55 protein-coding genes, 2 tRNA genes, 1 pseudogene and 1 riboswitch (2 of these 59 only partly in view) are annotated in these 57671 nt (G+C 59.3%); of the genes and pseudogenes, 36 read left to right on the forward strand and 22 right to left on the reverse strand.

The window, feature by feature from the left end; all coding sequences use genetic code 11:
* The 6 genes from sufC to GLP52_RS05095 all read right to left on the reverse strand — a co-directional run.
* Nucleotides 1–43: the 5' portion of a Fe-S cluster assembly ATPase SufC gene (gene sufC, locus GLP52_RS05070; protein WP_093733879.1), read on the reverse strand. The gene continues 713 nt to the left of window position 1, outside the view; the window shows 43 of its 756 coding nt (coding positions 1–43); it begins with the start codon at nt 41–43; its stop codon lies off the left edge, out of view.
* 91 nt (nt 44–134) lie between these two features.
* Nucleotides 135–941, reverse strand: a complete 807-nt coding sequence (locus GLP52_RS05075) for a polysaccharide pyruvyl transferase family protein (protein ID WP_237271712.1) — start codon at nt 939–941, stop codon at nt 135–137.
* A gap of 31 nt (nt 942–972) precedes the next feature.
* Nucleotides 973–1164: a hypothetical protein gene (locus GLP52_RS05080; RefSeq protein ID WP_093733881.1), complete on the reverse strand. Its 192-nt coding sequence runs from the start codon at nt 1162–1164 to the stop codon at nt 973–975.
* A gap of 5 nt (nt 1165–1169) precedes the next feature.
* A complete protein-coding gene (gene sufB, locus GLP52_RS05085) occupies nt 1170–2708 on the reverse strand; it encodes a Fe-S cluster assembly protein SufB (protein WP_093733882.1) in 1539 nt (512 codons plus the stop codon).
* A gap of 29 nt (nt 2709–2737) precedes the next feature.
* On the reverse strand, nt 2738–3862 hold the full coding sequence (locus tag GLP52_RS05090; protein ID WP_237271713.1) for a cysteine desulfurase family protein: 1125 nt from the start codon (nt 3860–3862) through the stop codon (nt 2738–2740).
* Between the two features lie 51 nt (nt 3863–3913).
* Nucleotides 3914–4384, reverse strand: coding sequence for an Rrf2 family transcriptional regulator (locus tag GLP52_RS05095; protein ID WP_093733884.1), 471 nt, complete (start codon nt 4382–4384; stop codon nt 3914–3916).
* A gap of 175 nt (nt 4385–4559) precedes the next feature.
* On the opposite strand from GLP52_RS05095, the gene GLP52_RS05100 reads away from it, so the two are divergent.
* The 8 genes from GLP52_RS05100 (at nt 4560) to typA (ending at nt 11500) form a co-directional block, all read left to right on the forward strand.
* On the forward strand, nt 4560–5213 hold the full coding sequence (locus GLP52_RS05100) for an alpha/beta hydrolase (RefSeq protein WP_093733885.1): 654 nt from the start codon (nt 4560–4562) through the stop codon (nt 5211–5213).
* A complete protein-coding gene (locus tag GLP52_RS05105) occupies nt 5213–5446 on the forward strand; it encodes a hypothetical protein (protein WP_237271714.1) in 234 nt (77 codons plus the stop codon). Before GLP52_RS05100 ends, GLP52_RS05105 begins: the two co-directional genes overlap by 1 nt.
* Nucleotides 5447–5449: 3 nt before the next feature.
* Entirely contained in the window at nt 5450–6031 is a 582-nt protein-coding gene (locus GLP52_RS05110; RefSeq protein WP_237271715.1) for an HD domain-containing protein, read from the forward strand.
* A 174-nt stretch (nt 6032–6205) separates the two neighbouring features.
* Nucleotides 6206–7423 carry an NADP-dependent isocitrate dehydrogenase gene (locus GLP52_RS05115; protein ID WP_237271716.1) on the forward strand — a complete coding sequence of 406 codons (1218 nt, stop codon included), beginning with the start codon at nt 6206–6208 and terminating at the stop codon, nt 7421–7423.
* A 147-nt stretch (nt 7424–7570) separates the two neighbouring features.
* The gene (locus GLP52_RS05120) at nt 7571–8179 is read left to right on the forward strand and encodes a YitT family protein (protein ID WP_237271717.1); all 609 of its coding nucleotides are present in this window, start codon (nt 7571–7573) and stop codon (nt 8177–8179) included.
* 73 nt (nt 8180–8252) lie between these two features.
* Entirely contained in the window at nt 8253–8582 is a 330-nt protein-coding gene (locus tag GLP52_RS05125) for a DMT family transporter (RefSeq protein WP_093733890.1), read from the forward strand.
* Nucleotides 8583–8696: 114 nt separating this feature from the next.
* Complete coding sequence (locus tag GLP52_RS05130) at nt 8697–9578, forward strand: mechanosensitive ion channel family protein (RefSeq protein ID WP_093733903.1); 882 nt, start codon at nt 8697–8699, stop codon at nt 9576–9578.
* Between the two features lie 104 nt (nt 9579–9682).
* Nucleotides 9683–11500: a translational GTPase TypA gene (typA, locus tag GLP52_RS05135; RefSeq protein WP_237271718.1), complete on the forward strand. Its 1818-nt coding sequence runs from the start codon at nt 9683–9685 to the stop codon at nt 11498–11500.
* A 166-nt stretch (nt 11501–11666) separates the two neighbouring features.
* On the opposite strand, the gene GLP52_RS05140 is transcribed toward typA, so the two are convergent.
* The 3 genes and pseudogenes from GLP52_RS05140 to recA form a co-directional block, all read right to left on the reverse strand.
* The gene (locus tag GLP52_RS05140; protein WP_093733892.1) at nt 11667–11954 is read right to left on the reverse strand and encodes a DUF1330 domain-containing protein; all 288 of its coding nucleotides are present in this window, start codon (nt 11952–11954) and stop codon (nt 11667–11669) included.
* Between the two features lie 5 nt (nt 11955–11959).
* Nucleotides 11960–14621, reverse strand: a pseudogene (gene alaS / locus GLP52_RS05145) (alanine--tRNA ligase).
* Nucleotides 14622–14753: 132 nt separating this feature from the next.
* The gene (gene recA / locus GLP52_RS05150; protein ID WP_093733894.1) at nt 14754–15824 is read right to left on the reverse strand and encodes a recombinase RecA; all 1071 of its coding nucleotides are present in this window, start codon (nt 15822–15824) and stop codon (nt 14754–14756) included.
* A 206-nt stretch (nt 15825–16030) separates the two neighbouring features.
* On the opposite strand from recA, the gene GLP52_RS05155 reads away from it, so the two are divergent.
* Nucleotides 16031–16624 (forward strand): gamma-glutamyl kinase, encoded by a 594-nt coding sequence (locus GLP52_RS05155; RefSeq protein ID WP_237271720.1) that lies wholly within the window; start codon nt 16031–16033, stop codon nt 16622–16624.
* 12 nt (nt 16625–16636) lie between these two features.
* Here the strand turns inward: GLP52_RS05155 and GLP52_RS05160 are convergent, their stop codons facing one another.
* The 3 genes from GLP52_RS05160 to guaB form a co-directional block, all read right to left on the reverse strand.
* Nucleotides 16637–18955, reverse strand: coding sequence for an ATP-binding protein (locus GLP52_RS05160; protein ID WP_237273428.1), 2319 nt, complete (start codon nt 18953–18955; stop codon nt 16637–16639).
* Nucleotides 18956–19036: 81 nt separating this feature from the next.
* Complete coding sequence (locus tag GLP52_RS05165) at nt 19037–20197, reverse strand: RsmB/NOP family class I SAM-dependent RNA methyltransferase (RefSeq protein ID WP_237271722.1); 1161 nt, start codon at nt 20195–20197, stop codon at nt 19037–19039.
* A gap of 40 nt (nt 20198–20237) precedes the next feature.
* A complete protein-coding gene (gene guaB / locus GLP52_RS05170) occupies nt 20238–21686 on the reverse strand; it encodes an IMP dehydrogenase (RefSeq protein WP_237271723.1) in 1449 nt (482 codons plus the stop codon).
* A gap of 227 nt (nt 21687–21913) precedes the next feature.
* Here guaB and GLP52_RS05175 point away from each other — a divergent pair, with 227 nt between their 5' ends.
* Entirely contained in the window at nt 21914–23950 is a 2037-nt protein-coding gene (locus GLP52_RS05175) for an ASKHA domain-containing protein (protein ID WP_237271724.1), read from the forward strand.
* A gap of 88 nt (nt 23951–24038) precedes the next feature.
* A tRNA-Gly gene (locus GLP52_RS05180) sits at nt 24039–24112 on the forward strand.
* Nucleotides 24113–24172: 60 nt separating this feature from the next.
* Here GLP52_RS05180 and GLP52_RS05185 read toward each other — a convergent pair.
* From GLP52_RS05185 to GLP52_RS05195, 3 genes are all read right to left on the reverse strand, one after another.
* Nucleotides 24173–24898 carry an extensin-like domain-containing protein gene (locus tag GLP52_RS05185; RefSeq protein ID WP_237273429.1) on the reverse strand — a complete coding sequence of 242 codons (726 nt, stop codon included), beginning with the start codon at nt 24896–24898 and terminating at the stop codon, nt 24173–24175.
* Between the two features lie 95 nt (nt 24899–24993).
* On the reverse strand, nt 24994–25944 hold the full coding sequence (locus GLP52_RS05190) for a L,D-transpeptidase family protein (protein WP_237271726.1): 951 nt from the start codon (nt 25942–25944) through the stop codon (nt 24994–24996).
* A gap of 98 nt (nt 25945–26042) precedes the next feature.
* Nucleotides 26043–27371: an ATP-binding protein gene (locus GLP52_RS05195; protein ID WP_237271727.1), complete on the reverse strand. Its 1329-nt coding sequence runs from the start codon at nt 27369–27371 to the stop codon at nt 26043–26045.
* Nucleotides 27372–27416: 45 nt separating this feature from the next.
* Between GLP52_RS05195 and GLP52_RS05200 the strand changes: the two genes are divergently transcribed.
* From GLP52_RS05200 to GLP52_RS05210, 3 genes are all read left to right on the forward strand, one after another.
* On the forward strand, nt 27417–28328 hold the full coding sequence (locus GLP52_RS05200; protein WP_237271728.1) for an MBL fold metallo-hydrolase: 912 nt from the start codon (nt 27417–27419) through the stop codon (nt 28326–28328).
* 81 nt (nt 28329–28409) lie between these two features.
* Nucleotides 28410–28484 (forward strand) — tRNA-Asn (locus tag GLP52_RS05205).
* A 554-nt stretch (nt 28485–29038) separates the two neighbouring features.
* The gene (locus tag GLP52_RS05210; RefSeq protein WP_237273430.1) at nt 29039–29482 is read left to right on the forward strand and encodes an acyltransferase; all 444 of its coding nucleotides are present in this window, start codon (nt 29039–29041) and stop codon (nt 29480–29482) included.
* Nucleotides 29483–29558: 76 nt separating this feature from the next.
* Here the strand turns inward: GLP52_RS05210 and GLP52_RS05215 are convergent, their stop codons facing one another.
* Entirely contained in the window at nt 29559–30002 is a 444-nt protein-coding gene (locus tag GLP52_RS05215; RefSeq protein ID WP_093732980.1) for a winged helix-turn-helix transcriptional regulator, read from the reverse strand.
* Nucleotides 30003–30192: 190 nt separating this feature from the next.
* Here GLP52_RS05215 and GLP52_RS05220 point away from each other — a divergent pair, with 190 nt between their 5' ends.
* Nucleotides 30193–31599: an MATE family efflux transporter gene (locus GLP52_RS05220; protein WP_237271762.1), complete on the forward strand. Its 1407-nt coding sequence runs from the start codon at nt 30193–30195 to the stop codon at nt 31597–31599.
* A gap of 77 nt (nt 31600–31676) precedes the next feature.
* Here GLP52_RS05220 and rsgA read toward each other — a convergent pair whose 3' ends face one another.
* Nucleotides 31677–32723, reverse strand: coding sequence for a ribosome small subunit-dependent GTPase A (rsgA, locus tag GLP52_RS05225; protein WP_237271763.1), 1047 nt, complete (start codon nt 32721–32723; stop codon nt 31677–31679).
* 180 nt (nt 32724–32903) lie between these two features.
* Between rsgA and GLP52_RS05230 the strand changes: the two genes are divergently transcribed.
* Entirely contained in the window at nt 32904–33233 is a 330-nt protein-coding gene (locus GLP52_RS05230; protein WP_237271764.1) for an arsenate reductase family protein, read from the forward strand.
* A 217-nt stretch (nt 33234–33450) separates the two neighbouring features.
* The gene (locus GLP52_RS05235; protein ID WP_237271765.1) at nt 33451–34089 is read left to right on the forward strand and encodes a DUF998 domain-containing protein; all 639 of its coding nucleotides are present in this window, start codon (nt 33451–33453) and stop codon (nt 34087–34089) included.
* 75 nt (nt 34090–34164) lie between these two features.
* On the opposite strand, the gene GLP52_RS05240 is transcribed toward GLP52_RS05235, so the two are convergent.
* Together GLP52_RS05240 and GLP52_RS05245 are read right to left on the reverse strand one after the other, a co-directional pair.
* Complete coding sequence (locus tag GLP52_RS05240; protein WP_237271766.1) at nt 34165–36477, reverse strand: xanthine dehydrogenase family protein molybdopterin-binding subunit; 2313 nt, start codon at nt 36475–36477, stop codon at nt 34165–34167.
* Entirely contained in the window at nt 36470–36940 is a 471-nt protein-coding gene (locus GLP52_RS05245; protein WP_093732985.1) for a (2Fe-2S)-binding protein, read from the reverse strand. Before GLP52_RS05245 ends, GLP52_RS05240 begins: the two co-directional genes overlap by 8 nt.
* A 323-nt stretch (nt 36941–37263) precedes the next feature.
* Here GLP52_RS05245 and GLP52_RS05250 point away from each other — a divergent pair, with 323 nt between their 5' ends.
* From GLP52_RS05250 to bioB, 10 genes are all read left to right on the forward strand, one after another.
* Nucleotides 37264–37809, forward strand: coding sequence for a YaeQ family protein (locus GLP52_RS05250; protein WP_237272655.1), 546 nt, complete (start codon nt 37264–37266; stop codon nt 37807–37809).
* A gap of 201 nt (nt 37810–38010) precedes the next feature.
* On the forward strand, nt 38011–38925 hold the full coding sequence (gene osmF / locus GLP52_RS05255; protein WP_237271767.1) for a glycine betaine ABC transporter substrate-binding protein OsmF: 915 nt from the start codon (nt 38011–38013) through the stop codon (nt 38923–38925).
* Nucleotides 38926–38957: 32 nt separating this feature from the next.
* Nucleotides 38958–40109 (forward strand): ABC transporter permease, encoded by a 1152-nt coding sequence (locus GLP52_RS05260; protein ID WP_237271768.1) that lies wholly within the window; start codon nt 38958–38960, stop codon nt 40107–40109.
* Nucleotides 40106–41041, forward strand: a complete 936-nt coding sequence (locus tag GLP52_RS05265) for an ABC transporter ATP-binding protein (protein WP_237271769.1) — start codon at nt 40106–40108, stop codon at nt 41039–41041. Before GLP52_RS05260 ends, GLP52_RS05265 begins: the two co-directional genes overlap by 4 nt.
* Entirely contained in the window at nt 41038–41772 is a 735-nt protein-coding gene (locus GLP52_RS05270; protein WP_237271770.1) for an ABC transporter permease, read from the forward strand. The genes GLP52_RS05265 and GLP52_RS05270 overlap by 4 nt, the downstream gene beginning before the upstream one ends.
* 88 nt (nt 41773–41860) lie before the next feature.
* Nucleotides 41861–42511, forward strand: coding sequence for a DUF1007 family protein (locus GLP52_RS05275; protein ID WP_237271771.1), 651 nt, complete (start codon nt 41861–41863; stop codon nt 42509–42511).
* Complete coding sequence (locus GLP52_RS05280; protein ID WP_093732991.1) at nt 42496–43404, forward strand: nickel/cobalt transporter; 909 nt, start codon at nt 42496–42498, stop codon at nt 43402–43404. Before GLP52_RS05275 ends, GLP52_RS05280 begins: the two co-directional genes overlap by 16 nt.
* Nucleotides 43405–43449: 45 nt before the next feature.
* Nucleotides 43450–44118 (forward strand): GntR family transcriptional regulator, encoded by a 669-nt coding sequence (locus GLP52_RS05285; protein WP_093732992.1) that lies wholly within the window; start codon nt 43450–43452, stop codon nt 44116–44118.
* Between the two features lie 84 nt (nt 44119–44202).
* Nucleotides 44203–44760, forward strand: a complete 558-nt coding sequence (locus GLP52_RS05290; RefSeq protein WP_093732993.1) for a biotin transporter BioY — start codon at nt 44203–44205, stop codon at nt 44758–44760.
* Complete coding sequence (gene bioB, locus GLP52_RS05295) at nt 44757–45740, forward strand: biotin synthase BioB (protein WP_237271772.1); 984 nt, start codon at nt 44757–44759, stop codon at nt 45738–45740. The genes GLP52_RS05290 and bioB overlap by 4 nt, the downstream gene beginning before the upstream one ends.
* Before the next feature lie 77 nt (nt 45741–45817).
* Here the strand turns inward: bioB and GLP52_RS05300 are convergent, their stop codons facing one another.
* Nucleotides 45818–46621, reverse strand: a complete 804-nt coding sequence (locus GLP52_RS05300; RefSeq protein WP_237271773.1) for a thioesterase family protein — start codon at nt 46619–46621, stop codon at nt 45818–45820.
* Nucleotides 46622–46816: 195 nt separating this feature from the next.
* On the opposite strand from GLP52_RS05300, the gene GLP52_RS05305 reads away from it, so the two are divergent.
* The 3 genes from GLP52_RS05305 to arsJ are packed head-to-tail and all read left to right on the forward strand — an operon-like array spanning nt 46817 to nt 49914.
* Nucleotides 46817–47659 carry an arsenate reductase/protein-tyrosine-phosphatase family protein gene (locus tag GLP52_RS05305; RefSeq protein WP_237271774.1) on the forward strand — a complete coding sequence of 281 codons (843 nt, stop codon included), beginning with the start codon at nt 46817–46819 and terminating at the stop codon, nt 47657–47659.
* A 6-nt stretch (nt 47660–47665) separates the two neighbouring features.
* Nucleotides 47666–48664: an ArsJ-associated glyceraldehyde-3-phosphate dehydrogenase gene (locus GLP52_RS05310; RefSeq protein WP_093732997.1), complete on the forward strand. Its 999-nt coding sequence runs from the start codon at nt 47666–47668 to the stop codon at nt 48662–48664.
* The gene (gene arsJ / locus GLP52_RS05315; RefSeq protein WP_093732998.1) at nt 48661–49914 is read left to right on the forward strand and encodes an organoarsenical effux MFS transporter ArsJ; all 1254 of its coding nucleotides are present in this window, start codon (nt 48661–48663) and stop codon (nt 49912–49914) included. The genes GLP52_RS05310 and arsJ overlap by 4 nt, the downstream gene beginning before the upstream one ends.
* A 36-nt stretch (nt 49915–49950) precedes the next feature.
* Here the strand turns inward: arsJ and GLP52_RS05320 are convergent, their stop codons facing one another.
* Both GLP52_RS05320 and GLP52_RS05325 read right to left on the reverse strand, forming a co-directional pair.
* Nucleotides 49951–51888 (reverse strand): TRAP transporter permease, encoded by a 1938-nt coding sequence (locus GLP52_RS05320; protein ID WP_093732999.1) that lies wholly within the window; start codon nt 51886–51888, stop codon nt 49951–49953.
* A gap of 89 nt (nt 51889–51977) precedes the next feature.
* Nucleotides 51978–53168, reverse strand: coding sequence for a TAXI family TRAP transporter solute-binding subunit (locus GLP52_RS05325; protein ID WP_237271775.1), 1191 nt, complete (start codon nt 53166–53168; stop codon nt 51978–51980).
* A gap of 526 nt (nt 53169–53694) precedes the next feature.
* A riboswitch (TPP riboswitch) is annotated at nt 53695–53795 on the forward strand.
* A gap of 67 nt (nt 53796–53862) precedes the next feature.
* On the opposite strand from GLP52_RS05325, the gene thiD reads away from it, so the two are divergent.
* The 6 genes in view from thiD to GLP52_RS05355 are tightly spaced (at most 1 nt apart) and all read left to right on the forward strand, a layout consistent with a single transcriptional unit that may run on beyond the window.
* Nucleotides 53863–54669, forward strand: coding sequence for a bifunctional hydroxymethylpyrimidine kinase/phosphomethylpyrimidine kinase (gene thiD / locus GLP52_RS05330; protein WP_237271776.1), 807 nt, complete (start codon nt 53863–53865; stop codon nt 54667–54669).
* Complete coding sequence (locus tag GLP52_RS05335) at nt 54666–55661, forward strand: FAD-dependent oxidoreductase (protein ID WP_237271777.1); 996 nt, start codon at nt 54666–54668, stop codon at nt 55659–55661. Before thiD ends, GLP52_RS05335 begins: the two co-directional genes overlap by 4 nt.
* Nucleotides 55645–55842, forward strand: coding sequence for a sulfur carrier protein ThiS (thiS, locus tag GLP52_RS05340; protein WP_093733003.1), 198 nt, complete (start codon nt 55645–55647; stop codon nt 55840–55842). Before GLP52_RS05335 ends, thiS begins: the two co-directional genes overlap by 17 nt.
* Nucleotide 55843: 1 nt before the next feature.
* Nucleotides 55844–56617 (forward strand): thiazole synthase, encoded by a 774-nt coding sequence (locus GLP52_RS05345; RefSeq protein WP_237271778.1) that lies wholly within the window; start codon nt 55844–55846, stop codon nt 56615–56617.
* Nucleotides 56614–57210, forward strand: a complete 597-nt coding sequence (locus GLP52_RS05350; RefSeq protein WP_237271779.1) for a thiamine phosphate synthase — start codon at nt 56614–56616, stop codon at nt 57208–57210. The genes GLP52_RS05345 and GLP52_RS05350 overlap by 4 nt, the downstream gene beginning before the upstream one ends.
* Nucleotides 57207–57671: the start of a ThiF family adenylyltransferase gene (locus GLP52_RS05355; RefSeq protein ID WP_208596036.1), read on the forward strand. Its footprint extends 540 nt past the window's final position; the window shows 465 of its 1005 coding nt (coding positions 1–465); its start codon is at nt 57207–57209; the stop codon falls past the right edge of the window. The genes GLP52_RS05350 and GLP52_RS05355 overlap by 4 nt, the downstream gene beginning before the upstream one ends.

The following is a 57671-nucleotide window of genomic DNA, read 5'->3' on the forward strand; positions in this document are numbered from 1 at the left end:
CTTCTTCTTCCAGTTTGACCTTCAGGCCTTTGATGCTCAGCATGGGAGGTTCCTTTTCTTGCGCTTTGGCGCTGCAATGACAGTGAATTGAGTGAATGAAAACCCCGCCAAGGGGCCGTCATCGGTGTAAGATTTCATGCCGCTCTCCCTGCCTGTAAGGCTTTGGGAAAACGCGCATAAAGGGCGGTTCGGCAGGCATCTATGCCCGCCTGATAGGAAAGCGGTGACAGCGGATCGGGTAGAACCGCTGTGGGGATATCTTCGATCTGCATCGGGGCCTGCATCGGCCGACCGACGGAAGCTGCATAGTCGAGGTACTTCAACCGTGACTGCCCCGCCGGGGCCAACCAACTGTTGGGCACGCCATAGGCATCGGCCACAATCAACCCGTGCAGGGATGATGCAAATACATGATCGCATGTTGCAATCGCGTCGCAGACCGCCTGCGCATCGCCGCGTGGATCGATCAGTTGATATCGTGTATCGCTGGCGACAAGCGTTTGAAGCATGGGATCATCAATCAGCGAGTAGTGCGGCACGATACCGATCCTGCCGTTCGGTGCCTGTTTGTGCGGCCAAACGGCATTGATCAACAATCCCGGATCGCCAAACTCGGACAACTCCAAGCCCAGCAACGCGGCGGTAATCGGACCGCGTACCAGCGCAATATCCACATGGTCGGTAAACCCTGTGCCCTGCACCGGATGCAACAATCCTGCACCCCAGATCACCGGCCGATGATCCTGCGCCTCGCTAAAGTTGCGTTTGACCACCTGCAACAGCGAACCGATCGCCCAGACATCGGCCTTGCGCACACCAGCATGCTCCACAGGCCGGCCCGAGACATGGGCCAGCACCACAGGGCTGATGGCGTCCCCGAAATTCGGGACCGCCTTCCACCAGTGCAGGCGCAAGGGCATGGTGTCAGCCGATAGTTGCATCAGCTTGCTGCGTCCTCGTACACGGCAATGATCATGTGTCATCCCCCTTGCGCAGCACCAAAAGCGCTACACGGATCGCGGCATAGATCATCGCAAAGATCAGCATCTGAAAGAACGTGTCCTCAAACGCGGCGAGCGTCAGCCCGCCGCCCCGAACCAGAGCCATCAGCACCCAGAAAACCAAGGCGGCGATGGTCACATCCCATGTCAGTTTGCGCATCATCGCGATTACCCCACGGACCCTTCAAGAGAGATCGCAACCAGCGCCTGCGCTTCCATTGCGAACTCCATCGGCAGTGCCTGAAGCACGTCTTTGCAGAAACCGTTGACGACCAAGGCCACCGCCTCTTCCTCGTCCATCCCGCGCGAACGGCAATAGAACAGCTGATCGTCATCCACCTTGGATGTGGTTGCCTCGTGCTCTACGCGGCTGCTGTTATTCTTGACCTCGATATACGGCACCGTGTGGGCACCGCACTGGTCGCCGATCAGCAAGCTGTCACATTGCGTATAGTTGCGCGATTCCTTGGCTTTGGGGTGCATGGTGACCAACCCGCGATACGTGTTCTGCGCCTTGCCCGCCGAAATCCCCTTGGACACGATGCGCGACTTGGTGCGCTTGCCCAGGTGGATCATCTTGGTGCCGGTATCGGCCTGCTGCATATTGTTGGCGATCGCGATGGAATAGAACTCGCCTTGGCTGTCATCGCCGCGCAGGATGCACGACGGGTATTTCCACGTCACAGCCGAACCGGTTTCAACCTGCGTCCACATCACCTTGGCACGGTCACCACGGCAATCGGCACGCTTGGTCACAAAGTTATAGATCCCGCCCTTGCCGTTCTCGTCACCGGGATACCAGTTCTGAACGGTCGAATATTTCACCTCGGCGTCTTCTTCGATGATGATCTCAACCACCGCGGCGTGCAGCTGGCTTTCGTCCCGCTGCGGCGCGGTACAGCCTTCAAGGTAGGAGACATAGGACCCCTTGTCGGCAATGATCAACGTGCGCTCGAACTGGCCAGTGTTTTCCGCATTGATACGGAAATAGGTCGACAGTTCCATCGGGCAGCGCACGCCCGGTGGCACGTAAACAAACGACCCGTCAGAGAAAACGGCCGAGTTCAACGTCGCATAAAAGTTATCATTCACCGGCACGACCGAGCCAAGGTATTTCTTGACCAGTTCCGGGTGCTCGCGGATCGCCTCAGAGATGGAGCAGAAAATTACGCCCGCTTTCTTCAGCTCGTCCTGAAAGGTGGTCCCGACGGAAACGGAATCGAACACGGCGTCCACAGCAACCTTGCGAGGTTCGTCGCCCATGTTTTCTGCACCCTCGACGCCCGCCAGAATGGCTTGCTCTTTCAAGGGGATACCCAGCTTCTTGTAGGTCTCGAGCAGCTTAGGATCTACGTCGTCCAGGGACTTGGGCTTGACCGCCATGGATTTGGGACGCGCATAGTAATACTGGTTCTGAAAGTCGATTTCAGGATAGTCCACCATCGCCCAGTTCGGCTCTTTCTTGGTCAACCAGCGCTCATAGGCCGCCAGACGCCATTCCAGCATCCACTCGGGCTCTTCATTCTTTTCCGAAATCAGTTTGACGATATCGGGGTTCAGACCCAGCGGGGCATAGTCCATCTCGATATCTGTGGACCACCCATATTTATAGGCACCGCCGACTTCGCGCACGGCATCCACGGTGTCCTGATCAACGCCCTCTTTAACGCCGGTGTTCGGGTCATCCTTGACCAAAGTGCTATCCATGCTTTTCATCCTTCAACTGGCGGTGCGCATCAAGCGGCCCGCGCCTCGTGTTTCTTCAATTTCGCGGTCCAGGCGTCTGCAAAACGCAAGACCTGTTCTTCTGTGGTGTCCGGCCCAAGCGATACGCGCACGGCACAGGATGCCTCAGCGTCGTCAAAGCCCATGGCCGCCAACACGCGACTTGTCGCCACCTTGCCGCTAGAGCACGCAGACCCCGCGCTGATCGCAAAGCCTGCAAGGTCCATCTGCATCACCTGCGTCTCACCGCGCCACCCGGGCGTGATAAAGCAAGAGGTGTTTGGCAAACGCGCCACGTCTTTCCCAACAAAAATAGTCTTCTTTGACGCAGCCTCAAGAGCCTTCTCTAGAACATTTCTAAGGTCTGCAACCCGTTCCCATACGCCATCCGCCAAATCCTGCGCTGCGGCAGCGCACGCAGCCCCGAAACCGGCGATGCCGATGACGTTCTCTGTCCCCGCGCGACGGCCCAATTCTTGCCCGCCTCCGCGCAACATCGGCTGCATCAATCCGGGCGTATATTCGGGCCCCGCGATCAGCGCGCCGATGCCCTTGGGACCGCCCAGCTTATGGGCCGAGACAGCCAATGACGTATGGCGCCCGACATCCGAGCGCCAGCGCCCCAGATCCGACAACTTACCGGCCGCTTGCACCGCGTCACGGAACACGCTTGCAGGCGACGCGCCCAAACGCGACAGCTCGGTCAACAGGCTTTCCGGCTGCAACACCCCTGTCTCGCTATTGGCACGTTGCAAAAACAGCGTTTTGCCCGCCAAGGCTCCATCCGGTAGCGCGTTCAAATCCACGTGACCATTGTGACCCACAGGCAATTGCTCGGCCTCAGGGCACCAGATGCGCACCGCTTCATGCTCCACGGCTGCGCCGGCGACATTGCCCGCGTCCTGCACCACCCCCGCGATCGCTTCGGTGGCACCGCTGGTAAAGATCACTTCCGACACATCGCAGCCGACCAAAGCCGCCACCTGCCCGCGTGCCTTTTCAACCATCATCTTGGCCGCACGCCCTTCGGCATGGACGCTCGACGGGTTGCCCGCCACATCCATCGCCGCCAACATCGCCGCGCGCGCCTCTGCCCTCAGCGGGGTGGTCGCGTTATGATCCAGATAGGTTCTCATATCAGCTTCCAAATGGTCCCAAATCCCAGGGAGCGTGAGGAACAGCGTCCCTCATTCCGTGTCGGCCTCGTCCACGATGGCAAAGAGGTTCGGCACCGCCGGACAGGGGGCAAGCTCATTGGCCACGACATCGGACAGCCGCGTCTGGTGCAAGAAAACATAGACCTGCGCACTGAGCCCTTCCCACAAACGATTGGTCAAGGATTGCGCACGACTGCCCGATGACCCGCCAGAGGCACCTGCCCCCACATGCATCGCGTCGACCTTTTCGTCGACCGCCGCCAGAATGTCGACGACGCGGATATTCGCCGCTGGTCGCGCCAAACGATAGCCGCCGCCGGGGCCACGCACCGATGCCACCAGCTCGGCCCGGCGCAGTTTTACGAAAAGCTGTTCTAGATACGGCAGGGAAATGGACTGACGCGCCGCGATATCGCCCAGATTGACCAGGCGGTCTGCAGGCTGCAACGCTATATCAGCCAGTGCGACCATGGCATACCGCCCCTTGGTAGACAGCTTCATCGCAGAGTTCCCTTTCCCATAGGCGCCTGTTTGATTGACGAGGACGCATGAAATGCCTAAACGCAATGTCTGACCCACCTTAAAGCTGGGATCACACAAGTTAGAACCGTTCTAAACTGCCTTAGCGAATTCGTCAACTATTCCGCTGCACTTAGAACCCCAAGCAGGGACGCTCATGCCCGAGGTTATTTTTCCCGGACCCGAAGGCCGCCTCGAAGGCCGCTACCATCCACAAAAAGAACGCGACGCGCCAATCGCTATTCTGCTTCACCCACACCCACAATTCGGCGGGACGATGAACCATAAGGTCGTGTATAATATGCACTATGCCTTCTACAATATGGGTTTCACCGTTTTGCGCTTCAACTTCCGCGGCGTGGGCCGAAGCCAAGGCGAATACGATCAAGGCGTCGGTGAACTCTCTGATGCAGCGTCAGCGCTGGATTACCTGCAGTCGATGAACAACAACTCCAAGCACTGCTGGGTTGCGGGTTTCTCGTTCGGCGCATGGATCGGCATGCAATTGCTGATGCGCCGTCCCGAAATCACGGGTTTCATCTCTGTCGCACCGCCTGCGAACATGTATGACTTCAGCTTCCTCGCACCCTGCCCGGCTTCCGGTCTGGTGATCAATGGGACGGCTGACCGCGTAGCACCGCCAGCTGATACCGTGAACCTCGTGAACAAACTGCACGAGCAAAAGGGCATCACCATCACCCACCAAGAAGTCGAGGGTGCCGGCCACTTCTTTGAAGAGCCGCATATGGATACGCTCATTACGTCGACCACCGACTATGTGAAGCGTCGCCTCACGGAAACGACCCGTTAATGGCGGATCAGACAGTCGTCGATCTGGCCAATCAACTGGCCGAAGAATGTCTGGCAGTACAACGCGAAACCGGACAGGAGCGGCTTTTTATGGAAGTCGCTGCTGTTCTGGGCGCGTCGTCGCAGACCATGGAAGAAGCCTTTGTCACAGCGATCCGTACGCGGCTTTCTGCCGCACAGGGGCGTGACTTTATCGCCAAGGCGCTCGCCGCGCACCGCGCAAAAGAAAGCTGACGTATGACCACCAGACTAGAGCAACAGATTGCCTTCCTTAACGAAGCAGACAAGCTCAAGTCGGTCACACGCGGCACGCTTTTATGCGATGCCTCGCGGGCGGAAAATTCGGCTGAACACAGTTGGCACCTGACGCTTTATGCACTGGTGCTAGCGGATCAGGCGGGCGAAGGCGTCGACATCACCCGCGTCATCAAAATGTTGATCCTGCATGACCTCGTCGAGATTGACGCAGGCGACAACCCGATCTTCGGCAGCTACGATGCGGCCGATATGGAGGCCCAGGAACAGCTTGCCGCTGACCGAATATTTGACCTTCTTCCCAACGATTTACGCGACGATCTTCGTGCCACATGGGAAGAGTTTGAAGCGAATAAGACCCCCACGGCCCGCTTTGCAAAGTCGCTGGACCGGTTCCAGCCGCCCATGCAGAACCTTGCCGCGGGCGGGGGCAGTTGGGTCGAATACAACGTCACCGAAGCGCAGTTCGTGGAAAAGGTGGGCAGCAAGATCAAGACCGGCGCGCCGGGCTTGTGGGAATTCGCACGCGCCCGCGTCTCTGCCTGGTTTGCGGCCCGCGGCTAGCACCCTCTGCCATTAGGTACCCGACCTCTTTCCTTCGCATCACAACCCTGCTGCAGCGCTTTGATATTTGGCAGACACCACATCCCTTTTTCAGTATACCATTGCATACCGACTAGGCATTGGTGCTTGAATAGTCTATGAGGAGAACAGTTTCACCTCAAAGGACCGCAGACGATGACCAAGATCAAAGTGGAAAACCCGATCGTTGAGCTCGACGGTGATGAAATGACCCGCATCATGTGGGATTTCATCAAGAAAAAGCTGATCCTGCCCTATCTCGACGTGGATCTGAAATACTACGATCTAGGGATGGAGGTCCGCGACGAGACCAACGACCAGATCACCATAGACGCGGCCCACGCGATCAAGGATCACGGCGTTGGCGTCAAATGCGCGACCATCACCCCTGACGAGGCACGGGTCGAGGAGTTCGGCCTGAAAGAGATGTGGCGCTCTCCTAACGGGACGATCCGTAACATTCTGGGCGGCGTGATCTTCCGCCAGCCGATCATCTGCAAGAACGTCCCCCGCCTTGTGCCCGGCTGGACCAAGCCGATTGTCGTGGGCCGTCATGCCTATGGCGACCAGTATAAAGCGACCGATTTTAAATTTCCCGGCAAGGGCAAGCTAACGTTGAAATTCGTCGGCGAGGACGGGACAGAGATCGAGCGCGAGCTTTTCGACGCCCCCGACGCCGGTGTCGTGATGGGAATGTACAACCTTGATAAATCCATCATCGACTTTGCCCGCGCGTCGCTGAACTATGGTCTGAACCTTGGCTGGCCGGTCTACCTGAGCACCAAGAACACGATCCTCAAACAATACGACGGTCGCTTTCTTGAATTATTCCAGCACATCTACGAAACCGAGTTCGAAGATAAGTTCAAAGCCGCGGGCATCACCTATGAACACCGTCTTATCGACGACATGGTCGCCTGTGCGATGAAGTGGAACGGCGGGTACGTCTGGGCCTGCAAGAACTATGACGGCGACGTGCAGTCAGACACCGTCGCGCAGGGGTTCGGCTCGCTCGGGTTGATGACATCCGTGCTGATGACCCCCGATGGCCAGACCGTAGAGGCAGAAGCCGCCCACGGCACTGTCACCCGCCATTACCGCCAACATCAGAAGGGTGAGGAAACCTCGACCAATTCCATCGCATCTATCTATGCGTGGACGGGCGGGATCAAGCATCGCGGTAAACTGGATGATAACGCCGAACTGATCCGCTTTGCCGAAACCCTGGAAAAGACGGTCGTGGATACGGTGGAATCAGGTTCTATGACCAAAGACCTGGCCCTGCTGGTCGGCCCCGACCAAGGCTGGCTGACCACAATGGGATTCTTGGAAAAAGTCGACGAGAACCTGAACAAGGCGCTCAGCGCGCAATAAGCCAACCGCTTAAGACAAGGGCCATCCTGAACGGGTGGCTCTTTTTCTGTGCAGCGGACCCTGCGTGACGCGATGTAACGGGGGAAATTATTATTCTGCACTGCAGCACCCCTAGACAGGTCAACATAGCTGCCCTATCTGCACGATATGACATATGCTGATCCCCTCCACCATAGCTCGCTTGATGATGTCCAAGGCCTAAGCCTCGGGGTATTTTTGTGCGGTATCGGAATCTTCGTTTTGACCTCTGCCGGACTAATTACCGGTCAGACGGCGGGCTTGGCGGTGATCATCGCCTATCTCACGGGATATTCCTTCGGCGTGGTGTTCTTTTTGATCAACCTGCCGTTCTACTTCATCGCCTACAAACGCCTCGGGGCGGAATTTACGATCAAATCGCTGATCTCGGTCACCATGCTGTCTGTTGTCACCGAATTTCTGCCCTACGGGTTTGCGATCCAGTCACTGAGCCCGGCCCTCGCAGCGGTGATATTTGGTGCGCTGGTCGGGTTGGGGCTGCTGGCGATGTTCCGACATAATGGGTCGCTTGGGGGGTTGGGCGTTATCGCGCTGTTGGTTCAAGACACCACGGGGTTCAAGGCGGGATGGGTACAACTGATCACGGACGCCCTGATCTTTTCCGTCGCCTTGTTCCTGTTTCCAGCGTCGGTTGTGGGATATTCCCTGCTTGGTGCGCTGGTGCTGAACCTGATCATCACCTTCAACCACCGCCGCGACCGCTATATCGCCACCTGACCCGCCGGCTCTTGACACCGGCCCGCGCCCGTCTCAGGACTGGGTCGGAAACCAGCATTGGGGGCACGGTGATATGCATTATTTCTGGCTGATGATCGCCATCGTGACCGAAACCCTGGGCACCAGCGCGCTGCAAGCCTCTCAACAATTTACGCGTTTATGGCCGTCTGTCGCCGTCGTCGTGTGCTATGCGGTCTCCTTTTACCTGATGGGGCTGACGCTCAAGGTGATGCCGGTGGGCATTGTCTATGCGATCTGGTCGGGGCTGGGTATCGTGTGTATCGCGGGCATCGGCTATATCGTGTTCGGTCAAAAGCTCGACCTTGCGGCCGTTTTGGGCCTGTCGATGATCATCAGCGGCGTGCTGGTCATTCATCTATTTTCCAACAGCTCCACCCATTAAGCGACCCCGCTCGGGAACCCGGCACCGCATTCAGGCGTTAGCGTATGACGCAACCACCGAAAGTGCCTCATGCTCGATTCTTTAAGCTCCGTTTGGGGCACCCTGCCCGACCCTTTGCGCAACCAGCTTGAAGGGTACGCCGTCGGGTTCTGGAGCGTGCTGCCGCAACTTATTTTGTCGATTGTTTTCCTTTGTTTTCTCTGGGTCGTCGTTCGCATTGTGCAGGCTATCGTGCCGGGCGTGCTGCGCCGCGCCCGTATGCGTCGGTCGCTTGTCGATGTCATCATGATGCTGATTATCGTGGGGATGTGGCTGTTTGGCGTGTTAATCGCCGTCACCATCGCCTTTCCCACCATCACCCCCGGCAAGGCGCTGACTGCATTGGGTGTGGGCGGTGTGGCCATCGGCTTTGCCTTTAAGGATGTGTTCGAGAACTTCCTAGCAGGGATATTACTGCTGATCCGCGAACCTTTTTCTGTCGAGGATTACATTGAATGCGAGGGGTTTGAAGGTCAGGTCGAAGAAATCACGATCCGCGATACCCATGTGCGCCAGACCGACGGGCAGCTTGTCGTCGCCCCAAACGCAATGTTCTTTAAAAATCCCGTCACCATCCGCACTGCCCGCGATGTGCGTCGAACCACCGTGATCTGCGGCGTGGCTTACGGCGAAGACGTAGATGCTGCGCGCGAGGTGATTGCCCAAGCGGTGCGCGGCGTGGATGCGGTGCGCGATGATGTGCGCGACGTTGAAATCTTTGCGCAGGAATTCGCCGACAGTTCAATCAACTTCGAGGTCACTTGGTGGACAGGTTCGCGCCCCATCGACATCCGCAGCAGCCGCGACAAAGTCGTTGCTGCCGTAAAAAGGGCGCTGGATGATGCGGGAATCGAGATACCCTTCCCCTATCGCACCCTGACCTTTAACGAACCGCTACCCGTTCGGGACTACCGCGACCACAAAGACAGCACAGAAGACACAAGCACCGACGGCTGACATCCTTTAGGGCTAGCTTTCTGTGGCGTATCGCGTTAAGCGCTGCCCAAATGCTGCGGTGCGAGAGCGTGCGCGGCCCCCTCCCGTATCAAAGGCATACCCCAATGGACATGCGAAATATCGCAATCATCGCTCACGTTGACCACGGCAAAACGACGCTGGTCGACGAGCTTCTGAAACAATCCGGCACCTATCGTGAAAACCAGGCGACGACCGAGCGCGCGATGGACAGCAACGATCTGGAGCGCGAACGCGGCATCACGATCTTCGCGAAACCGACGTCGGTTGTCTGGAACAACACACGTATCAACATCGTCGACACCCCAGGCCACGCCGACTTTGGTGGCGAAGTTGAACGCATCCTGTCGATGGTAGACGGTGTTGTCCTGCTCGTGGACGCCGCAGAAGGCCCGATGCCACAAACGAAATTCGTGACCTCCAAGGCGCTGAAACTGGGCCTGCGCCCTATCGTTGTGCTGAACAAAGTCGACAAGGCAGACGCCGAGCCTGACCGCGCGTTGGACGAATGCTTTGATCTGTTCGCCAGCCTTGATGCCACAGATGAACAGCTCGAATTCCCACACATGTACGCCTCGGGTCGTTCCGGCTGGGCCGATATGGAGCTGGATGGACCGCGCAAAGATCTCAATGCTTTGTTCGAACTCGTCCTCAAGCATGTTCCCGCGCCAAAGCAAATCGAAAACACTGACAAGCCGTTCACCATGCTTGCAACCACCCTTGGCGGTGACCCGTTTTTGGGCCGTTTGTTGACCGGCCGTGTTGAAACCGGCACGTTGAAAGCGGGCCAGAGCATCAAAGCCATGTCGCGCGACGGTACGCTGATCGAAAACTTCCGGTGCACCAAGATCCTCGCCTTCCGCGGGCTTGAGCAAACTGCCATAGAACTGGCTGAAGCGGGCGACATCGTATCCATCGCCGGTATGTCCAAGGCGACAGTGGCCGATACGCTGGCCGAAACCTCTGTTTCCGAAGCGATCCCGGCCCAGCCGATCGATCCGCCCACCATCACCGTGACCTTCGGCATCAACGACAGCCCGTTGGCCGGTCGTGATGGCAAGAAAGTTCAGTCGCGCGTGATCCGCGAGCGCCTGATGAAGGAAGCCGAATCCAACGTTGCGATCAAGATCTCCGACACTCCCGGCGGCGACGCCTTTGAGGTTGCCGGTCGTGGCGAATTGCAAATGGGCGTTCTGATCGAGAACATGCGCCGCGAAGGGTTCGAGCTTTCGATCTCCCGCCCGCAGGTTCTGTTCCAAGATATCGATGGCGTCCGCCACGAGCCTATCGAGGAAGCCACTATCGATGTGGATGATGAATATTCCGGCGCGGTCATCGAAAAGATCACCGGTGTGCGCAAGGGTGAACTGGTAGAGATGAAGCCTGCCGGTGCCGGTAAAACCCGCATCGTGGCCCATGTGCCTTCGCGCGGCCTAATCGGGTACCACGGCGAATTCTTGACCGACACGCGCGGTACAGGCGTTATTAACCGCGTCTTCCATTCCTGGGCGCCGCACAAAGGCACGATTCCTGGCCGTCGCGCTGGCGTTCTAATCTCGATGGAAAACGGGACCTCGGTTGCGTTCGCCCTGTGGAACCTCGAAGAACGCGGCAAGATGATGATCGGCGCGCAGGCTGACGTCTACACCGGCATGATCATCGGCGAACACAGCCGTGAAAACGATCTTGAAGTGAACCCGTTGAAAGGCAAGAAGCTGACCAACGTGCGTGCGTCGGGCACCGATGAAGCCGTTCGTCTAACCACACCCGTCACGCTGAGCCTCGAAGAGGCCATTGCGTATATCGATGACGACGAATTGGTTGAAGTGACACCAAACGCAATCCGGCTGCGCAAGCGTTATCTGGACCCGCATGAGCGGAAGCGGATGGCGAAATCAGCCTAAGCTGAGCGATTTCTGGACTGGGGCTTTGCCCCAGACCCCAGGATTTAATACCATTTGGAAAGCGGGGCTGTTTCGGCCCTGCTTTTTTTATGTCTAGCGATGTTGGGGGAGATTTGGTGTGGTCGGCGGCCCGGTTTGGCCCGCCGACAGAGGTTCAACCTAGGCTTTAGCCGTCGATTTCGACGACCATCAGTTCGCGTTCTGAGGCGTCCTTGGCATGGTTCAGCGCCTCTTGGTAGGCGTCGGAGTTATAGCACTCTACCGCATCTTCGACTGACGCAAAACGGGCCACGACGTTGCGCGGGCGTTCTTTGCCTTCAAGCTGGACGAACCGGCCCCCACGGGCCAAAAAGCTGCCGCCATGCGCCGCGATAGCGGGGCCAGCGAGCTTGGCATATTTACCATAGGCGTCTTCGTCGGTGACGGTGACATGAGCGATCCAGAGAGCAGGCATGGGGTTTATCCTTTCAGAACATTTTCAGCCGCGGCAATTGCTGCCTCGGCGTTTGCGATATCTTTCGCGCCACCCTGAGCCATCTCAGGACGACCTCCGCCGCCTTTACCGCCGAGTTCGGCGACAACTGTCTTGACGATATCCACCGCTGATAGCGTGGCGGCCAGATCGGGTGTGACACCTGCAGCAACGGCGGCTTTACCATCGGCATCCGCTATCAGTAGCACGGCACCCGACCCGAGTTTGGCCTTGTGTTCATCGATGAGCGCAGGAAGGTCCTTGCCCGTCACGCCATTGAGAACCTGAGCGATAAACTTGATCCCACCCACGTCACGCGGAGCCGCGGTACCCGCGTTTCCGCCGCCGGACATGGCCAATTCACGGCGCAGTTGGGCGACCTCATTGGCAAGCGCACGGCGCTCATCCAGTAGCGCGCGCACACGGTCCGGCACATCCACGGTGGACGTCTTGAGCTCAGCTGCAACGCGCGAAAGGGCGGTTTCTTGCGTGCGCAGCCATTTCAACGCTTCGGTGCCGGTCAACGCCTCGATCCGGCGAATGCCCGAGCTGCTGGAGCTGTCGCCGAGCAGAACAAATGCCCCGATGTCGCCGGTCTGGCGCACATGGGTACCACCGCAAAGTTCGAGCGAATAGGTCTGCTTGTCCACGCCTTTGCCCGATCCGGCCTCTCGGCCCATTGAAACAACGCGGACCTCATCGCCGTATTTCTCGCCAAAAAGAGCCTGTGCCCCCATCTCGCGGGCGTCGTCCGGGGTCATGATCCGGGTCTCGACGCCGGTGTTCTGGCGGATGTAGCTGTTGACCTCATCCTCGACCGCGGCCAACTGATCGGCTGTCATCGGGTGGTTGTGGCTGTAGTCAAAACGCAGACGATCCGCCGCATTCAGCGAGCCACGCTGCATAACGTGATCCCCAAGCGTGTTGCGCAACGCTTCGTTCAGCAGGTGGGTGGCAGAGTGGTTCGCACGGATCGATGTCCGACGTGCGTGATCAACATCCAGCACCGCAGCCTGAGAGGTTTTTAACGTTCCCTCGGTCACCTCGCCGATATGGATAAACACACCAGCCGTCTTGCGAGTGTCCGTTACAGTGACCAAGCCGCTGTCGGTTTTGATCGTGCCGGTGTCCCCGACCTGACCGCCGCTTTCGGCGTAAAACGGTGTTTGGTTCAACGCGATTTGAACGCTGTCACCCTGTTTGACCTCGGCGACTTGCGCCCCATCTTGAATCAAGGCGGCGATCTGCCCTTCGGCGGTTTCGGTGTCATAGCCCAAAAAGTCGGTGGTGCCGGATTTTTCAGCCACGTCGAACCATACGGTCGCATCCGCCGCTTCGCCCGAGCCGGACCACGCCGCGCGTGCTTTGGCCTTTTGCGCATCCATCGCAGCATTAAAGCCGTCCAGATCGACCTTGCGATCCTGTTCGCGCAGGGCATCCTGCGTCAGATCGACGGGGAAACCGTACGTGTCATAGAGTTTGAACGCGGCCTCGCCGGACAGATCGGCACCGGCAGGCAGGTCTTTCAATTCGTCATCCAACAGCTTCAGACCGCGGTCCAGCGTCTGCTTGAAACGGGTTTCTTCGAGCAGCAGTGTCTCTGTGATCAGCGACTGCGCCTGCCCCAATTCGGGGTAGGCCCCGCCCATCTGGCGCACCAGTTCCGGCACCAGGCGGTGCATCAGCGGGTCTTTCAGACCAAGAAGATGCGCGTGACGCATCGCGCGACGCATGATCCGCCGGAGCACATAGCCCCGTCCGTCATTTGAAGGCATCACCCCGTCCGCGATCAAGAAGGACGTCGAACGCAGGTGATCCGCGATCACACGGTGGTGGGTTTTGCCCGGTCCGTCGGGGTCTGAACTAGAGGCATTTGCGCTCGCCTCGATCAGGTTGCGCATCAGGTCGGTTGCATAGTTGTCGTTGGTGCCTTGCAGCAACGCCGCAACCCGTTCGATCCCCATGCCTGTGTCGATGGATTGGTTCGGTAATGCCTTGCGGCTGCCATCCTCGAACTGCTCGTATTGCATGAATACGAGGTTCCAGATCTCGACAAACCGGTCACCGTCTTCCTCTGGCGATCCGGGAGGACCACCCCAGATGTGATCGCCATGATCGTAGAAAATCTCGGAGCAAGGGCCGCAAGGGCCTGTCGGGCCCCATCATCCAGAAATTATCATCCGTTGCGATGCGGAAGATCCGGTCGTCGGGCAAGCCCGCGACTTTTTTCCAGATATCTGCGGCTTCATCATCCGTGTGGTAAATAGTGACATAAAGCCGATTTGGGTCGATCCCCAGTTCCTTGGTGATTAGCTCCCAGGAAAAGGCGATAGCTTCGGCTTTGAAATAGTCACCAAAGCTGAAGTTGCCCAACATTTCAAAGAACGTATGGTGCCGCGCGGTATAGCCGACGTTATCCAGATCATTATGTTTGCCCCCGGCGCGCACGCATTTCTGTGCGGTTGTCGCCCGAGAATAGTCGCGGGTTTCAACGCCGGTGAACAGGTTCTTGAACTGCACCATGCCCGAATTCGCGAACATCAAAGTAGGATCGTTCCGTGGCACCAATGGGCTGGACGGCTGGATCGAGTGACCCTGCTTTTCAAAATAACCAAGGAAGGTCGAGCGGATATCGTTAAGCGTCTTCATATGCGGGGCCTTTCGAGGGGCAAAAACAATTACCTCCGAATACCTGCGCGACACACCACTGTCCACAGCCAGCCCCCACGAAAAAAGGCGCGCCACTGGGGCACGCCTTTTCTAACATCTGCGATGAACGCGTTAAGCTTCTAAAATGTCCGCGTCGTCGTTACCTGATCCAGCAAAATCCAGCCCATGAGCGGCGCGGATCTTGTCCTCGATGTCATTGGCCATGGCGGTGTTTTCCTTCAAGAAGGTCTTGGCATTTTCACGCCCCTGCCCGATCCGTTCGTCGCCATAGCTGAACCACGAGCCCGATTTATCGACCACGCCGGCCTTGACCCCCAGATCCAACAGCTCGCCCATCTTAGAGATGCCTTCGCCGTACATGATGTCAAACTCGACCTGCTTGAACGGTGCCGCGACCTTGTTCTTGACGACCTTGACCCGTGTGGCGTTGCCGACCACTTCGTCGCGATCTTTCAGCGCGCCGATGCGGCGGATATCCAGACGGACGGAGGAATAGAATTTGAGTGCGTTGCCGCCCGTTGTCGTTTCCGGCGAGCCAAACATAACGCCGATCTTCATCCGGATCTGGTTAATGAAGATAACCATACAATTGGACCGCGAGATCGAACCGGTGAGCTTGCGCATCGCTTGGCTCATCAGACGGGCCTGCACCCCAACCGAGCTGTCGCCCATATCGCCTTCCAACTCGGACTTTGGCGTCAGCGCGGCGACGGAATCGACCACCACCATATTCACCGCACCGGACCGAACCAGCGTATCGGTGATCTCGAGCGCCTGTTCACCAGTATCGGGCTGGGAAATCAGCAACTCGTCAATATCGACGCCCAGTTTGCGCGCGTATTGGGGATCAAGCGCGTGCTCAGCGTCCACAAAGGCACAAACGCCGCCGCTTTTCTGCTGCTCTGCGACGCAGTGCAGCGTGAGCGTCGTTTTACCCGAAGATTCCGGGCCATAAATCTCGATGATCCGCCCCATGGGCAAACCGCCAATGCCAAGCGCGATGTCCAGACCCAAAGACCCGGTCGAGCTTGCCTTGATGTCCTGAATGGCCCCTTCGGCCCCAAGTTTCATGATCGACCCTTTACCGAACTGGCGTTCAATCTGTGCCAGTGCGCTGTCTAGGGCCTTTTGCTTTTCAGCTTGTTTCTTGTTGTCCATAGTCAAAAGATCTGCCGTTGCCATGATAGGTTATCCTCTTACTGTCACAGTGGTCTGCAAGCCGCAATCATCATGCCCCGACCATCTTGATGTTCCTTCTATGTTCCATATGGGACTAAAATGAGAACATTACAATGTAATTGTTTGCCCTTTCATCTATTTCGCGAACTGATTAACATTCTATTGATATGCTGAATAATTTAGATTTCTGAGCAAAGGTATTCTTTCAAGTGCTTGTTTTCTTTAAAGAACGCCTTGCTTTCCTGTCGGTCCCAAAAACCGGCACGACTGCCTATGAAACCGCGCTCGCCCCCCGTGCCGATATGGTCATATCGGAGCCGCCAATGCTTAAACATGCGCCGGTCTATCGCTACAATCGGTTCATCCGCCCCATGTTTCTAAAAGTCTGTGACGCAGAACTGGAACTGATGGCCGTCATGCGCGAGCCGGTCAGCTGGCTGGGCAGCTGGTATCGCTATCGCCGGCGCCCATTCATGCAAGGCAAACCTAATGCGACCTTCGACGTCAGTTTTGACGAGTTCGTTCTCGCCTATATGAAAGGTAAGAAACCGGGGTTCGCCGATGTGGGAAGCCAGTTAAACTTCATGGCGTCGCAACCGAATGGGACAGGTATAACCCATTACTTCAAATACGAAAATCAGGATCGGTTGAAATCATTCCTTGAGGACCGGCTCGATGTGAAGCTAGACCTCAAATCCGAGAATGTCTCTCCTCGTATGGATTTGCACCTATCACAGGACGTAGAGCAACGGCTTAAGCGTAAATTCGAACAAGAATTCGAACTCTACGACTCGATTTCCTGAAATAGCGGTAGTTTACTGCATTTGACTGTTCACGGTATTCGTCAGCTCTACCAAAGAAAACGGCTTGGGCAGAAACACCGAATTCGGTATCGTCATTTGAGCGTCCCCAAAGCTGTCTTCGGCGTAGCCTGATACAAAGACAACCGGCACGCCCGGTCGTTCTTTCAGCGCCTCGCGTACCCATGTCGGGCCATCCATCCCGGGCATGATCACATCTGTCACAAACACATCGACGGTCAGCGCCTCATCCTCGAGAGTCTTGAGCGCCATTTCCGCTGAATCCGCCTCCAGCACAGTATATCCCCGCATGCGCAGTGCGCGGCTGGCGAAAGCGCGGACAGGCGCTTCGTCTTCGACAAGCAAAACGGTCCCGTCATCCCGCTTGCCCCCCGTAAGGGGTGGAGACTCTTTCAGTGGCTTTGGCGGGTCGATTGCGTTGGTGTGACAAGGGAAGTAAAGCGTAAATATTGTGCCTTTCCCCACCACGGTATCAATAAAGATATAGCCGCCAGACTGCTTGACGATTCCGTAAGCCGTCGACAGCCCCAGCCCCGTCCCCTCGCCCGTCCGTTTGGTTGTGTAGAAGGGTTCGAATACTTTGGGCAAACGGTCCGGCGCAATGCCTTCACCTTCGTCCGCGACTTGTACTGTCACATATTTTCCGGCGGGCACCGTCACCCGGTCGCGGGTAAACGACTCGGTAAGCTGAGTATTTTCGGTCGTTACCTTGATTTCCCCGCCCGCCGGCATCGCATCGCGGGCGTTGACGATCAGGTTCATCAACACCTGCTCGAGCTGCCTTTTGTCCGCCCTTATCGGTTGCAAAATGGGATCGTGGCTTAGCGTCAAGGTCACCGTCTCGCCAACGAGACGGTTCAGCAGATGGGTAAGATCCGCCAAGGTATCACGCATATTCACGGTTTCAGGGCGCAGTGTCTGTTTGCGCGAAAAGGCGAGCAGTTGCCCTACCAGCGCGGCCGCGCGGTTCGCGTTTTGGTCGATTTGAACCAGATCACTATAATCGCGGTCACTGGGGTCATGCCGAAGCAACAGCAAATCACAGTGACCTGAAATCGCAGTGAGCAGATTGTTAAAGTCATGCGCTACACCACCGGCGAGTTGGCCAATTGCCTGCATTTTCTGGCTTTGGGTAAACTGCGCTTCGAGCGACTTTAATTCTGTCGCATCGTGAAGGACGGCGATCAGTGCCGGCGCGCCGCCTTCGGAGATCAGGCTCAGACGTACCTGAACAAAAATCTCCTTGTCACTCCGCTTTAGGCGCAAAAATTCGGGCTTTTGCGGCAGACGCCCGTCGAGCGTATCTTGTAACCAGCCTCCGAGTGAACGGCCTAACCCCTCCATAAGGTCTGACAGGGCGGTCCCTTTGGATAATTCTGTCCCAACCAGTCGTTGCGCGGGATCATTGAAGGATATCACCTCTCCTCGCGGGGCCACCTTTATCAACGGTATCGGAATCTGCTGGAGTGCGGACCACCCGGTCTCTTTGTACCCGTCGTCACCATGTGGCAGGAAATACAGCGCCCGCCGGTTGGCCGACGCTGGCATCTCGGTGATCGTCATACACAGGGGCCCCGTCGCGGTCTGCACCGTCACCAGTTTACCCGCGCTAGACGGCAGCGCCCCGACGATCTGGCTTAGCGCGGTCACACGTTTGCCCACCATTGCGCGCGCGGCGGCATTCATAAACAAAATGACGTCTGCCTGACTGACCATTACCATCGGCAACGCATAGCCTTTGGTGCCGGCACCCGCATCGCTTGCGCTATACAATGTTTCAAGCCGCCACAGCAGATCCGCGCCAACGCGGTGGACTGACAAACGCATGGTGCCGTCCCGTGTGGTGATGTCGTCCTTTGCGGCGCCTGTATCGGAAGCCCGCAGAGCCAACCGTGCAGTCAGCGCAACGGGATCGGCAAAAAGCGTCACAAAAAGATCAGATACCAGCGCCGGCATGGGCCGGTTAAACGCTTCTATTGCAGCGGTGTTCTGCGTGATGATCTCGCCAGCTACGGTGGTCAAAACGCAGGGGTGCGGGTCTTCGGCAATCGTTGCCGTGGCGGCGCTACGGTGCCTTTTTTTCTGGCTCTGGCGCAGCGCCGCATCAACGCATTTAACAAACACTGCGATCGCCACCGCGGCACTGGTGGCCTGTAACACCATCGCAAGAGAGCGCGCGGGGGCGATGAGACTTAGAAGGGCTGCGGAAACCACAAAAGCTAAAAGCAATAGCGGACGTTTACCTAGAAATATCTCACGAACCGCCCCATATTTCGCCAACACATTCTCCCCAACCTGTGGAACCACGTCCATTTAGGCGTATGAAGGTTAATGTGCTGTTAATTCGGGGTCAGGTCAAAGAAAATAACACGTCAAAGTTGATCTCGGACTAGATCAAACACGCTGGAAATGTGCGGTGAAAAATCCATCTCCCTGACTATCCACCTCAAATCGCTGTGAAAAAACCTGCTTCCACCCTGAATTGCGTGCCACAAATGCAGCCGCACGGTCCTCGTTCTCCGATTGCAGAACAGAACACGTAGCATAGGCTAAAGTGCCCGTTTCAGCAGTTAAGGTCGCCGCATGATCCAGAATTTTGTCCTGGATATGTGTCAATTCCTCCAGACGGCTGGCTGTAAATGTCCATTTCCCTTCGGGCGATCGACGCCATGAACCGCTACCGGAACAAGGCGCGTCGCACAGCACAACATCATAAGGCGCTGCCCCTTCAAGCGCGTCCGTTTCCAACTGCTTAACGGTTGCACCTGCGCGTTCGGCACGCGCAGGCAGATCAATCATCCGGCGCGGGTCGATGTCGTGGGCAAAAACCGAAACATCGCGACGCGCTGCCATCGCCAGTGCCTTGCCACCGCCACCGGCGCAATAATCAAGCATACGTGTGCCGGCAGGCAGCGCCGCAACAACCGCTTGGCTGGCTGCGTCCTGAAGTTCAACATCACCGTGCAAGTAACTGTCAGAATTACGAAGTTTACGTTCTCCGGCAGTCACCGTCAGGGCCGTTTCGCACAAATCATTAGCGCGCGTTTCGATCCCGGCCTCTGCCAACGCCTGGGTCACATTGGCCACCGACGCCTGCGCCGTATTCACCCGTACAGAAATCGGGGCCCGCGACTGGAGGACCTGCGCAACCGTATCGGCCCGCGCCCCCAACGATGCCTGAAACAGGGGTATGATCCAATCCGGCAGGTTCCATAAAACCGCTGGATCGCTTGGCGCATCGACCACAGTCGCCTCGTCTTCAGAGAGCGGTAGCGGCGCGTGGCCCTGCCCGTTGAACAGGGGCCCAAGGTCGACCCCTTGCGCACGCAGCACACCAATCATCAGGGCCCGGCCTGTTTCGCCAGCCCCCAAGTGCGCCGCCAAGCGCCGTTGCCGCAAGACATCGAACACGTGATCGCGTACCGCTGCCCGGTCCTTGGACCCTGCATAGCGGCTGCCACGGGCCCAACGGGTCAAGGCTTGCTCTGCCGGAACACCATCCGCCATTGTGTTCAAAATCTCGATGGCGGCAGAGATGCGCGCGCCGGGGGTCATGCTTGGGTCACGTAGATTACGCCTTTGATAATATATGACTTTACCCGATGCGGTAGTTCGGGCTTTCGCGCGTGATTTGAACGTCATGCACGTGGCTTTCGGACAGACCCGCATTGGTGATCTTTACGAAGGTACAGTTATTGCGCATCTCGTCGACCGTGGCACAGCCGGTATACCCCATGGCCGCGCGAAGACCGCCCACCAACTGATGTACCACCGCATTGGCGGAACCTTTGTAGGGCACCTGCCCCTCGATCCCTTCGGGCACGAGCTTGTCCGAGGCGGCATCTTTCTGAAAATACCGGTCGGCCGAACCGCGCGCCATTGCGCCTAGGCTGCCCATCCCGCGGTAGCTTTTGAAGCTGCGTCCTTGGTACAGGATCACTTCGCCGGGGGATTCATCGGTGCCGGCGATCATGCTGCCGACCATCGCACAGGATGCGCCCGCCGCAATTGCCTTGGCAAAATCGCCCGAAAACTTGATGCCGCCATCTGCGATAATCGGCACATCGCCTGCCGCTTTGACGCAATCCATGATCGCGGTCAGTTGGGGCACCCCGACACCGGCGACCATCCGCGTTGTGCAAATCGACCCCGGGCCGATACCGACCTTTACGGCATCCGCACCCGCATCAATCAGCGCGCGTGTGGCGTCGCCTGTGGCGACGTTGCCCGCAACGATCTGGACCGAGCTTGATAGCCCCCGCGCACGGCGGACGGCTTCTGCGACGCCGGCAGAGTGGCCATGCGCGGTGTCGATCACGATCATGTCGACACCCGCTTCAACCAGGGCCTGCGAACGCTCATAGCCCGCGTCCCCGACAGTCGTCGCTGCAGCAACCCGCAGCCGACCAAGATCATCCTTGCACGCGGTGGGGTTCAGTACCGACAGCTCGGTGTCTTTCAAGGTCAGCAAACCGGTCAGCTTGCCCTGCGCATCGGTAACCAACAGCTTTTCGATCCGGCGCGCCTTCATCAGGCTGATCGCCTCGTTCCGATCTGCGGGCTCTTGCAGCAAGGCCAGATTATCGCTCGACATCATCACCCGTACAGGCGTCGCATCGTCAGAAGCAAAACGCATATCGCGGTTGGTTACGATACCGACAACGCGGCCTGCGTCGTCCACCACGGGAAAGCCTGTGACCCGATAGCGTTCCTGCAAGGCCTTGGCATCCGCCAGCGTTTGGTCCGGCCGCAGGGTGATCGGGTTATAGACGATGCCGGATTCAAACCGTTTGACACGGCGCACTTCCTTGGACTGTTCGTCGATAGTGAGGTTGCGGTGGATAACCCCCATGCCGCCCGCCTGTGCCATGGCAATAGCCATGCGGCTTTCGGTCACCGTATCCATCGCAGAGCTGAGCAGCGGAATGTTCAGCGCGATTGATTTGGTCACGCGGGTCCGCGTGTCAGCCGTAGACGGCAACACATTGGATGCCGCTGGCACCAGTAGTACATCATCAAAGGTCAGAGCCTCACGAATCTCCATTTTGCACCTCGGCTTGCATGGGTTCATTTGGCGGTTTCATATTTCATGGATGGGTCGCATTGGAAAGACCCTTTTGCACCTTAACGACATTGTGCAACGCAGCTATGTCACCACGGCGTGCGCGCACAGAGGCGCACAGGCGCAGATGACCGGCATTATGCCGCATCGTGGCTTTCGCCTGCCGCCTGCTACGCTATGGTGCGGCAAAGTGTTGAGGATAAAGATAGATGAGCAACGATCCCCTTGTGGTATTCACGCCTTCGGGCAAACGCGGTCACTTTGCCAAGGGCACACCGGTGCTTACGGCGGCGCGGCAGTTGGGCGTCGATCTGGACTCCGTTTGCGGCGGGCGCGGGATTTGTTCGAAATGTCAGGTCTCTCCCGGCTATGGGCAGTTTTCCAAACACGGGGTCACCGTGGCCCAGGATGCCTTGTCGGAATGGAACAGCGTCGAGCAGCGGTATCAAGACAAGCGCGGACTGATCGAGGGCCGCCGTCTGGGCTGCCAGGCGCAAATCATGGGCGATGTGGTGATCGACGTGCCCGCCGAAAGTCAGGTCCACAAACAAGTCGTCCGCAAACGGGCCGAAGCACGCGATATCGTCCTGAACCCGTCGACCAAGCTCTTTTACGTCGAGGTTCTTGAACCCGACATGCACGACCCCTCGGGCGATCTTGAGCGTCTGTGCGATGCTCTGCGCGACCAATGGGAGCTTGAGAACGTAAAGGCCGATTTGCAAATCCTGCAAACGCTGCAACCCGCTCTGCGCAAGGGCGCATGGAAAGTCACAGTTGCCGTGCATTTGGGCGATGATGAAAACCCGCCGCGGATCATGCATCTCTGGCCCGGCTTCTACGAAGGGTCGCTTTACGGGGTCGCGGTCGATCTTGGGTCGACCACCATCGCGGCGCACCTGTGCGATCTGCAAACAGGCGAAGTCGTGGCCTCATCCGGCGTAATGAACCCGCAGATCCGCTTTGGCGAAGACCTGATGAGCCGCGTCAGCTATTCGATGATGAACGAAGGCGGCGCGGCAGAGATGACCCGCGCGGTGCGCGCCGGCATGAACACACTGTTCGATGAAATCAGCGCCGAGGGCGGCATCGACAAAGGCTTGATCGTGGACGCGGTGTTTGTCTGCAATCCGGTCATGCACCACCTGTTTTTGGGGATCGACCCGTTTGAACTGGGGCAAGCACCCTTTGCGCTCGCCACGTCAAACGCGCTGCGTCTGCGCGCCATGGACCTGGACCTGAACATCCACCCCTCTGCCCGCGTTTATCTGCTGCCCTGCATTGCAGGCCATGTGGGCGCGGATGCCGCCGCCGTTGCCCTGTCGGAAGCGCCAGATAAATCAGACGATCTGGTGCTGGTCGTCGATGTGGGCACCAACGCTGAAATCTTGCTGGGCAACCGCGATAAAGTCCTCGCCTGTTCCTCTCCCACCGGTCCCGCGTTCGAGGGCGCACAGATTAGCAGCGGTCAACGCGCCGCCCCAGGTGCGATCGAACGGGTAGAGATCGACCCCGTCACCAAGATTGCCCGTTTCAAGGTAATCGGCAGCGACCTGTGGTCTGATGATCCCGCCTTCGAGGCCGAGATTGGGGCCAGTGGCGTCACCGGCATCTGTGGCTCGGGCATCATTGAAATGGTCGCTGAAATGCGCGTCCACGGCATCGTCGACGCCCCCGGCCTGATCGGTACGGCTGAACAAACCGGATCGGCAAATGTCTTTGCCGACGGGCGCACTAATTCCTATCTGGTCTATGATGGCACCGCCGATGGCGGCCCGCGCATTACTGTGACCAACCGCGACATCCGCGAAATCCAGATGGCCAAGGCCGCGCTTTACTCAGGGGCGCGTCTGCTGATGGATAAATTTGGTGTCGACAAAGTCGACCGCGTGGTGCTGGCCGGCGCATTCGGTGCGCATATCAGCCCTAAACACGCGATGATCCTTGGCATGATCCCTGACGCACCGCTGGACAAGGTCACATCGGCTGGCAACGCGGCGGGCACCGGCGCACGCATCGCATTGCTCAACACCTCAAGCCGAGCCGAGATCGAAGAGACGGTGCGCAACATCCACAAGATCGAGACCGCCATCGAACCCCGCTTCCAAGAGCATTTCGTCAACGCATCGGCCATCCCCAACGCGGTAGAGCCCTTCCCGATCCTCAATAGCATCGTCACCCTGCCAACCGAGACATTCAATACCGGCGGCGATAGCTCAGGCGGCACCCGCAGACGCCGCCGCCGCTGAAGAGTGTTCTCAAGGGCAGCAAAGGATGCGTCGGACAAAAACCCCGCTTGACGCACCCGCCACATCGGATTAAGTCACCTCACGGCGCGCGGGTATGGTGAAAAGGTATCACGGCAGCTTCCCAAGCTTTAGTTACGAGTTCGATTCTCGTTACCCGCTCCAGTTCTTCACGACAGTTTCTGATACTCGGACTACCTGCTGCAGCATGGTTTTAGGCGATCCTTAGTCTACAGCACCACCGCCCTGTTCACACAAGCGGTAGCCGCGTGACCGTTCGATCACGTCAAGATGCAGGTGATCCGCATGCGAAGCGTTCGATCCCGGCCCCAGCACGGTCGAAAAATCCAGACAGGCTGACGCCCTTACAGCATCTTGGAACGCCTCTGCCATGGTACCCTGCGCCTCGCGCGGTTCGACCGCGATGGGGGGACCCTCCGCGAAGGTGAACCCCATAACGTCGAACGCATTCCCGAAAGCATGCTCAGACAATTTCCCATCGGGCGCATTGTTGCGGCGTCGGCAAATATAGCCTGACCCGTTCTGAATCGACACCAAAGCGCCACGATCTGTCATGCGCTGCGCAGCAGGAAGAACAAAATCTCGGGTCCATGTCGCCAGCGCATTGACGGCAGGGCAACGCATGGTGGCGGCGGGTGTAATGGCCACGCCCGGTGCAATCTCGCTCACGGTCAAGGGGCGGAGGATGCCGCAATCGGCATCGTCGGTCGGAACGATAGGTGCCGCTTCGGTATAGGTGACCCCAAGCCCCTCTAGGTTTGCAAGACATGTGGCATAATCCGGATCGTTAAGCCGCAGAGTATCGCGCATTCCTTTGGCTCGTGGCTGTGAAATCGCGGGGTCGATGGACCCTTCATCGGGCATATCGACCTCAGTTTCAGCCTCGACCTCAATTTCAGCCTCCGCACCTGTATCCGCATCGATCTGCACCCTTGGGCGGGGAACAGGACGGGCTGAGCTGTCAGCCCCGGCAGCCAAAACGGCTACCGGTTCCAACAGACAGAGAGCAATAAGCGCAGTCCGCATCAATCGACAAATACCACTTCAACGCCTTCGCTGACCATATGGGCCAGCTCCTCGACATCCCAGTTTGTGAATCGCACGCAACCGTGGCTTTCCGCGGTGAACAACGACGCTGGCGTGTCCGTGCCGTGCAAACCGTAGGTTGGCTTGGACAGATCAATCCAGACCGACCCCACCGGACCGTTAGGACCTGGCGGCAAAGTCAGCTGTTCCTTGACGCCGTCGGCGACAAAATTGACATCTGGATTGTAGCTGTAAGTGGGATCCATCGCCACGGCTTCGACGGTCATATCGCCGCTGGGGGATGGGGTTTCATCTGACCCGATGGCGACGGGGTAATTGGTCATCATATGACCGTCTGCTGCGTAGACAACAGCACGGCGTTCGGATTTTCGGATCTCGATCCGCGCGACTTCGCCTTCCATCTTTGGCCCGACATCGGCCACGGTCAGCGTTTCGCCTGCTATAAAGCCCGCGCCTGGGTTCAGCAACTTCAAGAAATCCTCGTCCATATGAAAGCGCTCGGCCAGACGTTCGGATACGCTGGTATACCCCAGCTTCTCCATCTTGGCCTTATCCGCCACGTGTTCCGGAATGGAAGCGGTCAGGTCGCTGGTGTCCTCTTCGGTCACCGTATATTGCATCAACACGGAGGGTGCTGCATCGCCACCAAGGGCCGACCACACTTCGGGATCCAGCAAACCGTCGATCTTAAAACCTTCGCGCGCTTCAAAGCCACGCAACGCGCTTTCGCTCATCGCGCCCTTATATCCATCGATGATCCCCGGAGAGATCCCGGCGCGGTCCAAAAGAACCTGCAAAACAACAGTGAGGCTGGATTGGCCGTCCGTCAACGCCCCGCCCTGATACGTGGTGGACGCGATTTCATCCGGGGTGACGGCAAAGGCGGGGGACGCCAACAAAAGCGGAAGGGCTGCAGTAACAATACGCATGAACATAATCCTCATTAATTTGAGGACCAACGCGCATGGGCGTGTTTGGTTCAAGCTATTGAGAAAATGTTCAAATATGATGAACTCGGCTGTTCCCCTTATCGGGCGACGATAATATCGGCCCGCAGACCGCCAAGACTGTCCGACGACCCCAAGCGCAGCGTTCCACCATGGGCGCGGGCGATGTCTGTCGCGATGGCGAGGCCCAGTCCAACACCGCCGCTACCACTGTTTTGATTGCGTGCAGGATCAAGTCGAGAGAACGGGCGCACGGCCTCAGTACGAAGGTCTTCAGGGATGCCAGGACCGTCGTCCTCGACCCTGATCCGTAACGTTTTGTCTGTCAGCAGCACCGACACCTCGGCCCGCGCGCCATAGCGCACCGCGTTCGAGATCAGATTATCTACCGCCCGCAAAATCGCCATGCGGCGCAGCCGAACAGTGCCCGCCCCGTCACCCTCGGGCGGCAGCAAGGTCACGTTGCGCCCCGCACGCTGCGCGTCTTCTATCGCGGTTTGCATCAGCGCGTGGGGGTCCAGCGCTTCGGCCTCGCCCTCGGCGGTGCCTTTTGCGAAATCCAGAAACGCGTCCAGCATCCCCTGCATATCGTTGACATCTTGCAACAGCGGCTCTGCATCGTCCTCGTCTATCATCGCTAGCCCCAGGCGCATCCGGGTGAGCGGCGTGCGCAAGTCATGACTGACACCCGACAACATCAAGGTCCGCTGCTCGATCTGCCGCTCGATCCGCGCGCGCATATCGACAAAAGCAGCCCCCGCCGCGCGCACCTCGACTGCTCCGGTGGGCGTATATGGCACATGTCGCCCCCGTCCAAAGGCTTCGGCCGCGCGGGCCAGGCGTTTGATCGGGCGCAGCTGGTTGCGCAGATAGACGAACGAAATCAAAGTCATCAAAAAGCCGAAGCTGAAGGTATAGACAAACAGCTGATGGGGATTTGACGCTGAAATACGGCGACGTTCAAACTGGATATCCAGCGGGCCGAACCGTGACCGGGTATATAGATGCACCGCCCCTGGCTGGGTCAGGTCGAGCCTTAGAAACGACGGCAGCTTATTCTTGAACCGCGCCACCATCACCCTGCCGGAATAGTCATACCACTTCATCCTATTGTGCGATGGAATCTCGGCGGCAGAAACTGGGGCAACGCGCATCTCAAGCACTGCGAGCTGATTTTGCACAGCAGCGGCAACGGCATCGGCTGTGGGGGCTGCCTCTACCAGCTGCATGACCAAGGCGACCTCGCGCAGGACCGTATCGGTCATCTGGTTGGTGACCCCCTCATAGTTCCGCTGCGCAAAGATAACAGTCATTACCAGTTGCAAGATCACCACCGGCAACAGCAAGATCAGGGCAGCGCGCCCATAGATGCCGCGGGGCATATAACGTTTGAGCCAGACAAAGAACATGAGATAGACCTTAGCCAGCCCCCTGCCCCAGTGAAAGGCAAAACCATGCTGCCCCCAGACGACTTTGACCCCGCCATCGGACCTGCCGAAACGCTAGAGCCAGGCCTGCGCCGTATTGTGGCCGACAACCCCTCGCCCATGACCTATCGCGGGACCAATACCTATCTTCTCGGGACCCGCGGCATCGCGGTGATTGATCCCGGTCCTGCCTCACATCCCCATCTGCAGGCAATCCTTGATGCGATCGGTCCCGACCAGCACATCAGCCATATCATCGTGACCCACACCCATCTTGACCACTCGCCGCTGGCCCAAGACCTTGCCCGCGTATGTGCCGCACCAATTCTTGCATTCGGGGGCGCTTTTGCGGGACGGTCCGACGTGATGCAGCAACTGGTCGCCGCATCCGACATCGGCGGTGGCGAAGGCATCGATGTAAAGTTCATCCCCGACCAGCTTGTCCGCCACGGAGAGACCATCGCCGGTGACGATTGGGAGGTTCAGGTGATTCACACACCCGGACATATCGGCAACCATATTAGCCTGAGGTGGGGCGACGCCTGTTTCACCGCAGACCACGTTATGGGCTGGGCCAGTTCGCTTGTATCGCCCCCGGATGGGGATCTGACCGACTTTATGGCGTCCTGCGCGGAACTGCAGCAAACCCGCTGGCGGGTGTTCTACCCTGGCCACGGTGCCCCGGTGACAGACCCTGCCGCGCGACTGGATTGGTTGGTCTCGCATCGGCTTTCCCGCGAGGCAGATATCCTGCGGGCGCTTGAACACGGCCCTGCCACTGCGGCAGCGCTCGCCGCTGAAATTTACACCGAAACCCCGCCTGCACTGCTGGGTGCCGCGACCCGCAACGTCCTTGCACATCTGATTGACCTTACAGGGAAAAACCAAATTACACCCCTAGGTCCGCTGTGTGCTACGGCCACATTCCGGCGGGTCTGAAACTCTTTTAAAAAAATCTGGAAAAAAGTGACAAATCCCTCTGGACGCCGCAAATTACCATAGCTATACGGTGCAGACCGTTCCGACGTAGCTCAGCGGTAGAGCAGTTGACTGTTAATCAATTGGTCGTAGGTTCGATCCCTACCGTCGGAGCCATAGAAAGCCCTCAAGTCCTAGACTTGAGGGCTTTTTTGGTGGTGAAAATTGTTTTCTTCGGTCTTTCCTAGCCATAGGCTCAACGATCCTGTCTGGGACTTATGACCTGCCCTAGGCGTCGCTGTTCAGAGCCAAGCGCAGCGGCTCATGAGCTTTGCGTCATCGTGGTCTCTTACATGACGGCCTTAGCAGAGCTTGCCTTCAGTCTGCGGGGATTCTGTCTATTTGCATACCGGGCGAGTGCGTGGACAGCCATGATCTCACCGCCCCCGCTCCCACATGCATCAAGTTACCCCGCGCTTGTTTTGAAAACGCCAGATACCGCGGGTTCATATTGACCGTCGCTGTGACACGTACAATATCATACCACCGCGATATATGACCTGGATAGTCTGGTGAATATTGCATGCACCCCGTACGAATAATTGAATTAACTTTGTAAAAGGGTTTTTTCGACAATGAAGATAAGAACGCGCGAGTTTCGCGCCGCTTGGCGCAGATTGGTCGGTCGCGGAAAAGTATGCATTGGCGCAGACCCGAGAATTGCGCGAGGTGTGCGTTTCGATTTTAAACTTGGCGGCACGATAACGCTCGGGGCACGATGCACAGTTCAAACTGGCACGATACTTGCTCCGACGGGTGGTTCTATTGAATTGGGCGACGACTGTAGCCTGAACCCCTATTCTATTCTCTATGGCCAAGGTGGGCTGAAAATAGGCAACGGCGTCCGGATCGCTGCGCATACCGTTATTGTCCCCTCAAACCACGGTTTTGGCGATCTGTCCCAGCCGATTTTCAAACAGAAATCCACCCATCAGGGTATCGTGATAGAGGATGATGTCTGGATTGGTGCCAACTGCACGATACTTGATGGTGTTCGTATCGCAAAGGGATGCATCATTGGTGCGGGCTCCGTCGTTAGCAAGTCGACCGAACCCTTCGGGATCTATGCGGGAGTACCCGCGCGCCTTATCAAAAAGCGCGTAACGACAGCTTAGTCTGCAAAACGAACCTTGGCTTCCGGCTTTAATGTCGATCCTGATTGCAGGCACGCCATGCAGGACGTTTAGATGCTTATTCAGCCACCACAGCTTTAACGTCCCGGTGACTGATATTCTTACCGGTGTTCGCGTCAACAAGGACGGGCGCGATGGGATCGCCTGTCTCGCGTGACAAGAGCTTGACCGAAGGCTCGCCCTCGGGCGGGACGTGCGCATTTGCCCAATCGATCAAACTCACAAGCATGGGGTAAAGCGCTTTGCCCCGTTCTGTCAGTCGATATTCATATCGCTGCGGACGCTGTTGGTAGAGCTCCCGGCGCAGCACGCCAGCCGTTTCAAGTTTGCGCAAGCGGTCACTGAGAACATGGCGGGTGATCCCAAGTCTCTCTTGCATCTGCTCGAACCTGCGGACGCCTAGGAAGCAGTCGCGCAGCACCAGCATGGTCCAACGGTCGCCGACGACAGACAGACCGCGGGCGACGGGGCAGGCTTCTTTGTGAAGTTCGTTCCATTTCATCTCTACACCGTAGCAGGGATTGACAGGTTCCGAAAGAGAACTTACCCATAGTTAGTTCCATAAAAGAACTTAGTTCGTGGCTAAGCGATCAGGTGGATGATTGTTCGACAAGGGCGATTATGACCGTATAGGCCCCAGGAACGTTCCGAACTTCATTGGTGCTCCGGACGTGCCAGAAAGACAGAAGACTATGATCCCGCGCACGACACCTACAGCAGCCGCAACTCTCGCTGATGCAGGGGCTACCGCACGCGCTTCGCGCACGCGCCTCATGCTCGAAGCACCGATAGCACCCACTTTGGGAAAGCTCGCGGCACCCAACGTGCTCGCGATGTTTGTGCAGGCCGCGCAGAGCATCGCTGAGGCTTATTTCGCCAGCCTCCTTGGCGTCACTGCGTTGGCAGGGCTGGCATTGGTGTTCCCACTGGTGATGCTCACACAGATGCTTTCGGCCGGGGCGATTGGCGGGGCCATCTCCGCTGCCACCGCGCGCGCTCTCGGAGCGTCGGACGTGGACCGGGCAGCAACCCTCACCCTCGCCGCCTGGATCATTGCGATAAGTTTCGCCGCTCTTATGGCGGTACTGGTCGCATTATTTGGCACGCAATTCTTCATACTGCTGGGCGGAGGCGACGAAACAGTCTCCGCCGCGACGACCTATGCGCTGGTCTTTTTCCCTGGCTGCGCGGCGATATGGCTTTGTAATGCGTCGCTCAGCGTGATCCGCGGCACCGGCAACATGCAAATGCCTGCGCTGTTGTTGCTGATGGTATCGGTCATCTCCATACCCCTTTCGGGTGGCTTTGCCTTGGGATGGGGGCCGCTGCCTGCCCTTGGCATGGCCGGACTGCCGCTTGGCGTGATAGTGGCGTTCTCGGCAGGCGCGTTTGTCGCCATCGGCTATATCATCTTGGGTCGAACGGGTCTGTCCTTTCGCGGCGCAGTAAAACGGATCAATCTCGGCATCTTTAGCGACATACTAAGTGTCGGTGCACTGGCCGCGGTCAACACTGTACTGACGACCGTTACCATCATCATGATGACGGGGCTGGTGGGCCGCTATGGCGAGGGTGCGTTGGCAGGTTACGGCCTTGGCGCGCGGCTTGAGTTTCTGATGATCCCAGTCATTTTCGGCATTGGTGCCGCGATGACCGCCATGGTCGGAGCCAACATCGGGGCCGGCCGCACCGACCGCGCCCTACGCGTGGCCTGGACCGGCTCTCTGGCCGCGGCGGGTATTGTGGGCAGTATCGGCCTGCTGCTGGCGGTCTTTCCGGACCTCTGGCTGGGGATGTTCCTTGACCCCACCAATACCGTGGCACTTGATGCCGGGCGCAGCTACTTCCGCCTCGTCGCACCGTTTTACGCATTCTTCGGATTGGGTCTGGCGCTGTATTTCGCGTCACAAGGCGCGGGCCGCATGGTTTGGCCGGTGATCAGCAGCCTAAGCCGCATGGGTATTGCATTGGTCGGCGCCCTGCTTCTGACGACCTACGCAGGCATGGGAGTTGAAGGGATATTCGCGGCAATAGGCTGCGCCATGCTGGCTTACGGGCTGATCATCGCGCTCGCCATACGGCACAGTGGCTGGAGATAGGGGAAGCCCTGACAGCGCCTGTAACGGGACGATACACCAAGGGCCGGAAAGGCTGCGCACGGTGCTGGACCCATCGGTCAGCGACGTCTGCCTGGTGCCCTTGTAATCTTGTTCCCACGAGGACCCGACGGGGTGACGGTATTGGTCAGGTTTTCCTCCGTCAGCTTACGCCATCGGTCAAGGCGATCTGGGTCGATCGTCCCACTGGCGGCCGCAGTTTGCACCGCACACCCCGGTTCATGCGCATGGGTGCAATCGCGAAAGCGACACTGGCTGGCGAGCTCGACAATCTCTGCGAACAGCGTGTTGAGCCCGTCCGCGACATCACTGACATGCAGCGTTCGCATCCCGGGCGTATCAATCACCCAGCCGCCACCCGCAATCGCATGGAGCGAGCGTGACGTGGTTGTGTGACGCCCCTTCGCGTCGTCCGCGCGAATATCGCCTGTTGGCTGGGCGTCCTCGGATGACTTATTCGACAGCGTATTCAGCAAGGTCGACTTTCCAACCCCCGACGATCCGACAAGGGCGACGGTCTGACCCGGGCCGCACCACCGCGCCAAAATCAATGCCGCATCCGGTGTTTTAGCATTCAGTGTGACGACATCTAGCCCGGCTTGAAGCGCTTGCGCCTGCTGGACGTAGGGTGCGGGATCAGGCGTCTGGTCAATCTTGGTCAGGACAATCACTGGAACCGCCCCTGCCTCGTTGGCCAGCGCCAGATACCGCTCAAGTCGTGCCGGATTAAAGTCGTCATTGCAGGAGGTGACGATCAAAAGCGTGTCAACGTTTGCTGCAATAAGCTGCGCTTGGCGGCGGCCTTCGGCTTGGCGCTGTAACTGCATCCGCCTTTCAAGCCGCCGGACCAGCATGCGGTCTTCGCGGGCCACAAGAACCCAGTCCCCTACGGCGAAGTCCGTCGTGTTCGTCCGCGCCGAGAGCTTTAGCCGCACAGGACCAAGTTCCGACATCGCAGTGACCCGATCGCGGTGAACGGTCGCGATGCGCATGGGGGCAAGCTCGACTTCGTCAGGCCCCACTTGCGCGTCGTAAAACGCCGACCAGCCAAGAGCGTCCAATGAAACTGCGTCCTGATCGGATGGCTGATCTGATGAATATGTCATGGCGATCTGAATGGCGGTGAAACCGCCTTGTTGCAAGCTTTCCTTAGGGCTGGCGAAACACTACCGCGTGGCAGATCCGGTCGACAGCACATCTCACCCAATGCACAGACACGATCGGATGGTTGCGCTGAACGCGTCGATGCACGAGATTGCGGAACCGCATGCATAGGAGACTACAAGATGATGATCTACGGCTTACAGACCTGCGCTACCTGCCAAAAGGCCCGCAAAGCATTGGAGGCCAATGGAATTACTGTCACTTTCCGTGATGTTCGGGCAGATCCGCTAAGCGAGGCAGAATTGTCGGAGCTGATCGCAGAGTTCGGAGATCGGCTGGTCGACCAAAAATCGAACGACTACCGCGCGCTCAATAACTGGCTGAAGAATTCCGAAGCAGAGGCACAGATCGCGGCACAGCCCAAGGTCATGGCGCGTCCGGTCATTCGTAACGGGGACACGTTCTTTCTAGGGTGGGACCAGACTGTTCAGGACGCCTTGCTTGGGGACTGATGCTCCCGATTGGAACGAACAGTAGGCCAATCCAGTTTATATGTTGAGGACCGCACAAACTGGCCAAATTTGACACGGGATTATGGCTAGAAGATGGGCTGAATTCGGATCGGATCGCCCCTGTGGATGGTCCTGATCAGGCTCACGCAATCATACCGCCGCCAACCCGAATGACAGCCTTAGACAAGCAGCGATCCAAACAACGAAGGAGCCGACAATGAGCAACGAGGGTGTCCCCCCTGCCCACCAGGACCAACCGCAGTTAATGATCCTTTTAGGTTGGTTCGTAATCTTCGGCTGTGCGGCGCTTGCGCTCTCAATCCTAATCGCGGATTTCGTTGTGCCTGATCACGATTGGATCGCCGACACGATCAGCGATCTGGGTGCGGGGCGCTTTGAATTCATCGTCGACATTGGGCTTTATACCTATTCGGCGGCGGTGCTGTCAGCCGCCTTACTTGCGGCACATGTGCATATGGGCGACCGCGGGTGGAGCATCGGCATCCTTGCGTTGCTCGTCTTTGGCTTAACCGTTTTTCTGATCGGTGCGCGCAATGAATATGGTGATGCCGACAGTGACGGCTGGGTTATTCACAAATATCTCGTCTATGCTCTTGGCGCGGCGGTTGCGACGATTGCTTTCGCGATGGCCAAAGGCCTGAGACGTGCGGACGACCGGTACTCCTATGCGCTGCAAGGGTTTGGCGCGCTTTGGGTTGTCGGCGCGCTGGTATTCTTCTTTCTACCGAACGATATTGATGGTCTTTATGAAAGAGGTCTGGGGGTCCTTGCGAGCGGGATCTTGATCACCTTGGCGATCTTTTTCATTCGCCGCGGGCACGCATTGGGCCGCTAGATCAGATCGCTTTGCGGTCCAACGCTGGAACATGGAAAAACGGGCGGGCGCAGGAATGCGCCCGCCCGTCTTATTTTAGGTCTTCTTTGCTGCAAGCACAGCATCGCCGGTGATCGGCAGGTGACGTACACGTGCGCCAGTCGCGTTAAAGATCGCGTTGGCAATCGCGGGTGCGATCACGGTAGTACCAGGCTCGCCCAGACCAACCGGTACTTCGGTGCTTTCGACAAAGGCGATCTCAAGCTCGGGCACATCGGCCAGACGCAGCGGCGTATAGGCCCCGAGGTTCAGGTCAATAACGTTGCCGTTCTCGATCCGTGTACCTTCGTGAAGCGCCAAGGACAGTCCCCAAAGGGCCGCACCTTCGCATTGCGCGCGCGCCCCGTCGGGGTCCACAACTGTGCCGCAGTCGAACGCCAGCCACATCTTCTGAACATCGACCTCGCCCGTTTCAGGATCAACCGCCAGCTTGACCGCCGCCGCTGTCCAGGTCGGCATGCTGCGCGACTGGCCAAAGGTGGTGGCAATACCGATTGCGGTGCCCTCGGGCAGTTCTGTGCTGCCATAACCCGACATCTCGGCCACGCGTTGCAAAACAGCAGCCTGACGTAATGCTCCACCAACCGCATTGGGCGCAGAACCCGCGTTGATGCCTTCGGCCTTCAGGTGATCCAGACGGAACTGCAGCGGATCGGCACCGACTTTATGCGCCGCCTCATCCATGAAGCTTTCCACGGCAAAGTTGGTCCAGCCCGGTCCGACAGACCGCAGCCAACCGGGACGGAAGGTCGCATTCGCCAGATCGTTCGAGATCGCCCGCACCTGATGCGCACCCACCGTGTACCAGTGGTCGGCACCGTCAATGGCAAAGGGGTCATAAGGTTCTTCGTTGACACCTTTGGGCATAAAGCCCGGTGCCATCACCTGCGTCGGCCAACCGGCTGCGGCGTGGTGTTCCATGCCCGTGACGGCTTTGCCATCGTCGAACGCCATGCGCAGTTTTTGCACCGAAGGCGACCTGATGCTGTCGAACTGCGCGTCTTCCTCGCGCGAGAACACCAGCTTCACTGGCTTACCGACTGCTTTGGACGCCAGTGCTGCGGGCACAATATAGTCGCCATTCAGGCGACGGCCAAAGCCTCCACCCAGCATGTAGCTGCGCATCACGATCTTGTCGGCGGGCACCTCCAAGGCAGCGGCCAGCGTCGGCAAGATCAGCGATTGCCACTGGTTCCCCGCGTGGGTTTCCCAAACGCCGTCGGCGTTCTGGAAAACGGTGGCGTTCACCGGTTCCATCTGGAAGTGCAGCACGGATTGCGTGGTGTATTCGGCTTCGAGCATGTCGGCGGCGGCATCAAAGGCAGCGGTCGTGTCGGGCTGCTCTGTGTGCAGGATCGACCCTTCCTCGCCTTGGATCAGCTCGCGCGAGCGCGCCTGAATATCCTCTTCCGAGACATTCGCCGTCTCGCCCGAGGTCCAGTCGACGCTGATCTCGTAGGTCGCCGTGCGCGCGGCGTGCAGCGTTTTGCCCAGCACCACAACCCAACCCGGCACGGTGCCCGACGGGTCTTCGATCACCACGGTTTCAAGGTAGCCTTTGATGTCCTTGGCGGCGCTATCATCCACGGCATTCACCTTGGAGCCATAGCGCGTCGGCGGCAGCATCGGCACGCCGTAGACCATCCCGTCGACCTTGGCATCCAGACCATAGATCGCCTGACCGGTGGTTTTCGTATCCAGATCAAGCGGGTGCACGTCCTGCCCCACAAGGCGCAGGTCAGCGTGGGGTTTCAGCGGCAGGGCTGCCAGCTCTTCTTCGGTGAAGCTGCGGTCAAGACCATCGGCCACCAGATCACCATAGCTGATGCTTTGCGTGCCATCGGTCACAGCACCGTCGCGTGCAGTCAGACCCGAGGCATCAACACCCCATTTGGCCGCTGCGGCTTCGATCAAGGCGGTCCGGCCAGCGGCCCCTGCTTGACGGTAGACAGGCCAGCTTTGCCAGATCGACCAGCTGCCGCCTGTGACCATCAAGCCCCATTTCTCGGCTGTATCGACATGGGTGATGTGTACGTTTTCCCATGCGACTTCCAGCTCGTCCGCTAGAATACGCGCGATGGCAGTGCCGACGTGTTGGCCCATCTCGGCGCGGATGATGTTAACGTTGACCTGACCGTCGGCGTCGATCCAGTACCACATCGACGGCTCGAACGTATCGCCATTGGGGGTGACCGGTGTGCCATCTGGCACCGCTGGGTTCATTGCGGCATTCGACGCCTGCGGGAAGCCAAAAGCAACACCAACGGCAGTCATGGACACAAGGAACCCACGGCGGGTCATCTGTGGTTGCGTGTCTGCGCCTGTGAGGCGAGAAATCAAATTAGCCATTGTCGGAGCCTCCCATAGCGGTGGCGGCATCGCGCACGGCTTGACGGATACGGGTATAGGTCATGCAGCGGCACAGATTGCCGGTCATCACCGCGTCGATGTCGTCATCGCTGGGGTTGGGCGTGTCTTGCAACAACGACGCCGCCTGCATGATCTGACCCGACTGGCAATAGCCACACTGGGGCACGCGCAGGTTCCGCCATGCTTCTTGCACAGGATGGCTGCCGTTTTCGTCCAAACCTTCGATTGTTGTGACTTTCAGTCCTTCGACGTCGGAAAGATAGGTGATGCAGGACCGGACGGCAGCGCCGTCGATGTGTACGGTACATGCGCCACACGCACCGATACCGCAGCCAAACTTGGTCCCTGTCAGGCCGATCTCGTCACGGATCGCCCACAACAGGGGCGTATCCGGCTCTGCGTCGACAGAAACCTGCCGTCCGTTCAATTCGAATTTAATCATTAAGTCTTTGTCCCTTGGGTAAATTATGCCTAGGCGGAGCGCGCATATAGCAGCGTTGACTGGACGGTCAATATAAGTTTTATGCCACCCAATAACAGGTGCCGACCCAAATGATCACGAAATTGTCAGACGTCATTGCGTCACACGCATTTGCCGATCTTACACGGAACATGCGCTTCGCGAAAGATAATTTCGCCCACCCTCATGCTCGCAGAATCTCTGACAGCCCGATCAGCGCTTGTTTGTCCGCGGGCCGGCAGGTACTGCCCCCCTAATCACCGGAGCGTATCATGCACTGCGGTCACCAAGGGTTCGGGAACGTCATGGCGCAAAATTCACTGATCTACAAAGTCGAGCTGTCGGTCTCTGATATGGATCGCCATTATTACGAAACGCACAAGCTTACTGTGGCCAAACATCCGTCTGAAACAGATGAACGATTGATGGTGCGTCTGTTGGCCTATGCGTTGAATGCCCACGAACATCTGGAGATGACCAAAGGTCTGTCCACCGACAGCGAACCTGATATCTGGCAAAAAAGCCTCTCCGACGAGATCGACGTTTGGGTTGCCCTTGGTTTGCCCAGCGAAAAGATCATCCGCCAGTCCTGCAACAAGGCCGAGCGGGTGATCCTATACCCTTATGGCGGCAAAACCGCAGAGGTCTGGTGGGATAAGACCCGCAACGGCACAGCGCGGTTTGACAATCTTGTGGTGGTCAATCTGGCAGAGGGCGACACAGCCGCGCTCGCAAAACTTGCCAGCCGCGCGATGAAGCTGGAGGTCCATATTCAGGATGGTGATGTGATGGTCAGCGTGGATGATAGCGTTGTCTACCTTACGCCGACGCTTTGGAAAGACGCCGCCTGACGCGCCACTGCGGCACCTGTCACCCCGTTTCATCGCCTCGTATCGGTACTCAAGTTTAAACAGATTTCACACCCCTATGGGGTGCTTCCGCACGTGCAACAGCTTTGCACATAAAAACACTTGGCATCCCCGGTTTGCCCGCTACCTTGATCCTCAACTTCCGCACGATCATCGAAAGCCACATCAAGGAGCCTGCATCCCATGACGAATTTCCTTCGCACATCCGTATCCGCCGCGACCCTCACCGCCGCGCTTGCCACCTCGGCAGCTGCTGACATCACCGTATCTTCCAAGATCGACACCGAAGGCGGGCTGTTGGGCAATGTCATTGCGCTTGCCCTCGAAGACGCGGGCCTGCCAGTCGAGCGTCGTTTGCAGTTGGGCGGCACGCAAGTTGTCCGCGAGGCGCTGCTGTCCGGTCAGATCGACATTTACCCCGAATACACGGGCAACGCGGCGTTCTTTTTCAACGAGGCTGAAAGCGACGTCTGGAAAGACGCCAAAGCCGGCCATGCCCGCGCCGCTGAACTGGACGCCGACCAAAACGACGTGACATGGCTGACCTCTGCCCCTGCGAATAACACATGGGCAATTGCTGTCACCGGTCCCGTAGCTGACGAAAATGCCCTCAAAACCATGTCCGATTTTGGCGCGTGGGTGGCGCAGGGCGGCACGGTCAAACTGGCCGCCTCCACCGAATTTGTGTCGTCCCCCGCGGTGCTGCCGGCCATGCAAGACACCTATGGGTTTGAACTGACGTCGGATCAGACGGTTATTCTGTCAGGTGGCGATACGGCTGCGACTATCCAAGCCGCAGCGCGCGGTACGTCGGGAGTGAATGCAGCGATGGTCTATGGCACCGATGGCGGTGTCGGTGCAACGGGCCTTGTGGTGATGGAAGACGACAAAGGCGTGCAGCCCGTCTATGAACCCGCCCCGATCATCCGCGCCGAGGTGCTGGCGGAATACCCGTCCATCCCCGAAGTGCTGAACCCGATCTTTGAAGGGCTGGATATGGCGACGTTGCAAAAGCTGAACGGTCGCATCCAAGTCGGTGGCGAACCGGCAGAGGCCGTGGCGCGTGATTACCTCACCCAAGCCGGGGTGCTGGACTGATCCGCGGCACAGTAACCTTGCAGGCCCCTCCGGTGCGGTTTTCTGCGCCGGGGGTTCTGTTTGCTATTCTGGGGGGCGCAGCACTGCTGGCCCCCTTTATGACATTGGCCGCGAACCGCATTGTCGCGGGCGACGCGGTTCCGATCTGGTCGGTGGTGCCGCCAGGACAGACAGCGCTTGGTCTGGGGGCAGTCTTGCTTGGCCTCGCACTGGGTGTGCCTGCGGGGCGTGCTGGCGTTCGGATGGTGGGTCCGATGATCGGGCTGGCCGGTCTGCTGTGGCTTGTCATTCAAGGCGCACCTGTGCTGCTGGATGGCGCTGGCGATTATGCGCGTGTCTCTCCGGCGGCGGGGTTCTGGTGTCTGCTGGTAATCTTTGCCCTGCTCATGGCCGATGCGATCACAGCGCTGAAACCGGGGCCCTACCAGCGTGCACTGTTGTTGGCCGCCGCGGTGGCAGCTTTGGCAGCGGTGCTGGGATCAGGCGTGTTGTCGCCGCTGTCCGTCATGCAGGAATTCTCTGCCCGCCGCGACGCTTTCGCCAGCGAGGCAACCCGTCACCTTTGGCTGGCCTTTGGCTCGCTTGGGATGGCTGGTATTATCGGTTTTCCACTCGGCGTGCTGGGTCACCGCAAGCCCGCCCTACGCGGCGCGATCCTGCCGGTGCTGAGCTTTCTACAAACCATCCCCTCGCTCGCTATGTTCGGGCTGATGATCCCCCTGCTCGGTTGGGTTGGTGCCACGGTGCCCGGTGCACGTAGCCTTGGGATTGCAGGCATCGGATTTGCCCCTGCTTTCGTGGCGCTCGTCCTCTATTCTCTGCTGCCTGTGGTCGGCAACACCGTGGCCGGTCTGGCCGCAACGCCCGCACAGGCGCAGGACGCCGCACGCGGGATAGGAATGACAGCGGGGCAGCGGTTATGGCGCGTTGAACTGGCCATCGGCCTGCCTGTGATCCTGACTGGTCTGCGCATCGTGCTGGTGCAAAACATCGGGCTCGCGGTGATTGCGGGGCTGATCGGCGGCGGCGGCTTTGGGACTTTCGTTTTCCAGGGGCTGAACCAGACCGCCACTGATCTGATCTTGCTCGGCGCGCTGCCCACAGTCGCGCTGGCCCTGACGGCGGCCATTGTAATGGATATTCTGGTCGACCTGACCCGACGCCTCCCCAAGGAGACCCCATGATAGAGATCGACAATATCACCAAGATCTACGACAGCGCCCGCGCCGTCGATGGCGTGTCGATGACCATTGATACCGGCACGATCACGGTCATCGTGGGCACCTCAGGCTCGGGCAAGACAACGCTGCTGCGGCTGATCAACCGGCTGGAAGAACCCACCTCGGGCGAGGTGCGGATCAACGGGCAATCAACGCTGGACGTCAAACCGCATATCCTGCGGCGACGGATCGGATATGCCATTCAGGGGCACGGGCTGTTCCCGCATCACACGGTCGCGCGCAACATCGGCGCGGTGCCGCAACTGCTGGGCTGGTCGCGCGACAAGATCGACGCCCGCGTGGACGAACTGCTTGATCTCTTTTCCATGGCCCCACAGGATTTCCGCAACCGGTATCCATCAGAGCTGTCTGGCGGGCAGCAGCAACGCGTGGGCGTCGCACGCGCGCTGGCCTCGCGCCCTGATCTGATCCTGATGGACGAACCTTTCGGCGCGCTTGACCCGATCATCCGCACCCGTGCGCAAGAGGACCTGCGCCGCATCCAGCAGGCGCTCGGCTCAACGATCATTCTTGTGACCCATGATATGGAGGAAGCCATTCGTCTGGGCGACCGCGTGGCCGTGATGGATGGGGGCAAGCTGGTGCAATACGCAACCCCTGCGGATATTATCACCCATCCTGCGACCGATTTCGTCGCCGATATGGTCGGTGATGTCGAACGCCCCCTGCGGCTGCTTTCCCTCACCCCTCTGGCGGATGTGATAGAGGACGGCCCCGCCAGTGGCACGCCCCTGCCCCCCGATGCCAATCTGCGCGACGCGCTGTCGGCATGCCTGTGGACCGGCCGCAGCGCGGTGCCGGTCAGCGACCATGGCAAGGTGATCGGCCGCGTGACGCTGGACGCGATCCGCGCCCGCGCCGAGGTACACGCATGACAGCGGGCAATCTGCTGCGTCTTGGGTTGCTGGGTCTGCTGCTCGCACTGGTCCTGCAACCTAACTGGTTCACGCCGCTCTTTGCGCCGCTGGCCCCTGCGGGCGGTCCGGTGATCTATGCGCGCAGCTCTCTGCTGTCGCTCTCGCTCAGCCATTTGGGGCTGGTTGCCCTTGCCTCCGTCGCGGCGACGCTGGTGGCGGTGACGTTGGCGATCTTTGTCACCCGTCCCGTCGGCGCGTCTTTCCTGCCGCTGTCGCGCACGATCACCAACATCGGTCAGACCTTTCCCCCCGTCGCCGTGTTGGCGCTGGCCGTGCCCGCCTTGGGCTTCGGGTCGGGGCCGACGCTGGTGGCGCTTTTCCTCTATGGCCTGCTGCCGATATTTGAAAACGCGATCACCGCCCTATCAACCCTGCCCCCCGCCACGATGGAGGCCGCACGCGGCATGGGTCTGAACCGCTGGCAACGCCTGTGGCGCGTGGAGCTTCCGCTTGCCCTGCCCGTGATCCTGACCGGCATCCGACTGTCTGTCGTCATCGCCCTTGGCACAGCGACGATCGGGTCCACCGTTGCCGCACGCACGTTGGGCGAGGTGATCATCGCTGGCTTGCTGACCAATAACACCGCTTACGTGCTGCAAGGCGGGCTGATCGTGGGGCTCTTTGCGGTGCTGATCTATGACGCGATGGCGCAGCTTGAACGCTATCTCGCCGCGCGCATGGGGGGCTGATCTGCGCCGCGAACCCACCCGAGTGGAAGCTTGCCGATACCACCCCCGCGCAATTGCGGCCCCTGCTCAAGACTTGTATCAATCGCCTATGATCCGACAGCTTGCCCCCTTTCTCCTCACCCTCTGGGCCGCGCCCCTTACGGCGCACCCCCATGTCTTTATTGACACGCAGCTTGCCCTTGTCGCCGATGACCAAGGACAGCTGACCCATGTGCGCGTGACATGGCAATATGACGCGCTCTATTCGCTGCTGGTGACCGAGGATATGGGCCTTGATGCTGACGGTGATGGCACCCTAACCAAGGCGGAGCTTGCCGCTTTGAACGGCTTTGACATGCGTTGGGTTGACGGGTTCAACGGCGACCTGGTGGTCAGCACCGCGGCGGCAAACATTCCGCTTTCCGGTCCATCCGAGATTGCGACGCAATTCGACGCCGGACAGATCACCACCTCGCATCTGCGTGCGCTTGAGACGCCTGTTTCAGCCGGCACAGCGATCACGATCAAACCCTATGATGCGACCTACTACACCGCCTACGACATCACGACTAAAATAGACATCGCGCAGGCTCCGAGCTGCCGCGCCCGTGTCGAAATGCCGAACGTCAGCGCCACAATGGAGGCGCTGCAACAGCAGCTTGCCCAGCTTGATGCCCAAAGCGATCCGGCGGACGCAGGCCTACCGGATATTGGCGCGCAGATGGCCCCCACGGTGAACGTCTTATGCGCCGCGCCCTGACGGTTATCGCGTCCGCCGCGGTGATCGCCCTCGCCGCGCTGTGGTGGACTGGCGGGTTCGACCAGCTGGCGCAGTGGGCCGCGACCCATCAACGGGAGTTTCAAAACAGCATCGCACTATCGCTGCGGGCCGTGCGCGCAGGCCAGCCAGAGGCAGTGACTGCGCTGCTATCGGCCTGTTTTGCCTATGGCGTCGTGCATGCCGCTGGCCCTGGTCACGGCAAGGTGCTGATCGGCGGTTATGGCGCGGCCAAAGCGGTGCCGATGTTGCGCCTGTCGGTGATCGCGCTGCTGTCGTCGCTGGGTCAGGCCGTTACGGCGGTGGCGCTGGTCTATACCGGCGTGACCCTTTTGCAGTTGGGCCGCGAGCGTATGATTTCGCTGACAGAGGCGATTATGGCTCCGGTGAGCTATGGCGCGATTGCCTGTGTTGGGCTGTGGCTGTTCTGGCGTGGGCTGCGCCATTTCCGCGCGACAATGCCCGCGTCGCAGGGGGACCATGACCACTCTCACGATCACGATGGCATCTGCGCCACCTGCGGCCACGCGCATGGGCCGACGGCAGAACAGGTGCAAAATGCGACCAGCTTGCGGGAAACGCTTGTGCTGATCGCCTCTATCGCGATCCGCCCCTGCACCGGCGCGTTGTTTGTACTGATTATCACGCTTCAGATGGGGATTGCGGGTGTCGGCATTGCGGGCGCATTCGCGATGGCATTCGGCACAGCGACCATCACCATCGCCGTGGGACTAGGCGCCGGCGCACTGCGCGGTGGCGTGTTGGCAGGCTGGGCAAGCGTCCCGCGGGCGGCCCAGATTGCGGCTGTGATTGAACTTGCAGCGGGGCTGTGCGTGGCGCTGCTGGCGGGCGGGCTACTGCTTCGGTCACTCTGATTTTAGCTGCTCGACAAGCAGGGCGGTTAAAACTATCTATAATTTATGAACCAGCCAAAACCAGAAACACACTCCGCCCGGATCGCACGTATTCTGGCGGACCGTATCATCTCGGGGCAGCTGCCCCCAGGAGCGCATTTGCGCCAAGACCACATTGCGCAGGAGTTCGGCGCAAGCCACGTCCCCGTACGTGAAGCCTTTCGTCTACTAGAAACCCAAACACTTGCAGAAAGCCTTCCAAGACGCGGATTTCGCGTCACTTTTTTCGATATGGCAGAGCTGCGCGAGGTCGCCGAGATGCGCGCCAGCCTCGAAGCGCTTGCGCTGCGGCACGCCGCCCCCAATATGACGCCAGATATCCTCGTCAAGGCTCACAAAGCCAACTTACAGGGCGACACAGCCCAGGATGTACATGAATGGGAGGCGGCAAATCGTTGTTTTCACAGAACAATTCTTGAACCTTGTCAAATGCCGCGCCTGATGCGGTCGATCGACGATCTGCAAGCCGCAAGCGCACGGTTCATTCTGCGTGCATGGCGCACAAACTGGGAATCCCGCACCGATCACGACCACCGAAAAATCCTAGAAGCCCTGCGCAAAGGCCAGGTCGATCTGGCCTGTTCGACGCTTTCTCGGCACGTCGGTTGGATCGGAAAGCGTTCCCGCACTCTAAAAAATCAAGCTGGAACAGACAGTTCTGAATTTTTCAGATAATTATCTATAATTTGAATTGCCCTGCGACGCTGCATTCTTCCTACTGTGATTGAAATGTAAAAAGCTATCGTCGGAGGAAACCAGATGGCACTTGCGATCACATCCCTACCCCGTAACCCGTCTCTCGCGCAGGGGCTTGGCCTCGCACTTGCAGGGGCTGCGCTCATCACGTTGGGGGCCAAAATTCAGATTCCGTTCTGGCCTGTACCCATGACGTTGCACACGCTGTCCGTATTCCTTGTCGCCCTCACTCTGGGCCCACGTCTGGGGCTGGCGGCGATGGCGGCCTATCTTGGAGCCGGTGCAGCGGGGCTTCCGGTGTTCTCTGGCACCCCTGAACGCGGTATCGGGCTCAGCTATATGGTCGGGCCGACGGGCGGCTACCTGCTGGGCTACCTTGTGGCGGCGGGGTTGACCGGCTGGCTGGCGATGGGGCGCGGCTGGATCGGGCGGGTGCTGGCGATGCTGGCGGGTCTTGCGGTTGTCTATGCGGGTGGTCTGGCGTGGCTGTCGCTGTTCGTGCCCGCCCCCAAGCTGCTCGCCGCAGGTCTGACGCCCTTTTTGTTGGGTGACCTGATCAAGGTCCTGCTGGCAGCGACACTGATGTCGGGACTGTCCCGTCTGAAAGGGCGCGATCAATGATCCGCACAGACTGGACAGTAACCGAAGCGGCAACCATCCACGCGCTGCCCTTCCCCGAGCTCATGCACCGTGCGCAAACCTTGCACCGTGCACATTTTGACCCCACCGCGATCGAAACCGCCAGCCTGCTCAGCATCAAGACCGGCGGCTGTCCCGAAGATTGCGGCTATTGCTCGCAGTCAGCGCATTATGACACCGGCGTCAAAGCGACCAAGCTGATGGGCGCGGACGAAGTCATCGCCGCCGCCAAACGCGCTAAAGACGCAGGCGCGCAGCGGTTCTGCATGGGCGCTGCATGGCGCAGCCCCAAGGACCGCGATATGGACAAGCTGACCGATATGGTGCGCGGCGTGGCTGATCTGGGGCTTGAAACCTGCATGACGTTGGGGATGCTGTCCCCCGAACAGGTGAGCAAGCTCAAAGACGCGGGACTGGATTTCTACAACCACAACATCGATACCTCGCCCGAATATTACGCCGAGATCGCATCGACCCGCACGATGGAAGACCGCCTTGAAACCGTCGAGCATGTGCGCAAGGGCGGGATCAAGGTCTGCTGCGGCGGTATCCTTGGCATGGGCGAGGCAGAGGCGGACCGGATCAGCATGCTCGTCACCCTCGCGACACTGCCCAGCCACCCAGACAGTGTGCCGGTAAACTTGTGGAACGCGGTCAAAGGCGTGCCGGTGCAGGGGAAATCCGAAAAGGTCGATCCTTTTGCGCTGGTCCGGTTGATCGCTTTGGCGCGTATCCTCATGCCCGCATCGGTCGTGCGCCTGTCCGCCGGCCGCACCGGAATGAGCGACGAGCTGCAATCGCTGTGCTTTCTTGCGGGGGCTAATTCGATCTTTGTGGGCAACCAGTTGCTGACCACCGAAAACCCCGCCACGTGGAAGGACAACGACCTACTGCAACGGCTCGGCATGCATGTGGCACCGGCCAAGCCTGCCTCCAGTTCGGCCACAATCGTAGTGCAGTAGATCCGCCCCTTACACGTGCAAAAGCCCGGCCTGAAATCCTCGGGCCGGGCTTTTGCATGTCGCGCCTCGGCTCAAGCTTAGGCGAAGATGATCACCGACTGCATGCCGTCTGCGACCATATTTCCATCCGTGTTCCAGACGCGCATCACCTGAGAGCTGTAACCGCCGCTACCGGCGGTTAGCTGTGTCTCCATCATATACCAGCCGTCGCGGGTATTGGCGTGATCGGATAGCAGGTTGATGATCCAGTTCATTGACGAGTTCGGCCCCGGTCGCGTCATCATCGGGAAGGCCGCAGGGGGCAGCACGTCGCCGATGGCGATCAGCCCCTCGAGCGTGCCCCACATCGCCGGATCGCGGTGCCGTGCCCAGATCCTGACATAGCCGCGATCGGACCCTGAAAATGGCAGACTGCCCTCGATCAGCTTGACCTCGAAGTTGACAAAGAACCGCACCGGCGGGCGCTTTAGCGCAGGCGGGAAATAGGATGGCGTGTCGTCGGGCCCTTGGGGGGCTGCGGGGGCGGTATGGCCCACGTTCAACTGACTTTCCTGCGCATGCCCGAAAGAAAACGTGCCCGTCGCGGCGACCTTGCCGTCGATCTCGGCGCGGGTGGCGATGGTGGTGATATTACGCCCTTCGCGCAGCACCTCTGAGTGGATCGTGGGGGCCTGTGACACGGGCGCAGTAAAGTTGATCAGGGCAGACCGGAGCGCGGGCAATTCAGGACGGTCCCGACGGGCAGCATTGACCAGCAACGCACCGGTAAACCCGCCAAAAGCCGTACGCCCCTGCGCCCAATTCTCTGGCACCTGATAGCGCGGCGCGGTGCCGTCTTGCTCTGCTGTGGCCAATACCTCGGCCAGGGTCACATCTGTCATGTCGGGTCCTTTATACATCTGTCACCGCGCGCGGGCGCGCTGTTCTCCAATCGATGCCCGCAAAGCCAAGGGCGCGCAAGGCACCTTGCCCCCGAAACGCCACGTCACCAAGAACGCACCCCCGCGGCAAAAAACCTTTGGCGGGATCGAATAGAGGTGTTGACGCCTGATCTGTATTTCACATATTCATGAAATATGGAAACACTACTCACAGATCGACTCGCCACCCTTAGCCACCCGCAGCGGCTGGCCGTGTTTCGCTTACTGATGCGGCGCTATCCCGATGCCTTGCCTGCGGGGGAAATCGCGCAGGTGCTGGCGCTGAAATCCAGCACGGCGTCGGTATATCTGTCGGCGCTGACGCAGGTCGGTCTGATTACGCAGCGGCGCGACGGGACGCGGCTGCTGTACACTGTCAACCTTGATGCGGCGGGCGAGGTCGTATCGGGGTTGTTCGTGGATTGTTGTCGGGGGCGCGCTGATCTCTGCCCGCCCCCGTTCTCTGACCTCATTAACAGGACGCAGATGATGACCCAGACAAAATTCAACGTGCTTTTCGTATGTACCGGAAATTCCGCCCGCTCCATCTTTGCAGAGACGATCCTGCGTGGCATGGCCGGCGACCGGTTTACCGCCTATTCCGCGGGCACCCTGCCCCGGTCCGAGCTTAACCCCCTTGCCGTCGAGATGCTGCACGCCAAGGGCCACTGTATCGACGCGCTGCGGTCCAAACATATTTCCGAATTCCAGACCGACGATGCGCCGCAGATGGATTTCGTCTTTACCGTCTGTGACCATGCCGCGAACGAGGAATGCCCCACCTGGCCCGGCCAGCCTGTGTCAGGCCATTGGGGTATGCCCGATCCAGTCAAAGCCGAAGGGACAGAGGCCGAACGCCGGCTGGCCTTCCAACAGACATATGGCGCGCTGCACAACCGGCTGCTGGCCTTTACCGCCCTGCCTTTCGAAGCGCTGGACCGCGCTGCCTTGCAAAAACGGGTCGATGCCATCGGGGCCGACCCAGTGACCACAGGATAAACCACCATGACAACCTATGCTTTGAACGGCCTTGGCCGCATCGGAAAACTCGCCCTGCGGCCCTTGCTGGAACAGGGGGCCAAGATCGCCTTTATCAACGACGCGGTTGGCGACCCCGAGATGCACGCCCATCTGTTGGAGTTTGATTCCGTCCACGGGCGCTGGCCCGCGACCTTCAGCGCAGAGGATAACGCCATCACCATTGATGGCACGCGTATTCCAGTGACCAGCACCAAGTCGATCAAGGACCTGCCGCTGGACGGCGTGGACGTGGTGATCGATTGCACCGGCGCGTTCAAGACCGAGGCCAAGCTCGCCCCCTATTTCAAAGCGGGCGTAAAAAAGGTCGTTGTCTCAGCGCCGGTTAAAGACGGCCCAACGGCGAATATCGTTTATGGCGTCAACGACGATACCTATGACCCCACAGACCACACCATCGTCACTGCGGCGAGCTGCACCACCAACTGCCTTGCCCCCGTTGTCAAAGTCCTGCTGGAAGGCATCGGGATCAAACACGGGTCAATCACCACGATCCATGATGTGACCAACACACAAACCATCGTGGACCGTCCCGCCAAGGACATGCGCCGGGCGCGATCAGCGCTGACCAACCTGATCCCCACCACCACGGGATCAGCCACGGCGATCACGCTGATCTACCCTGAACTGACCGGCAAGCTGAACGGCCACGCCGTGCGGGTGCCGCTGCTGAACGCGTCGATCACCGATTGCGTATTCGAGCTGGAGCGTGAGACCACCGTGGAAGAGGTCAACGCCCTGTTCAAAACCGCCGCCGAGGGGCCGTTGAAGGGCATTCTGGGCTATGAGGAACGCCCGCTCGTGTCGTCGGATTACACCAATGACACCCGCAGCGGGATTATTGATGCGCCATCGACGATGGTGGTGAATGGCACGCAGGTCAAAGTCTATGCGTGGTACGACAACGAAATGGGCTATGCTCACCGTCTGGTGGATGTGGCGCTGATGGTGGGCGGCAAGCTGTGACACGACCTGCTGGATTTACCGCCTATATTGCCGTCACAGCCGCTTATTGGGCGTTTATGCTGACCGACGGGGCACTGCGGATGCTGGTGCTTCTGCATTTTCACACGCTGGGGTTCTCTCCGGTGCAGCTGGCCTATCTGTTTGTGTTGTACGAGATCGCAGGTGTCGTGACCAACCTGTCGGCGGGCTGGATCGCGGCGCGCTTTGGACTGACCTCGACACTTTATGCGGGGCTGTCGTTGCAGGTTATCGCCCTGCTGGCGCTGACGCAGCTTGATCCGGCATGGAGCGTGACTGCCTCCGTCGTGTTTGTGATGCTGGTGCAGGGGCTGTCGGGTGTGGCCAAGGATCTGGCCAAGATGAGCTCTAAATCCGCGGTCAAGCTGTTGGCCCCCACCACGGGGGGCGGGTTGTTTCGCTGGGTCGCTCTGCTGACCGGATCGAAGAACGCGGTCAAGGGCGCGGGCTTTCTGCTGGGTGCGGGGATGCTGGCCTTGCTCGGGTTTGTGCCGTCGACGCTGGTGATGGCCGCGATCCTGTTCGTGATCCTGATCGGCGTGATCATCGGTATGCCCGCGGGCCTGCCCGTGGGGCGCAAGGACGCCAAGTTCACCGAAGTGCTGTCGAAGAACCGCAATATCAACTGGCTCAGCGCCGCGCGGCTGTTTCTGTTCGGGGCGCGCGACGTGTGGTTTGTCGTGGGCATCCCGATCTATTTCTACGCGGTGCTGTCTGATGGCAGCGTCGAAAGCAAGCGCGACGCCTTCTTTATGATCGGCAGCTTTATGGCGGTGTGGACGATTCTTTATGGTGCCGTGCAAGGCTGGGCCCCGAGGATTCTGCAGGCCGCAAGCCGAACCGAGGGTGAGACACTCACCCAAGCCCGTCACTGGAACCTCGCGCTTGTGGTCGTGCCTGCCCTGCTTGCCGCGCTGGTCTGGATCACGCCTGCACCTTCCGCCACGCTGACGCTCACGATTGTCACCGGCTTACTGATCTTCGGGGCGATCTTTGCGGTGAATTCAGCCCTGCACTCCTATCTGATCCTCAGCTTTACGGATGCAAAGCGGGTCACGATGGATGTGGGGTTCTACTATATGGCCAATGCGGCCGGACGTTTGGTGGGCACGCTGCTGTCGGGGTTCACCTACCAGATTGGCGGGCTGGCGCTTTGTCTGGCAACTGCAGCGGTTATGTTGGCGCTGAGCGCCTTTGGGACGGCACAGCTGCGCCCGACCCAAACCTCATAAGGGACGGCGCGCGAGGTCACCCCCGCGCGCCCTGTTTCAAGGTACTGCAACCACGCCGTTGCGGTTGTCACGCCAGATCACCGCGACGATCAGCGCTGATGCGACACCGGCAATCAGGGTCGTCATCAGCCCGGGGAAGCTGAAGGCAAAGCCCGCGATCCCCAGGGGCAGACGCAGCCAGGGCCGCACCATACCGACGCCTAGCAGATAGCCCTCAAGCCCGCCGGACAGCAGCGTGATACCGATGATGATCGACGGCAGCACGTAGATCAGCGGCGTCAGATCGCCCTGCAGCACCAGCGCAGGCTGGAACAGGAAGAACAGCGGCACAAAGTAGATCACCACCCCCAACCGCATCGCGGTGAAGGAGGTCAGCATCGGCTTGGCCCCCGCAATCGTTGCCGCCAGAAACGCCGCAGCGCCCACCGGAGGCGTGATCACCGACAGCATCGCGTAGTAGACGATGAAGAAGTGCACCGCGACCGTGTTCAACCCGCCGATTTCGATGATCGCGGGTGCCAGCGTCACGGCGAGGAAGATGTAGGCCACAATCGCAAGCCCCGCCATCCCCATGATAAAGCAGGCCAAAACCCCAAGCGCGATGACGAGATAGACGTTATCTCCGCCTAAGGCGACCAGACCCGATGTCATCGACCCCGTGACGCCCGTGATCGTCAACGCGCTGACAACAAAGGCAATCGGCAGAATGATCGCCGCCGTTTGCGTGACCAGCGTGCCGACTTGCCGCAGGGTTTCAAAGATGCGCGCAGGCGTCATCATGGTCTCGCGTTGCAGGAAGCTGAGCGCGATCATCAGCGCACTAGCGTACCACGGGGCATAGTATTCCCACCGCATATACAGCAGACCCCAGACCAGAAAGATCATGACCAGCAGGAACGGCCAGCCGCGCTTCATCACCTCGCGGGCAGAAGGCAGGTGTTCGGGTTTCATCCCCACCAGCCCTTTGCGCGCGGCATAGGCGTCGACTTGCAGGATCAGACCAAAGTAAAACAGCGCCGACGGCAGGATCGCGGCCACCATCACGGTCGCGTAATCCACTCCGATGGTGATCGCCATGACAAAGGCAATCGCCCCCATCACCGGCGGCATCACCACACCGCCGGTAGAGGCGCAGGCCTCGATCGCGCCGGCGTAATGGGGCGGATAGCCGACCTTTTTCATGGTCGGAATAGTGATCGACCCCGTGCCCGCGATGTTGGAAAAGATCGACCCCGACAGCGACCCGAAAAAGGCGCTGGCGACGATGGACACTTTTGCAGGACCACCGCGGTATTTGCCAAAGCCCGCATTGGCGAGATCAATAAAGAACTGTCCCGCTCCTGTCGCAATCAACACGCCGGCAAAGACCAGAAAGCCCAGCACGATCTCGGCCACGATCTTGGTCGTGATGCCCATCAACCCTTCGGTGCGGAAGACATGCGCCTCGATCATCCGTTCAAACGTATAGGGGATGCCCATCAACAAACCGGGGAAGTAATCGGCCACCAGAGGATACAGCCCCAGCACCAGGACGACCAACAGGAACGGCACGCCTCCCGACCGCCGCGCGATCTCGAGCATCAGCAGCCACAACACCACACCGGCGTAAAAGTTGGTCCAGCCCGCCTGCACGATCTCCCATGCGTACATGGAGAACCACATGCAGATGCCAAAGCCCACGGCGGCGGCCACGATGTCATAGATCGGGACGCTTGTGTGCGATTGCTTTGCAGGCAGCGCAATATAGGCGGCGGCAAGGAAAGTGCCGATAAAGACCCAGTAATACTGCCCTTCAATCAGGCGCCGCCCGCCAATGGGCACGCCAAACACATAGGCCAGCCCCAACCCGAGGCCAAAGGTACACAGCACCACAAAAGCAATGCTGGTGAATGAAAACAATCCCCCTAGGCGCGTCGTCTCTGACGCGGGATCGACAGCCGCTTCAGCCGCTGGTTGTTGATGATGAGCTGACATGGAAAATCCTGCAATTAAAGCCGCTTATGCGATATCTTTAAGAGGACGGAGCAGTGGAACCGCTCCGTCCTTTGGTCGGTCCGGTGGCGTTACAGACGCGAGCGGAAGGGCTCGAGCCCGTCGGTGTGCTTGGCCAGAATGTCGAGGTATTCCTGGTTCTCGAAGTTCATCTCGATGCCCTGCTCCATCGCTTCTTTCATGCCGGCGTTACGCGCGGCGATCCAAGCGTCCATCTTTTCGATGGCGGCATTGTTCCAAGCATCGTCTTCTTCGGTCCACTGGCCGATTTCACGCAGATATTTCACCGTGCCCTCGTGCACAGGGATCGGGTTGGCATCCAGGAAGTTGCGGAAATGCTCGATCGACATACGGGTCGCCAACGCATGCGATCCTTTGTAGTTGTCGTGGGATTCATCGATCCATTTCGCCATGTTGTAAACGAAGTCCTCGTCTGCCGTGACCGGCACGGCGTAGACAAAGTTCGATGTCATGGAATCAACGCCTTTGGCGGTGCTCACGCCCATGGATATCTTCGACGGGATGGTCATGGGGCGGTGGCTCAGGTAGGCGTCCCAGCCCTCTTTGTTGGCAGGGTCCATCGGCAACCAACGAATGCTGCCCGGTGCGCCTTCCATTTCGGACAAGACCGAGGAGATCGGCGAACAATAGGCAACGTCAGATTTACCTTCGACGACCGAGCGGCAGTTCTCGCCGTAGCTAGAGGCAGGAACGAACTCGATCTTTTCTTGCGCTTCCTCTGGCGTCATCCCGATAAACGCGGGCAAGGCTTGGGTGATCGCGGCCACAATCGCGGGCGAGAAAACGCCGGATGTAACGCGCACGCCGCCTTTGCCAATGTCTTCGAGGGTTTGCAGCTCGGAATCCCCGGCCACGACAAAGCCCCATGGCGTGTCGTTATGGTGCCACATGATGCGCTGCGGCATTGGTTTGGCCGAGGCATAGCCGCCGACCCCTTCCGCCTGCAACGCCATTTCCGACGCCGAGACAGAGGCAATTGCGACATCCTCGCGATCGGTCAGACGCTTGTAGCGCATCGGTTCACTGTCTTCGGGCACAATCCGAACGGTCGTTCCGGTTTCTTTTTGCAGTGTGGGGCCCCAGCCGTTGGTTGAGGCAAAGCTGCCCGTCGACGTGCCCGGCGTGGCGATCACCAGCAGGCGCGGCCATTCATAGTCTTGTGCCATCGCGGCACCGGACAGCGCCATAGTTACGGCGATAGACCCGACGGCGGCCTTGGCAAAACGTGTCATATTTTTCATGTGGTTTCTCTCCCTGTTTTTCATCTTTGGATTGTTCGGGATTGCCGCATCACGGCTGCCGCAGAATATGCAGTTGTCAAGCGGCACCTCCCAATGCTCAACGTAACGCGTTCGGTATGACCCGCTGAACGGGCTAATAAACGCGTCCTCCCGAGTGCCGACCCCCCTCCTCCCGAGGTTGTCCGACTCAATCTATTAACCAGCCTAGGGGTAAGATATTTCGATGCCAATACCGCAGAACAGAACTTGATACCGCAACGAGGCAGGGGTTTTTGGCAATCGGCCTTAGCTTGCTGATGCCAAAGGGTTAACGGCGTCGGATATGCCCTTCGTTACGTTGCGTTGCTTTGGGTTACGGGGTGTAAATTCGACTGACAAGCGTCAGGCGAACTGCCGCAACAGGCCAAATTTTGCTAAAATAAACGCCACTATCGATTGAATATTTTATATCTTGCACCGTTTGGTGAACTTGGCTACGCCTAAGGTAACGACGCTGTTCGCCCCTCATTTGGGCGGCAGCATTAACATCTATCCGTCGGGGTGCCCATTTGGGCTGAGAGGTGCAAGCACCGACCCGTCGAACCTGATCCGGGCAATACCGGCGTAGGGAACGGGTATCTTTGTGCGACGGCTTCAGGTCGGTTTTACAAAGCTCATTCTTGCGTCTGTTTGTCCGCCATCGAGAGGCGAAGACGTGACCAAGAAGACCCCCATTTCCCTAACCATCGCCGGTTCAGACAGCGGCGGCGGCGCCGGCATTCAGGCGGATATCAAGGCGATGTCGGCCAATGGCGTCTATGCCGCCAGCGTGATCACCGCCGTCACCGCGCAAAACACCCGCACCGTCAGCGCCGTTCATGAAATCCCTGCCCAGATTGTATCGGCCCAGATCGACGCCGTGCTCTCGGATCTGGATGTGCAGTCGATTAAACTGGGGATGCTTTTTTCGCCGCAGATCATTCAAGCGGTGGCACAGGCGCTAACCGGTTTCAAAGGTGCCGTCGTGGTAGATCCGGTGATGATCGCCAAATCCGGTGATGCGCTGTTGCAGGACCAAGCCGTCGCAGCGCTGATTACGCATATTCTGCCACGCGCCGATCTGCTGACCCCCAACCTGCCCGAAGCCGCTCGCCTGCTGAACCAGTCCGAAGCCACCACCGCCGACCAGATGGTAGCGCAAGCGCGATGTCTGCTTGATATGGGCCCCAAAGCGGTGCTGGTGAAAGGCGGACATGGCGCGGGTGACATCTGTAGCGACGCGCTTGTCACCGCGAAGGGTGTTACCTGGTTGACGGCACCGCGCATCAACACGCGCAACACCCATGGGACGGGATGCAGCTACGCCGCTGCCATCGCCGCCGAGCTCGCGCATGGCGCACCCTTGGCCAGCGCGGTGCAAACTGCCCATAGCTATCTCCACCAGGCGATCCGCGCCGCCGACCGTCTTTCGATCGGTACCGGCCACGGTCCCGTGCACCATTTTCACGCGATCTGGCCGTGACCCGCATCACCATCATCGGCACCGGCGTGGCAGGGCTGTGCACCGCCCGCGTCTTGCTGGATCGCGGCGCCCGCGTGCATCTGATCGACCGTGCCCGCCAGCCCGGCCCGCAGGGGTGTTCGTGGTGGGCGGGGGGTATGCTCGCCCCCTATTGCGAAGGTGAAAGCGCCGAAGAACCCGTGGTGCGGCTGGGTCAAAAAGCGGCGGATTGGTGGGCGCAGCATACGACGTCCCTGCAGCGCTGCGGCTCGCTTGTCGTCTCGCCAGCGCGGGACACAAGCGATCTGACGCGCTTTGCGCGACGCACGGACAGCCATAAAACTCTGACCGCCACAGAGATCAATGCGCTCGAGCCCGATCTGGGTGATCGCTTTGCCAAGGGCCTGTTTTTCGAGGACGAAGCCCACCTGTCCCCCCGCACCGCGCTGGCAGAGCTGTGGCGCGGACTTGTCGCCGACGGGGCCACCTTTGAACAGCGCGAGGCCGACCCGAATGCGTTCGCAAAAGACCGGTTGGTGATCGACTGCCGAGGCTACCATGCCCGCGTCGATATGCCCGCGTTGCGCGGGGTGAAGGGGGAAATGGTGCTGCTGTCCTGCCCTGACGTCTCCATCAACCGCCCTATTCGCGTGCTGCACCCGCGTGTGCCGATTTACCTCGTGCCGCGGGGGGACGGTGTTTACATGCTTGGGGCCACGATGGTCGAAGGCCGCGCGAGTGCCCACGCCAGCGTCCGGTCAGTGCTGGAACTGCTGAGCGCGGCCTACGCGCTGTCGCCCGCTTTTGGCGAGGCCGAGATCCTCGAGATCGGCGTCGACAGCCGCCCCGCCTTTCCCGACAACCTGCCGCGCATCGAACGGCAGGGCAATATGATCCGCGCCAATGGCCTTTATCGCCACGGTTTTCTGCTGGCCCCCGCGCTGGCAACGATGGTGGCCGACTTGATCCTTGACGCTAAAACACCGGAGATGTTCCATGAAACTACAGCTTAACGGTGCCCCGCTCCACAGCGACGCGACCACTCTTGCCGCCTTGCTTGAGGCCGAAGGATTTGGCGGGGCCAAGGTCGCCACAGCCGTGAACGGCAGCTTTGTCCCAGCCACGCTGCGCGCGACGCATCCCCTTAACTCAGGCGACAGCATCGAAGTGCTCGCCCCCATGCAGGGAGGTTGAGATGCGCAGTTTCTACGGCGAAACGCTTGCCAATGGTCTGATGCTGGGCACCGCGCAATACCCGTCGCCCAAAGTGCTGTCCGACGCCTTTGCCCGCAGCGGTGCGGCGGTGGCAACGGTATCCCTGCGCCGCGAAAGCGGGCGAGATCGCGCCGGTCAGGATTTCTGGGAACTGATCCGCGCGCTTAACGTGCACGTGCTGCCCAACACCGCCGGCTGCCACAGCGTCAAGGAAGCCGTCACCACCGCCCATATGGCGCGCGAGGTCTTTGGTACCCGGTGGATCAAGCTTGAAGTCATCGGCGAAGAAGACACGCTGCAACCGGATGTATTTGGTTTGGTCGAGGCCGCGCGCATTTTGACCGAGGACGGGTTTCAGGTCTTTCCCTATACCACCGAAGACCTTGTGGTCGCGGACAAACTTTTGCGGGGGGGGTGCGAAGTGCTGATGCCCTGGGGCGCGCCCATCGGGTCGGGCATGGGGCTGAACAATGTCTTTGGGCTGCGTGCCATGCGCGCGCATTTCCCCGACGTGCCGCTGGTGATCGACGCCGGCATCGGCCTACCTTCGCACGCGGCACAGGCGATGGAACTGGGGTTTGACGCGGTGCTGCTGAACACCGCTGTTGCCAAGGCAGGTGATCCCGCCGCCATGGCCGAAGCTTTTGCCACCGCGATCCGCGCCGGACAGCTTGCCGCCGACGCCGACCCGATGCCGCCCCGCGATATGGCCGCGCCCTCGACTCCGTTGATTGGAAAGGCGTTTCTGGAATGAGCCTCGACCGTTTCTATCCAATTTTCGACAGTGCGGCATGGCTGGACCGACTGGTGCCGCTGGGGATCAAGCTGGTGCAGCTTCGGATAAAAGACACACCCGCCCCCATGCTACGCCGTGAAATCCGGCAGGCCAAAGCGATCTGCGCGGCCCATGACTGCACTCTGGTCATCAACGATCACTGGCAGATCGCGCTAGAGGAAGGTTGCGATTTCATCCACCTTGGTCAGGAGGATCTGGATACCGCAGACCTGTCTGCCATCCGCGACGCGGGTGCGCGGCTTGGGGTCAGCACCCACGACAAGGCAGAGCTGGCCCGTGCCCTCGACCTGCGCCCCGCGTATATCGCTTTGGGTCCGATCTATCCGACGATCCTGAAAAAGATGAAGTGGCACGAACAGGGGCTTGACCGTCTGCGCGACTGGCGTGAACTGGTCGGGCAGACCCCGCTGGTGGCAATCGGCGGCATGTCCGTTGCCCGCGCCGCCGGAGCCTTTGACGCCGGTGCCGATTGCGTCGCGGCGGTGACCGACATCACCCTGCACCCCAGCCCCGAGGACCGCATCGCTGATTGGTTGGGGGCCACACGATGACCCGTTACGACCGGCAGACGATCCTGCCCGAAGTGGGCACGACAGGCCAACAGGCGCTGGCGGCTGCGCGTGTGGTCGTGGTTGGCGCGGGCGGTCTGGCCGCGCCGGTGCTGCCGCTACTTGCGGGTGCCGGTGTGGGGCATATCACCTTGATCGATGGGGATCATGTGTCGCTGTCGAACCTGCACCGACAGACACTGTTCACCGAGGCCGATATCGGCACCGCCAAAGTTACCGTCGCCGCCCGCGCCATGACCGCACGCAACAGCAACTGTACGGTTGTGTGCCATGCTGTTCCCCTTGCGCCGGACAATGTCGCGACCCTCACCCAAGATGCCACGTTGGTGTTGGATTGCGCCGACAGTTTCGCGACCAGCTATGTGCTCTCGGATCACTGCCTTGAGGCGGGTCTGCCCCTGATCAGCGCCTCGGCGTTGGGGTTCGGGGGCTATGTCGGCGGG

Source organism: Sulfitobacter sp. M22 (assembly GCF_021736025.1).
GTDB lineage: Bacteria > Pseudomonadota > Alphaproteobacteria > Rhodobacterales > Rhodobacteraceae > Sulfitobacter > Sulfitobacter litoralis.

Excerpts from the sequence above, each read along its gene's own strand:
- recA (WP_093733894.1), bottom strand. The coding sequence starts at position 15,824 with ATGGCAACGGCAGATCTTTTGACTATGGACAACAAGAAACAAGCTGAA.
- GLP52_RS05105 (WP_237271714.1), top strand. The coding sequence starts at position 5,213 with ATGGCGGATCAGACAGTCGTCGATCTGGCCAATCAACTGGCCGAAGAA.
- GLP52_RS05125 (WP_093733890.1), top strand. The coding sequence starts at position 8,253 with ATGCATTATTTCTGGCTGATGATCGCCATCGTGACCGAAACCCTGGGC.
- GLP52_RS05320 (WP_093732999.1), bottom strand. The coding sequence starts at position 51,888 with ATGTCAGCTCATCATCAACAACCAGCGGCTGAAGCGGCTGTCGATCCC.
- GLP52_RS05175 (WP_237271724.1), top strand. The coding sequence starts at position 21,914 with ATGAGCAACGATCCCCTTGTGGTATTCACGCCTTCGGGCAAACGCGGT.
- GLP52_RS05195 (WP_237271727.1), bottom strand. The coding sequence starts at position 27,371 with ATGTTCTTTGTCTGGCTCAAACGTTATATGCCCCGCGGCATCTATGGG.
- GLP52_RS05285 (WP_093732992.1), top strand. The coding sequence starts at position 43,450 with ATGAACCAGCCAAAACCAGAAACACACTCCGCCCGGATCGCACGTATT.
- guaB (WP_237271723.1), bottom strand. The coding sequence starts at position 21,686 with ATGGAGATTCGTGAGGCTCTGACCTTTGATGATGTACTACTGGTGCCA.
- GLP52_RS05325 (WP_237271775.1), bottom strand. The coding sequence starts at position 53,168 with ATGAAAAATATGACACGTTTTGCCAAGGCCGCCGTCGGGTCTATCGCC.
- typA (WP_237271718.1), top strand. The coding sequence starts at position 9,683 with ATGGACATGCGAAATATCGCAATCATCGCTCACGTTGACCACGGCAAA.
- rsgA (WP_237271763.1), bottom strand. The coding sequence starts at position 32,723 with ATGACATATTCATCAGATCAGCCATCCGATCAGGACGCAGTTTCATTG.
- GLP52_RS05215 (WP_093732980.1), bottom strand. The coding sequence starts at position 30,002 with ATGAAATGGAACGAACTTCACAAAGAAGCCTGCCCCGTCGCCCGCGGT.
- GLP52_RS05220 (WP_237271762.1), top strand. The coding sequence starts at position 30,193 with ATGATCCCGCGCACGACACCTACAGCAGCCGCAACTCTCGCTGATGCA.
- GLP52_RS05250 (WP_237272655.1), top strand. The coding sequence starts at position 37,264 with ATGGCGCAAAATTCACTGATCTACAAAGTCGAGCTGTCGGTCTCTGAT.
- GLP52_RS05280 (WP_093732991.1), top strand. The coding sequence starts at position 42,496 with ATGCGCCGCGCCCTGACGGTTATCGCGTCCGCCGCGGTGATCGCCCTC.
- GLP52_RS05240 (WP_237271766.1), bottom strand. The coding sequence starts at position 36,477 with ATGGCTAATTTGATTTCTCGCCTCACAGGCGCAGACACGCAACCACAG.
- GLP52_RS05110 (WP_237271715.1), top strand. The coding sequence starts at position 5,450 with ATGACCACCAGACTAGAGCAACAGATTGCCTTCCTTAACGAAGCAGAC.
- GLP52_RS05245 (WP_093732985.1), bottom strand. The coding sequence starts at position 36,940 with ATGATTAAATTCGAATTGAACGGACGGCAGGTTTCTGTCGACGCAGAG.
- GLP52_RS05350 (WP_237271779.1), top strand. The coding sequence starts at position 56,614 with ATGAGCCTCGACCGTTTCTATCCAATTTTCGACAGTGCGGCATGGCTG.
- GLP52_RS05120 (WP_237271717.1), top strand. The coding sequence starts at position 7,571 with ATGACATATGCTGATCCCCTCCACCATAGCTCGCTTGATGATGTCCAA.
- GLP52_RS05090 (WP_237271713.1), bottom strand. The coding sequence starts at position 3,862 with ATGAGAACCTATCTGGATCATAACGCGACCACCCCGCTGAGGGCAGAG.
- bioB (WP_237271772.1), top strand. The coding sequence starts at position 44,757 with ATGATCCGCACAGACTGGACAGTAACCGAAGCGGCAACCATCCACGCG.
- GLP52_RS05265 (WP_237271769.1), top strand. The coding sequence starts at position 40,106 with ATGATAGAGATCGACAATATCACCAAGATCTACGACAGCGCCCGCGCC.
- GLP52_RS05190 (WP_237271726.1), bottom strand. The coding sequence starts at position 25,944 with ATGCGTATTGTTACTGCAGCCCTTCCGCTTTTGTTGGCGTCCCCCGCC.
- GLP52_RS05080 (WP_093733881.1), bottom strand. The coding sequence starts at position 1,164 with ATGATGCGCAAACTGACATGGGATGTGACCATCGCCGCCTTGGTTTTC.
- GLP52_RS05230 (WP_237271764.1), top strand. The coding sequence starts at position 32,904 with ATGATGATCTACGGCTTACAGACCTGCGCTACCTGCCAAAAGGCCCGC.
- GLP52_RS05235 (WP_237271765.1), top strand. The coding sequence starts at position 33,451 with ATGAGCAACGAGGGTGTCCCCCCTGCCCACCAGGACCAACCGCAGTTA.
- GLP52_RS05270 (WP_237271770.1), top strand. The coding sequence starts at position 41,038 with ATGACAGCGGGCAATCTGCTGCGTCTTGGGTTGCTGGGTCTGCTGCTC.
- GLP52_RS05100 (WP_093733885.1), top strand. The coding sequence starts at position 4,560 with ATGCCCGAGGTTATTTTTCCCGGACCCGAAGGCCGCCTCGAAGGCCGC.
- osmF (WP_237271767.1), top strand. The coding sequence starts at position 38,011 with ATGACGAATTTCCTTCGCACATCCGTATCCGCCGCGACCCTCACCGCC.
- GLP52_RS05300 (WP_237271773.1), bottom strand. The coding sequence starts at position 46,621 with ATGACAGATGTGACCCTGGCCGAGGTATTGGCCACAGCAGAGCAAGAC.
- thiS (WP_093733003.1), top strand. The coding sequence starts at position 55,645 with ATGAAACTACAGCTTAACGGTGCCCCGCTCCACAGCGACGCGACCACT.
- GLP52_RS05290 (WP_093732993.1), top strand. The coding sequence starts at position 44,203 with ATGGCACTTGCGATCACATCCCTACCCCGTAACCCGTCTCTCGCGCAG.
- GLP52_RS05160 (WP_237273428.1), bottom strand. The coding sequence starts at position 18,955 with ATGGACGTGGTTCCACAGGTTGGGGAGAATGTGTTGGCGAAATATGGG.
- GLP52_RS05095 (WP_093733884.1), bottom strand. The coding sequence starts at position 4,384 with ATGAAGCTGTCTACCAAGGGGCGGTATGCCATGGTCGCACTGGCTGAT.
- GLP52_RS05165 (WP_237271722.1), bottom strand. The coding sequence starts at position 20,197 with ATGACCCCCGGCGCGCGCATCTCTGCCGCCATCGAGATTTTGAACACA.
- GLP52_RS05345 (WP_237271778.1), top strand. The coding sequence starts at position 55,844 with ATGCGCAGTTTCTACGGCGAAACGCTTGCCAATGGTCTGATGCTGGGC.
- GLP52_RS05140 (WP_093733892.1), bottom strand. The coding sequence starts at position 11,954 with ATGCCTGCTCTCTGGATCGCTCATGTCACCGTCACCGACGAAGACGCC.
- GLP52_RS05075 (WP_237271712.1), bottom strand. The coding sequence starts at position 941 with ATGCAACTATCGGCTGACACCATGCCCTTGCGCCTGCACTGGTGGAAG.
- GLP52_RS05275 (WP_237271771.1), top strand. The coding sequence starts at position 41,861 with ATGATCCGACAGCTTGCCCCCTTTCTCCTCACCCTCTGGGCCGCGCCC.
- GLP52_RS05305 (WP_237271774.1), top strand. The coding sequence starts at position 46,817 with ATGGAAACACTACTCACAGATCGACTCGCCACCCTTAGCCACCCGCAG.
- GLP52_RS05115 (WP_237271716.1), top strand. The coding sequence starts at position 6,206 with ATGACCAAGATCAAAGTGGAAAACCCGATCGTTGAGCTCGACGGTGAT.
- sufB (WP_093733882.1), bottom strand. The coding sequence starts at position 2,708 with ATGGATAGCACTTTGGTCAAGGATGACCCGAACACCGGCGTTAAAGAG.
- GLP52_RS05200 (WP_237271728.1), top strand. The coding sequence starts at position 27,417 with ATGCTGCCCCCAGACGACTTTGACCCCGCCATCGGACCTGCCGAAACG.
- GLP52_RS05310 (WP_093732997.1), top strand. The coding sequence starts at position 47,666 with ATGACAACCTATGCTTTGAACGGCCTTGGCCGCATCGGAAAACTCGCC.